This window comes from Candidatus Margulisiibacteriota bacterium (assembly GCA_041650855.1).
Lineage (GTDB): Bacteria > Margulisbacteria > WOR-1 > O2-12-FULL-45-9 > XYB2-FULL-48-7 > JALOPZ01.
Map to the genome: position 1 here is coordinate 736,447 of JBAZKJ010000001.1, position 57,671 is coordinate 794,117.

General features: G+C 58.2%; 50 protein-coding genes (2 of these 50 only partly in view). 20 read left to right on the forward strand and 30 right to left on the reverse strand.

Annotated features, from left to right (window positions below; all coding sequences use genetic code 11):
• Together WC529_03650 and WC529_03655 are read left to right on the forward strand one after the other, a co-directional pair.
• On the forward strand, positions 1-395 hold the end of the coding sequence (locus WC529_03650; protein MFA5113375.1) for a hypothetical protein. Its footprint begins 1,216 nt before the window's first position; 395 of the gene's 1,611 nt are visible here — the last part of the coding sequence; its start codon lies off the left edge, out of view; the stop codon is at positions 393-395.
• A 21-nt stretch (positions 396-416) separates the two neighbouring features.
• Positions 417-689 (forward strand): GIY-YIG nuclease family protein, encoded by a 273-nt coding sequence (locus WC529_03655; GenBank protein ID MFA5113376.1) that lies wholly within the window; start codon positions 417-419, stop codon positions 687-689.
• On the opposite strand, the gene WC529_03660 is transcribed toward WC529_03655, so the two are convergent.
• Entirely contained in the window at positions 658-1,695 is a 1,038-nt protein-coding gene (locus tag WC529_03660) for an NAD(P)-dependent oxidoreductase (protein ID MFA5113377.1), read from the reverse strand. The two genes, WC529_03655 and WC529_03660, sit on opposite strands and share 32 nt — an antisense overlap.
• A 101-nt stretch (positions 1,696-1,796) precedes the next feature.
• Here WC529_03660 and WC529_03665 point away from each other — a divergent pair, with 101 nt between their 5' ends.
• The 5 genes from WC529_03665 to WC529_03685 all read left to right on the forward strand — a co-directional run bounded on the left by WC529_03665 (position 1,797) and on the right by WC529_03685 (position 9,454).
• Positions 1,797-2,366, forward strand: coding sequence for an arginine decarboxylase, pyruvoyl-dependent (locus tag WC529_03665; protein MFA5113378.1), 570 nt, complete (start codon positions 1,797-1,799; stop codon positions 2,364-2,366).
• A gap of 62 nt (positions 2,367-2,428) precedes the next feature.
• Positions 2,429-3,277, forward strand: a complete 849-nt coding sequence (locus WC529_03670; protein MFA5113379.1) for a hypothetical protein — start codon at positions 2,429-2,431, stop codon at positions 3,275-3,277.
• A 75-nt stretch (positions 3,278-3,352) separates the two neighbouring features.
• Positions 3,353-3,814 carry a hypothetical protein gene (locus WC529_03675; protein ID MFA5113380.1) on the forward strand — a complete coding sequence of 154 codons (462 nt, stop codon included), beginning with the start codon at positions 3,353-3,355 and terminating at the stop codon, positions 3,812-3,814.
• 98 nt (positions 3,815-3,912) lie between these two features.
• Positions 3,913-4,488 carry a hypothetical protein gene (locus WC529_03680; GenBank protein ID MFA5113381.1) on the forward strand — a complete coding sequence of 192 codons (576 nt, stop codon included), beginning with the start codon at positions 3,913-3,915 and terminating at the stop codon, positions 4,486-4,488.
• Between the two features lie 223 nt (positions 4,489-4,711).
• On the forward strand, positions 4,712-9,454 hold the full coding sequence (locus WC529_03685; GenBank protein ID MFA5113382.1) for a hypothetical protein: 4,743 nt from the start codon (positions 4,712-4,714) through the stop codon (positions 9,452-9,454).
• Here the strand turns inward: WC529_03685 and WC529_03690 are convergent.
• The 10 genes from WC529_03690 to WC529_03735 form a co-directional block, all read right to left on the reverse strand.
• A complete protein-coding gene (locus tag WC529_03690; protein ID MFA5113383.1) occupies positions 9,451-11,796 on the reverse strand; it encodes a glycosyl transferase in 2,346 nt (781 codons plus the stop codon). The two genes, WC529_03685 and WC529_03690, sit on opposite strands and share 4 nt — an antisense overlap.
• Complete coding sequence (locus tag WC529_03695) at positions 11,748-13,526, reverse strand: alpha-amylase family protein (protein MFA5113384.1); 1,779 nt, start codon at positions 13,524-13,526, stop codon at positions 11,748-11,750. The genes WC529_03690 and WC529_03695 overlap by 49 nt, the downstream gene beginning before the upstream one ends.
• A 45-nt stretch (positions 13,527-13,571) precedes the next feature.
• Positions 13,572-16,682, reverse strand: a complete 3,111-nt coding sequence (locus WC529_03700; protein ID MFA5113385.1) for a hypothetical protein — start codon at positions 16,680-16,682, stop codon at positions 13,572-13,574.
• Between the two features lie 58 nt (positions 16,683-16,740).
• Complete coding sequence (glmS, locus tag WC529_03705) at positions 16,741-18,570, reverse strand: glutamine--fructose-6-phosphate transaminase (isomerizing) (protein ID MFA5113386.1); 1,830 nt, start codon at positions 18,568-18,570, stop codon at positions 16,741-16,743.
• 9 nt (positions 18,571-18,579) lie between these two features.
• Positions 18,580-19,923 (reverse strand): sugar ABC transporter substrate-binding protein, encoded by a 1,344-nt coding sequence (locus tag WC529_03710; GenBank protein ID MFA5113387.1) that lies wholly within the window; start codon positions 19,921-19,923, stop codon positions 18,580-18,582.
• 76 nt (positions 19,924-19,999) lie between these two features.
• Complete coding sequence (gene proB / locus WC529_03715; GenBank protein MFA5113388.1) at positions 20,000-20,767, reverse strand: glutamate 5-kinase; 768 nt, start codon at positions 20,765-20,767, stop codon at positions 20,000-20,002.
• 12 nt (positions 20,768-20,779) lie between these two features.
• Positions 20,780-21,019, reverse strand: coding sequence for a 50S ribosomal protein L27 (gene rpmA, locus WC529_03720; protein ID MFA5113389.1), 240 nt, complete (start codon positions 21,017-21,019; stop codon positions 20,780-20,782).
• Positions 21,009-21,320, reverse strand: coding sequence for a 50S ribosomal protein L21 (rplU, locus tag WC529_03725; GenBank protein ID MFA5113390.1), 312 nt, complete (start codon positions 21,318-21,320; stop codon positions 21,009-21,011). Before rplU ends, rpmA begins: the two co-directional genes overlap by 11 nt.
• Before the next feature lie 12 nt (positions 21,321-21,332).
• Positions 21,333-21,632, reverse strand: coding sequence for a TIGR03936 family radical SAM-associated protein (locus WC529_03730; protein MFA5113391.1), 300 nt, complete (start codon positions 21,630-21,632; stop codon positions 21,333-21,335).
• On the reverse strand, positions 21,607-23,259 hold the full coding sequence (locus tag WC529_03735; GenBank protein ID MFA5113392.1) for a TIGR03960 family B12-binding radical SAM protein: 1,653 nt from the start codon (positions 23,257-23,259) through the stop codon (positions 21,607-21,609). The genes WC529_03730 and WC529_03735 overlap by 26 nt, the downstream gene beginning before the upstream one ends.
• 36 nt (positions 23,260-23,295) lie before the next feature.
• Here WC529_03735 and WC529_03740 point away from each other — a divergent pair, with 36 nt between their 5' ends.
• Positions 23,296-24,147 carry a PEGA domain-containing protein gene (locus WC529_03740; GenBank protein ID MFA5113393.1) on the forward strand — a complete coding sequence of 284 codons (852 nt, stop codon included), beginning with the start codon at positions 23,296-23,298 and terminating at the stop codon, positions 24,145-24,147.
• Here the strand turns inward: WC529_03740 and leuS are convergent, their stop codons facing one another.
• The 4 genes from leuS to WC529_03760 are packed head-to-tail and all read right to left on the reverse strand — an operon-like array spanning position 24,148 to position 30,498.
• Positions 24,148-26,592 carry a leucine--tRNA ligase gene (gene leuS, locus WC529_03745; protein ID MFA5113394.1) on the reverse strand — a complete coding sequence of 815 codons (2,445 nt, stop codon included), beginning with the start codon at positions 26,590-26,592 and terminating at the stop codon, positions 24,148-24,150.
• Positions 26,589-29,414, reverse strand: a complete 2,826-nt coding sequence (locus WC529_03750; protein MFA5113395.1) for an AAA family ATPase — start codon at positions 29,412-29,414, stop codon at positions 26,589-26,591. Before WC529_03750 ends, leuS begins: the two co-directional genes overlap by 4 nt.
• 25 nt (positions 29,415-29,439) lie before the next feature.
• Positions 29,440-29,733, reverse strand: coding sequence for a MerR family transcriptional regulator (locus WC529_03755; GenBank protein MFA5113396.1), 294 nt, complete (start codon positions 29,731-29,733; stop codon positions 29,440-29,442).
• A gap of 60 nt (positions 29,734-29,793) precedes the next feature.
• A complete protein-coding gene (locus tag WC529_03760) occupies positions 29,794-30,498 on the reverse strand; it encodes a hypothetical protein (protein MFA5113397.1) in 705 nt (234 codons plus the stop codon).
• Between the two features lie 56 nt (positions 30,499-30,554).
• On the opposite strand from WC529_03760, the gene WC529_03765 reads away from it, so the two are divergent.
• Genes WC529_03765 through trpA form a run of 3 tightly spaced genes read left to right on the forward strand, consistent with a single transcriptional unit; the run spans position 30,555 to position 33,537 of the window.
• Positions 30,555-31,607, forward strand: coding sequence for a hypothetical protein (locus WC529_03765; protein MFA5113398.1), 1,053 nt, complete (start codon positions 30,555-30,557; stop codon positions 31,605-31,607).
• A gap of 24 nt (positions 31,608-31,631) precedes the next feature.
• Entirely contained in the window at positions 31,632-32,804 is a 1,173-nt protein-coding gene (gene trpB, locus WC529_03770; protein ID MFA5113399.1) for a tryptophan synthase subunit beta, read from the forward strand.
• On the forward strand, positions 32,770-33,537 hold the full coding sequence (trpA, locus tag WC529_03775; protein MFA5113400.1) for a tryptophan synthase subunit alpha: 768 nt from the start codon (positions 32,770-32,772) through the stop codon (positions 33,535-33,537). The genes trpB and trpA overlap by 35 nt, the downstream gene beginning before the upstream one ends.
• Here the strand turns inward: trpA and WC529_03780 are convergent.
• Complete coding sequence (locus WC529_03780) at positions 33,506-35,059, reverse strand: glycogen/starch synthase (protein MFA5113401.1); 1,554 nt, start codon at positions 35,057-35,059, stop codon at positions 33,506-33,508. The genes trpA and WC529_03780 overlap by 32 nt on opposite strands.
• 65 nt (positions 35,060-35,124) lie before the next feature.
• On the opposite strand from WC529_03780, the gene WC529_03785 reads away from it, so the two are divergent.
• Positions 35,125-35,667: an HD domain-containing protein gene (locus WC529_03785; protein ID MFA5113402.1), complete on the forward strand. Its 543-nt coding sequence runs from the start codon at positions 35,125-35,127 to the stop codon at positions 35,665-35,667.
• Here WC529_03785 and queF read toward each other — a convergent pair.
• From queF to rpsA, 3 genes are read right to left on the reverse strand one after another with little or no spacing between them, the layout of a single operon-like run.
• Complete coding sequence (gene queF, locus WC529_03790) at positions 35,657-35,989, reverse strand: preQ(1) synthase (GenBank protein MFA5113403.1); 333 nt, start codon at positions 35,987-35,989, stop codon at positions 35,657-35,659. The two genes, WC529_03785 and queF, sit on opposite strands and share 11 nt — an antisense overlap.
• Complete coding sequence (gene pyrF / locus WC529_03795; GenBank protein MFA5113404.1) at positions 35,977-36,756, reverse strand: orotidine-5'-phosphate decarboxylase; 780 nt, start codon at positions 36,754-36,756, stop codon at positions 35,977-35,979. Before pyrF ends, queF begins: the two co-directional genes overlap by 13 nt.
• Positions 36,753-38,273 carry a 30S ribosomal protein S1 gene (gene rpsA / locus WC529_03800; protein MFA5113405.1) on the reverse strand — a complete coding sequence of 507 codons (1,521 nt, stop codon included), beginning with the start codon at positions 38,271-38,273 and terminating at the stop codon, positions 36,753-36,755. The genes pyrF and rpsA overlap by 4 nt, the downstream gene beginning before the upstream one ends.
• A gap of 90 nt (positions 38,274-38,363) precedes the next feature.
• Between rpsA and WC529_03805 the strand changes: the two genes are divergently transcribed.
• From WC529_03805 to WC529_03820, 4 genes are read left to right on the forward strand one after another with little or no spacing between them, the layout of a single operon-like run.
• Positions 38,364-38,774 carry an S-adenosylmethionine decarboxylase gene (locus tag WC529_03805; GenBank protein MFA5113406.1) on the forward strand — a complete coding sequence of 137 codons (411 nt, stop codon included), beginning with the start codon at positions 38,364-38,366 and terminating at the stop codon, positions 38,772-38,774.
• 3 nt (positions 38,775-38,777) lie between these two features.
• On the forward strand, positions 38,778-39,863 hold the full coding sequence (locus tag WC529_03810; protein MFA5113407.1) for a deoxyhypusine synthase family protein: 1,086 nt from the start codon (positions 38,778-38,780) through the stop codon (positions 39,861-39,863).
• Positions 39,860-40,681, forward strand: coding sequence for an agmatinase (gene speB / locus WC529_03815; protein MFA5113408.1), 822 nt, complete (start codon positions 39,860-39,862; stop codon positions 40,679-40,681). The genes WC529_03810 and speB overlap by 4 nt, the downstream gene beginning before the upstream one ends.
• Before the next feature lie 43 nt (positions 40,682-40,724).
• Positions 40,725-40,994 carry a hypothetical protein gene (locus WC529_03820; protein MFA5113409.1) on the forward strand — a complete coding sequence of 90 codons (270 nt, stop codon included), beginning with the start codon at positions 40,725-40,727 and terminating at the stop codon, positions 40,992-40,994.
• Here the strand turns inward: WC529_03820 and WC529_03825 are convergent.
• Genes WC529_03825 through ahcY form a run of 5 tightly spaced genes read right to left on the reverse strand, consistent with a single transcriptional unit; the run spans position 40,972 to position 44,622 of the window.
• Positions 40,972-41,868, reverse strand: coding sequence for an RluA family pseudouridine synthase (locus WC529_03825; GenBank protein ID MFA5113410.1), 897 nt, complete (start codon positions 41,866-41,868; stop codon positions 40,972-40,974). The genes WC529_03820 and WC529_03825 overlap by 23 nt on opposite strands.
• A 10-nt stretch (positions 41,869-41,878) precedes the next feature.
• Positions 41,879-42,640 (reverse strand): prolipoprotein diacylglyceryl transferase, encoded by a 762-nt coding sequence (gene lgt / locus WC529_03830; GenBank protein MFA5113411.1) that lies wholly within the window; start codon positions 42,638-42,640, stop codon positions 41,879-41,881.
• The gene (lspA, locus tag WC529_03835) at positions 42,640-43,089 is read right to left on the reverse strand and encodes a signal peptidase II (GenBank protein MFA5113412.1); all 450 of its coding nucleotides are present in this window, start codon (positions 43,087-43,089) and stop codon (positions 42,640-42,642) included. The genes lgt and lspA overlap by 1 nt, the downstream gene beginning before the upstream one ends.
• Positions 43,090-43,359 carry a DUF5665 domain-containing protein gene (locus WC529_03840; GenBank protein MFA5113413.1) on the reverse strand — a complete coding sequence of 90 codons (270 nt, stop codon included), beginning with the start codon at positions 43,357-43,359 and terminating at the stop codon, positions 43,090-43,092.
• Positions 43,360-44,622 (reverse strand): adenosylhomocysteinase, encoded by a 1,263-nt coding sequence (gene ahcY / locus WC529_03845; GenBank protein ID MFA5113414.1) that lies wholly within the window; start codon positions 44,620-44,622, stop codon positions 43,360-43,362.
• Between the two features lie 57 nt (positions 44,623-44,679).
• On the opposite strand from ahcY, the gene WC529_03850 reads away from it, so the two are divergent.
• On the forward strand, positions 44,680-46,659 hold the full coding sequence (locus tag WC529_03850; protein ID MFA5113415.1) for a hypothetical protein: 1,980 nt from the start codon (positions 44,680-44,682) through the stop codon (positions 46,657-46,659).
• On the opposite strand, the gene ileS is transcribed toward WC529_03850, so the two are convergent.
• A complete protein-coding gene (gene ileS / locus WC529_03855; GenBank protein ID MFA5113416.1) occupies positions 46,643-49,411 on the reverse strand; it encodes an isoleucine--tRNA ligase in 2,769 nt (922 codons plus the stop codon). The genes WC529_03850 and ileS overlap by 17 nt on opposite strands.
• Before the next feature lie 98 nt (positions 49,412-49,509).
• Here ileS and WC529_03860 point away from each other — a divergent pair, with 98 nt between their 5' ends.
• Positions 49,510-49,716 (forward strand): hypothetical protein, encoded by a 207-nt coding sequence (locus WC529_03860; GenBank protein ID MFA5113417.1) that lies wholly within the window; start codon positions 49,510-49,512, stop codon positions 49,714-49,716.
• On the opposite strand, the gene WC529_03865 is transcribed toward WC529_03860, so the two are convergent.
• Together WC529_03865 and WC529_03870 are read right to left on the reverse strand one after the other, a co-directional pair.
• Positions 49,708-50,319 carry a hypothetical protein gene (locus WC529_03865; GenBank protein ID MFA5113418.1) on the reverse strand — a complete coding sequence of 204 codons (612 nt, stop codon included), beginning with the start codon at positions 50,317-50,319 and terminating at the stop codon, positions 49,708-49,710. The two genes, WC529_03860 and WC529_03865, sit on opposite strands and share 9 nt — an antisense overlap.
• Positions 50,319-50,468 (reverse strand): hypothetical protein, encoded by a 150-nt coding sequence (locus WC529_03870; protein ID MFA5113419.1) that lies wholly within the window; start codon positions 50,466-50,468, stop codon positions 50,319-50,321. Before WC529_03870 ends, WC529_03865 begins: the two co-directional genes overlap by 1 nt.
• 94 nt (positions 50,469-50,562) lie before the next feature.
• Between WC529_03870 and WC529_03875 the strand changes: the two genes are divergently transcribed.
• Complete coding sequence (locus WC529_03875; GenBank protein MFA5113420.1) at positions 50,563-51,522, forward strand: hypothetical protein; 960 nt, start codon at positions 50,563-50,565, stop codon at positions 51,520-51,522.
• Here WC529_03875 and WC529_03880 read toward each other — a convergent pair.
• Complete coding sequence (locus tag WC529_03880) at positions 51,497-52,975, reverse strand: ATP-binding protein (GenBank protein MFA5113421.1); 1,479 nt, start codon at positions 52,973-52,975, stop codon at positions 51,497-51,499. The two genes, WC529_03875 and WC529_03880, sit on opposite strands and share 26 nt — an antisense overlap.
• 668 nt (positions 52,976-53,643) lie before the next feature.
• Positions 53,644-54,843: an SDR family oxidoreductase gene (locus tag WC529_03885; GenBank protein MFA5113422.1), complete on the reverse strand. Its 1,200-nt coding sequence runs from the start codon at positions 54,841-54,843 to the stop codon at positions 53,644-53,646.
• Between the two features lie 860 nt (positions 54,844-55,703).
• Between WC529_03885 and WC529_03890 the strand changes: the two genes are divergently transcribed.
• The gene (locus tag WC529_03890) at positions 55,704-56,933 is read left to right on the forward strand and encodes an ATP-binding protein (protein MFA5113423.1); all 1,230 of its coding nucleotides are present in this window, start codon (positions 55,704-55,706) and stop codon (positions 56,931-56,933) included.
• Here WC529_03890 and WC529_03895 read toward each other — a convergent pair.
• On the reverse strand, positions 56,917-57,671 hold the 3' portion of the coding sequence (locus WC529_03895; GenBank protein MFA5113424.1) for an LL-diaminopimelate aminotransferase. Its footprint extends 418 nt past the window's final position; the window shows 755 of its 1,173 coding nt (coding positions 419-1,173); the start codon falls outside the window, past its right edge; its stop codon occupies positions 56,917-56,919. The two genes, WC529_03890 and WC529_03895, sit on opposite strands and share 17 nt — an antisense overlap.

The window sequence follows — 57,671 nt, forward strand, 5'->3', positions numbered from 1 at the left end:
AGGTCCCGCCGGACGTCTTTGTCGCTTATAAGGTGGCCGGCGATATCCCGCTGACCACCGCGGAGTCGGACCTCCTGGTCAGCGAGGGGATCGCTAAACGGGAGGGTGCGGAATTAAAGATCGACCGGCTCAAGACGCAGGGCTTGATCAATGATATCAATGAATATGTCGTTTCGATCAAGAAGAACGCGAACATTTATGCGACGCTTAAGTCGCGCTGGGCGGGACTGGCGCCTTTGCGCCGGGCCTTATTGAACGACCTCACTAAGTTCAAGATCAGCGACCCGGTCGTTTTTCACGCCTATGTCCAGGAGCTGGTACTCCAACGCCTGGCGCTCGCGCGCTTGACCCAGGACGACGCGTACCAGGTGCTTAATTCCCTGCTGGAGGAGTAGCCCCTCGACGAGCCGAGATCTATGCCCTTTTTTGTTTATATTATCGAATGTGCCAACCGAGCGTTTTACACCGGCATTACCACCGATCTTAAGCGCCGCTTTGAACAGCACCGGACCGGCAGGGGGGCTCGTTACACCTCGTATAATCCAGCGGTCAAGATCCGCTATTACAAAAGATACGCGACCAGGTCGGCGGCGGCAAAAAGAGAACACGAGATCAAAAGCTGGCCGAGGAGAAAAAAACTCGCCTTGATCGAACGCTCTAAGAGGGCAAGGCTTCCGGGTGGCGCTTGAAGAATTCCTGATACCAGAGAAAGGTCCTTTGCAGCCCCTCTTGCAGGGCGATCTTCGGCTCCCAACCCAATAAGTTTTTAGCTTTGGACCAGTCCGCAAAGTAGCTGGGCGTTGCGCCTTCGGTTCTCACCGCAGAATAGGAGACCTGACTGTTTTCCATTGTAAGGCCGGCGCCGGCAAAGAGCAATTTAATTAAACCGGTTAGAGTGATCGGTTGGTCGGTCCCAAAATTGAAGGCTTGCCCTGGCAATTCCGGGGTTTTCGCCCCCAGCCGCAGGTATGATCCCACGGCATCGTCAATATAAAGAAAATCACGAACGCCGGCAAGCTGGCCGGCAGATAGCCGGAGTTCCAGGGGGGAATTGCGGATTATCGCCCGGAAAAGCAGCGGGACCGTTCTTTGGGAATTAAAGTCTCCCGGGCCATAAACGTTGGTCAGCCGGCAGACGGAAACCGGCAATCCCGAGTTGCGAGCCGCTTGATCGATGAGCGCGACGGACAGGGCGTAGGGCTGGGAGGCAAAGACGGAAGCCGCGCGGTCATCCTCGCCGGGCGCGGAGAGCATCTCTTCCCGAAAAGGCGGGGTAAGGGTCTGGGGATAGACCAATATGCTGGAAGAGACCACCAAGGCCAGGAGATCGGGGGAATGCCGGAAAGCGGACTCGAGCAAATATTTGGCGGAACGATAGTTGGTCTGAAGGGTCAATTCCCGGTTTTCGGCCGCTCTGCGGACCTGGCTTTCGGCTGCCAGGTGAAAAACGACTTCGGGCTTGACCGCGCCCATGGTCCGGTCCACCAAAGAATGATCGTTGATATCAACCTGTAAAAGAGCGATCCGGGGATCGGGAGGGGAAAAAAGCAAGGAGTGGGGGATGATGGCCGGGCTTCTGCGGTGCAAAGCGGTCACCCGCGCCCCCTTGTCGGCTAAGGCCCGGGCCAGATGCGAGCCGATAAACCCGCTGGCGCCGGAGACCAAGACTCTTTTCCCGCTGTAAAAATTAGGCATTGTTGACTGGTTATCGATGGAGCGATCAATTAATTTCAATTATAAAAAGCAATTTTTTGCTTTTTCCGCAGAGAGTTGTATAATAAATCTTAATGAACGACATGGTCCCGGATAAGATCTTTTTCGTCAAAGGGGTCGGGCGGCACAAAGAAAAGCTGGCCAGCTTTGAGATGGCGCTGCGCGACGCCGGCATCCAGGCGGTCAACTACGTCCAGGTCTCCAGCATCTTCCCGCCCGGTTGTAAGCAGGTCCCCCGCGAGCAAGGGCTGAAAATGATCAAGCCGGGCCAGATCACTTTTATCGTCATGTCGCGCAACGACACCAACGAATCGCACCGCCTCATTTCCGCGTCGATCGGCGTCGCCCTGCCGGCCGACCCGAGCACCTACGGATACCTGAGCGAACACCACGGCCACGGGATGACCGACGAGGAGTGCGGCGAATACGCCGAAGATATCGCGGCGCAGATGCTGGCGACCGTCCTGGACATTCCGTTCGACGAGACTACCAGCTGGGACGAGCGGCAGGAAATGTGGAAGCTCTCCGACAAGATCGTCCGGACCTCGCACGTGACGCAGAGCGCCATCGGCCAGCGCGGCCTCTGGACCACCGTGCTGGCCGCCGCCGTCCTGATCATCGACCCGGCCAGCGCCGCGCCCGAAGGCAAATAGCCCTTTACATCCCTCTTTTAGCGTCATATAATCAGCACAGAACTACCTTTGGAGGTGTCGGAATGTTGAAAAAAATCCTTGGTTCGCTGCTGGTCGTCTTTCTCCTGGTCTCTTTTGCCGCTACCGCGTTCGCCATCGTTAAAGGGCTGGAAAAAGACAAGCAATCGGTCGTCCGCGTCGGCGACAGCGTTACCATCCCCGAAGGGGCGGAGGTCCGTTCGGCCGTCTCGGTCGGCGGCTCGGTCACCGTCTACGGCAAGGTCATCGAGGACGTCGTGTCGATCGGCGGCTCGGTCTTCCTGAAAGACACCGCGGCGGTCGGCGGCGACGTCGTTTCGGTCGGCGGCAAAGTGATGAAGGAGCCGGGGGCGATCAACAAGGGCGATATCGTCGAGGTCGCGATCGGCGGGATCACGCCGGCGGTCTCGTTCTTTACCAAGGGCGGGATGCTCAAAGGCCTGGCCCTGTTCGGCGTCCTCAACTTTATCGGTTTTATTATCCTGGCGGTCATCCTGGTCGCCTTGTTCACCCCGCAGCTGGGGCGGACCTCGGGGAGCATGGAAGGCAACTTACTTCGTGATTTCCTGATCGGCATCCTGATCGCCATTCTTTTTGTCCCGATCGCCATCATCCTGGCTGTTTCCATTATCGGCATTATCCTGATCCCGGTCTGGGCCGTCCTGGTGATCGCCGCCGGATTGTTCGGTTATATCGCGATCGGCCATCTGCTGGGCAAAAAGACGCTGCAGGCCTTCAAGATCTCCGGTAAATCGATGATGGTCGAGACCCTGACCGGCATCGTTATCCTGTCGCTGGTCGGCCTGGTCCCCGTCGGCGGTTTCCTGATCAAGGCGATCGCCTGGCTGTGCGGCCTGGGGGCGGTTTATTCGACCCGTTTCGGCACCCGTTAGTTAACTGTTTTAATAAGTGAATGCCCGGCCTAAAAAGCCGGGCATTTTCTTTGAAATCGCGCGTTTTATCTGGCGATGAACCCTCGGAGACAGCCAATGTTCTTAAGCCGGATAAAAGCGAATATTTATCGCTCGCTCAACCTGGTGCCCGGTACGGTCGCCAGGCCGAATTGCCCGCAAGGCAGGCGGGAATTGTTTTACCGCGACGCGCAAGGCCGCCATCGGCCGCTCCGCGACCACCTCAAAATGAAGCTCGGCTTGCAAGACGATATCCGCGCCCGGATCGGGTTCCTCGGCGGCACGGAATATTTCCGCCGGATGCTGGGGATCGAAGAAAAAACAACTTTTCTTCCCAGGGCGATCCGGAGTTTGGTCTTTGACGAGAATAAAATGGCCGCCTGGAAGCGTTTTGCCGTGAATAAGCATTTTGATTTTACCTGGGATGGGGATGGGGTTAAATCTTTCTATCTGGAGATCGAACCGAAGAGCGGCACGCTGTACATGCAGCCGGGCAACTGGGCCAGGGTGACATCATGACCGCGCAGATACTCAGGCCGCGTCCCGGTGTTTTCACTCAGCGGATCACTAGACATCTCCAGGCGCTTAGCCCCGATTACCGCCGTAATCAACAGCTGGTGAACGTCGGAGTCATCAACGGAATGCGCGGTAAAAGCCGGCTGGAGGGATGCCGCGACCTGGCGGAATTCGCGGCCCGTCTGGCCTGGGTAGTACAGAAGTTCGTCAAGCACAGCAGCCAGTATCCGCCGGAGGGGCTGGACATCAATGTGATGTTGCCGAATCTCGCACAAGAGGCCCCGACGCCGGTGCGTGATTTGGCGATCGCGGCGGCCAAGCAGAAAAGGCTGATCTACATACCTGACCGGGCGAACTTTCGGATCTTCGTGAGCGGCAATCAGCGGGGGAACTCGGACCAGATCTATTCTGCCCGGGGCGAGGAGATGCAACTAATTCCGGAGCTCTGGGGATTCCAGCTGAAGGGGGCGGCGATCGCCATTCCGCTCTTCAACTTTCCGGAGATCAAAGACATTTACACCCTTTATCCCCGGCCGACCGGGGATATACAAGTCGTCGGGATGATCACCGTTACCGGGCCAAAACACTTCCTGGATGAATGGACCCAGTTAGCCCCGCTCCAGCGCCTGGCGACCCATGCCGGGTTGCTTCTTTTCCACCGCCATTTGACCGCTTAAAAGGCCCTTTTTCATACAAGTTTTTACCCTGCAGATACGATAAATATAGTGAAAAGGGTCAACCGCTTGAGGTTGACTTTTTAGTTATAAGATTCCCAAAAAAGAGGAATAAATGACCTACGGAAGCAGCCAAATAAACAGTTATCCGGTCAATCAAGCCCGCCAAGGTACCCAGGCGGGTCAGGTTGCCCCTCTCCAATTTGCCGAAATTACTCCCGGCTCAATGGCAGATGTCAGCCTGGAACAAGCGGTCAGAGATAATTTAGGCAGACTTATTCCCCCGGAAGTTTATCGCTCATTCTCACCGGACGATATCCACATTGAAGCTTCTCTCGACGGTCGCCATGTCGAGATCAAAGCAGAGAACTCGCAATATATCTTTTCCCTGGAACTGGCTGAGTTCCGGGAGAGAGGCGTTCGTCAGGACATAGTGATCAGCGGGTTAACTTGCCAGAGCAAGGGAGCTTACCGGAGGTTGGGAGGGATGGAGCATATCAGAGCGAACCTCCCGGGGTTGTTAAGCGGCCTCGGTTACCGCCGGCTCAGCATGCAGCTTATTGCCGACAGTTATAGTCAGAGAATGGCCCCTGTACTAGCAGAAATGGGAGCTGAAGTCAGGCACATCGGCGACCATATTATCATCAATATCGAGGTTAAGAAACTGCTTGATACTCCGTCGGTTGGCGCCGGCCAGGTCCGCCGGACGCCGGCGGCTGAGTCGTTCAGTTTTGCCGAACCGGACCAAGTTGTTAGCATACCGGAACAGCGGCCGCAAGTCGAGGTTGTCGAGGTGCCTAACCTGGTTATTGACGACGTCAATCCGCTGCTCAGCGTCGAGGTCCCGTCTGGCCAAACCAGGACGATCACCTTTTTGACCCGGGATGGCCAGGGAAATCCGACGATCGCAACGGCGGAATTGACCGCCATCACCGAGACGAACGGCGATCCGCAGATCTATATCCGCCTGAACGAGAACGACTTCCCGACCTTTATTCGGGAAGACAGCCCGCTTTACTACGGGAAAGACGGGATCGTCCTGCAGCGGCAAGGGAACACGATCGTTGCCATGCAGGTGGACGCCATGCCGAGCGCCGTCGGCGGGATCAGACAGGCGAACGGCGAAGTTCAATTTCTCTACCCCGGCAGCCGGATCGATCTGCCAACGATCACCGCGGCGGACGATAAGGTCGCGCAGGAGATCGTCTACGGCGACGCCAGATATACGCTCACGACAACCGCGCAGGAGATAACCGTTACTTACCATGGCCCCCGCGGACAGGACACGGCGATCCAGAACGGGCGGCTCGGTCCGTTCGTCATTCAGGATAACAGGGTTTATTTCTCGCCTTTTCACCTTCAGGACGGAACAATCGAAGCTTACGCGCCCGAGTATTCGCCGCAAGCGCCCAGCCTGCAAGGCGCGGAGCTGATCGATCTGGAAACGATCATTCAGCCGGCGCCGACCCAAGCGACCGAAGATGCCGGCTTTGCCGCGCAGCTGGAGCAGGGCCGCTTTTCCCTGCTGACGCCGGAAGTTGCCCAGTATTTCCAGGGACCGGGCGCGGCCGGGGATGGGGTCGCCACGACATTTGAACGCCGGCAATCGGAAACCGGAGCGGAATACTTTGTTTTTAAGAGCAGCAACGACATGGTCGAGCCGACGGCGGAGGGGTTGCGCGGGCGTTACAGTTTTTGCATCGTTCTCAAACCGACGAGGGACGCCTTGGGGAACATTGTGTCGCTTGAGGTTGCCGGCATCAGGCTGCGGGACCATGTTAGAGTAGCTGCCGCTTTGGCAGAGGGCAGGTCAGCGGTCGATCCGCAGCTGGGAGGGACCGGACCGGGCGGCACGCCGGACATGTTTGTTGGCCTACTTAATTTAGCCCGGCAAGCCGGCGTCGAGTCGATCAAGCTGGTGCCGGACGGCGGCGAATTATTCCGTTATTACTCTGGAGTATTTGAGCGGTTGAACCTTCCTTTCGAAATGAACGGGCCGTTCATGCAGGTCCGGGTTCCGGAAACCGAAGTCCGTTTGCCGGAGACAGCAGCGCCGGCGGTCGCTCCGGCGCCGCAACCTGCCGCCTTGACCCCCGAGATCATGTTGGATACGCAAAATCCGACTTTAAGCCTGGATGTGCAATCAGGGCAAAACCGGGTCTTCGGCATTCCGGCGGTCGACAGCGAGGGAAATCCCTATACCGTTAATGCCGAGTTGAGCGCGATGACCGACTTCAGCGGGAACAGGCTGATCTTTGTCCGCTATGAAGGATTTGAGGCGAACCCCTATAAATTAGTCGAAGGAGAACCGCAGATATTCGGCGACATATTATATCAGCGGGTCGGCGATACGGTCATGGTCCACCGGATCGGCGGTTACCAGGCGACAACGAATCTTAGCTACCCGGACGGGACCACCGCTTCTTACGTGCCGGGTCAATTGGCGGTATTGACGCCGCTGCGCGCCGGTGACGCCGCGCGCACGATCAATATCACTTATAACGGCACGCAATATACTGCCGTTTCGGGCTCAAATGGAACGTCGCTTACCTATCGCGGGCCTAACGGACAAGAGATCACGGTCAGCGACGGCCGGTTGGGGCCATTTACCGTCAGCCGGGAAGGGATCAGATTGTCTCCCTACTACTTACAGGACGGACAGATCTATGCTTATCAGGCGGACTATGTTCCGTCATCCGCGGGACAGGCAGTCGTCAATTTTGCCGGCGCACCGTCGGGTGAAATACTGACCATGGCACTGCCCGACGGATATTACGAAGGGATGAGGATGCTCGACGAACGGTTCGGCCGCGACGTCACCGGCATCATCGAGGGAAAGATCGCCGGCCAGCCGAACGTCAATTTCGACCGGCTGCGGCAGGCGCTGGTCAAGTTCCGCCAGACCGGGCAGATCACCCCGTCGCTGGCCGCGCTCAACCTGAGCGCGTCGGAGCTGGGTCGGCTCGAAGTCGAATTACAGGCGGCCCACACGGAATATGTCAGCGGCCGCGCTTATCATTTCAATGAACTGCAAGCTAAGCTGGATAACCCGGATTCCCGGTTCACGGCGGCGGAGATCGAACAGGAACAGCTTGCCTTGCAGGCAATGGCCGAACAATCCGACCTGGTAGCCATGATCGGCCAGGAACGGATAACGGCCGCCCAACAGAGCTTGGCCGCCAGAGCGGGCGCAGCGGCGCAAACGGCGGCGGCTGCGGAGACGGCGAGCGCCGTCGGCCGGAGCATTACGGACGTCCTGGTCAGCGAGTACGGATTGACCACGGCCCAGGCGGCCCAGGTCGTAACCTTAATGACCACGCCGGGAATGACCGAACAGGTCTTTACCGACCGATTACGGGAGATCAACCCGGAAATGGCCAATAATGTCGGCAAGCTGAAAGCCAGAGTAACCGAGCTCGTCACGGAAAGGATCGCCGCGGCGGCGCAGGCAAACCCGGCGCTGGCGCAGCGCCTGCAAGAGCAGTTCCAGGTCAGCGGCGGTTCGATCGGCGGCGAGATCATGCAGGAGATCTGCCAGGAATATGTCCAGGGCGGCATTACCGGGGCGCTGGGGACCAACGCGCCGATCATCGGCTTCCTGCTGGAGCCGCTGGTGGAGCCGGAAATGCTGGCCGCCATGGCGCGGGGCAGGTTCGGCGCGCTGCGCGGCTTTTTCAGCACCGGCATGGTCGGGACCGGCGCCGGCATCGTCGGCAGTAACGTTTATAACATGCTGCTGGCTTTAGCGGGCGTGGGAGACGATAGTTTCGCCCGCGGCCTGGTGCCGCAGGTCTCCGCCGGCGTATTTTCGACGATGCTTTACACGCAGCTGGCTTCGGGCGCGACCACGGCCAACAGCGCTGTTGGCCGGACGCTCGGCCGGCTGATGAGCAATCCGATCACCCAGCGGCTCTTGGTCGCCCTGGCGCTCAACGCGCCGATCACCGACGGGATGACGCGGTTGTGGGGCGAGCGGGAGGGGATGGATTTTTACAGCGGCGCGTTCAGCGCGGCGCACCCGGCCGCTTTCGGCGCGCTCTCCCTGCTGGGGAGCGAATACGCGACGATGATCCTCGACATCTTCAGCGACGCGGACGACGAGGCGGTTGACGCCCTGATCGACCAGAGCGTGCAGGCCGAAACGACCGGCCGCCAGGTCCTGGACGTGCTCTCCGCCATCGCGCTCCAGTACATCGCGCAGAACCCGATCTTCCTGAACCCGGAGCTGTACGGCGAAACGCCGCTCACCCTGACGGCCGACAACGCCCAGCATGACGATCCGGCCTATTACGATAAACTGGTCGCCTACAATATGGGGACGACGACCAATCCGCTCGCTTTTGACCCGTCGCTGATCGGCGAGACCGCCGACCCGCTGGAATTAACGGGCAACAACCCCCGCGACCTGGACGAGGTCGCCTACACGATGCTGGTTGGCCTGCATCAGGGGCGGGACCTGTCGGCCGAAAAGCCGTTCTACCAGGCACTGGGGCTGATGGATAACAACGGCAACCCGGTCCTGACCAATGAACACGTGACGCACGGCCAGGCGCTGTTCGACAGCCGCGACGCGATCACCGAACGGAACGGGCTGGTGCTGACGCTGGGACGCGAGGTCCATAACGGGGCGGTCGGCGAAGCGGTTGATTTTGCCCAGGATACCGCCAGACAGGCGCGGAGCGCGGTAGAGAACGATATAGTCACCGGGATCGGCGTTGAGCTGCCGGCCGAATTGCTCGGCGACAGCCGCGGCCGGATCGACGACGCCGACCTGATGCGGTACGTGCTGGCGGAGAACGGCGAAGCGATCGCGGACATCTCGCAGATGCAGCGGCGGGCGTATGAGGCGCTGCAGCTTGTTTCCCGGGCGCTGGCCGGGGAGGACGTGGTGCTCGATTACAGCGACCCGTTCATTCAGGCCGCTCTGCAGCAGATCGCCTCAATGGCCCCTGCCGCGGTGAACAGTTAACCCATCATCACTTCGACGTGATGCTCTTTGCCTGGCTTGGCGTCGGGCGGAATGATGTTGGCGACGACCTTCTTGCCGTCCATGACAACGCTCTGGACCCCTTTGCTGACCCCGTACGGATTGCGCACGGTGATGTAATAATCCGCGCCGCGGAACGTCCGTTTGGCGGAGAACCCTTTCCACGCCTTGGGGATGCACGGGTCGATCTTTAGCCCCAAGTAATCGGGCCTGATCCCGAGGATATACTGCGACATGGCGACGAAGTTCCAGCAGGCCGAGCCCGTCAGCCACGAGTTCTTCCCCTCGCCGAAATCCTTGTGGTATTTGCCGGCGATCATCTGGCAGTAGACGTACGGCTCGGTCTTGTGGAGGTCGGCGATCTCGCCGCGCGCCGGCGGGAGGATCGCCCGGTAGTACTGGTAAGCGCGGTCGCCGCGGCCGAGCAGGCATTCCGCGATCATTGCCCACGGGTTCGGGTGGCAGAAGATCGCGCCGTTCTCTTTTAGGCCGGGCGGATAAACGCCGATCGAGCCGAGCTGGTGGTAGAATTTGGAGTAGGGTGGGGTCATCACCTGGATGCCGTGCTCGGTCGCCAGGTGCCGGTGGACGGCGTCCAGGCACTTAAGCCCGCGCTCCCGGTCGGCCGTGCCGGAAAGAACGGCCCAGGCCTGGGTTTCCAAATAGATCTTCCCTTCGGGACAGGCTTTGGCGCCGACCGGTTCGCAGTCGTCCGTATAAGCGCGGACATACCATTCACCGTCCCAGGAAGCCTTGTTGATCTGTTCTTTCATCTTCTCGGCGATCTGCTGGTAGAGCTTGGCGTCCTTCTTCTTGTTGAGCAGACCGGCCATCTTGGCCAGCTCAAAAGCGGCCCCGACCAGCATCTGCGCGACCATGACCGATTCCGCTTTCCCTTTACCCTGGTCGAGGTTGAGGCAGTCGTTCCAGTCGGCAAAAAGGATCTTGGGGAGGCCGTGCGAGCCGATATGCTTCAGGGAGAACCGGATCGCCCGGGCGAGATGCTCGTACATCGTTCCCTTGTCCTCGCCGGCAAACGTCACTTTTTCCTTCAGGAAAGCGAGGTCGCCGGTCTCCTTGAGATAGCTGGCGACCGAGTAGATCAGCCAGAGGTGGTCGTCGCCGTATTTGTGGTCGGACGGATTGGCCTTTTTGGTCAGCGGGGAATATTGGTGATAGGCGCTTCCGTCGGCCAATTGCGTGGCGGCCAGGTCCTTGATCCGCTCTTTGACCTTAGCCGGGATCATGTGGACAAAGCCAAGAGTGTCCTGGTTCGAATCGCGGAAACCCATGCCGCGGCCGATCCCCGATTCGTAATAAGAAGCGGAGCGCGACCAGTTGAACGTGGTCCGGCACTGGTACTGGTTCCAGGTGTTGGCCATGATGTTCAGCTCGGGGTCGGGGGTCCGGACGGAGAACTTGTCGAGGTTCTCGTCCCAGTATTCCTTCAGCTTGGCCAGCTCTTTCAGGACGACCTCTTTCTTGGCGAATTTCTTGACCTTGCGCGCCGGCTCGGTAATGTCCTCGGAGAAGCCGAGGACGAAGATAAAGGTCTTGGTCTCGTTCGCCTTTAAATGGCAGGGGAACATCAGCGCCCCGACCGGCGACCAGCCGCAGGCGATCGAATTGTTCATCTTCCCCTCTTCGACCGCGCGCGGATTGGCGAAGTCGCCGTAGGTCCCCATAAAGTCGCGCCGCTGGGTGTCGAACCCCTTGGGGGTCGCGTTGGCGCAGGCAAGGAAGCCGACGACGTCCTGGGAGACGCGGTAGCGGGAGAGGTGATAAATGATGTTGTCCTTGAACTCGGTCTGGCCGATGTTCAGGTTGTACTGGTAGTCGGTCATGTCGTTGAGCGCGTCCCAGAGACAGAACTCGACAAAGGGGAAGACCGACAGGTCGGCCGCTTTGCGCGCTTTGATCTCCAGCATCCAAATTTCCAGATTTTCGCCGAGCGGGACAAAGTAGGTCGTCTTGGCCTGGACGTTGGCGTATTCGGTCGTAATAACGGTGTAGCCGATCCCGTGGCGGCATTCGTACTTGTCTTTTTTCATCACCGGCTGCCACGAAGCCGACCAGTAATCTTCGGTCTTATTGTCGCGGATGTAGATGTAGCGGCCGCCCCGGTCCATCGGCACGTTGTTGTAACGATAGCGGGTGATGCGGCGCTCTTTCGGGTCCCGGTAGAAGCTGTAGCCGCCGGCGGTGTTGCTCATCAACGCGCAATACTGTTCCGCCCCCAGGTAGTTGATCCACGGCAGCGGGGTGTCGGGCCGGGTTATAACGTATTCTTTATTGTCTTGATCAAAGTAGCCGTATTTCGCCATTTGCTTGCTCCCTTCTGGATTACGGAAAACAGACTAAAATTCGCGTAAAGGACTTTGCCCCGACCGATCTTCTTGGTGATCAATAAATTCTTTTTGGGGTGTCCGGCCAGGACGTCCAGAAAACCGTCGGCATTCATCTCACCGTGGTCCCAGGTAACGCCCAGCAGCGCTTCGAGCAGCGGATTGGGGTAGAGATGCCCATTCTCGTCTTTCAGGCCAAATCGGGACTCGGTTATTAACGTTCCGCCCTGAGCGACCCACTTTTTCAGGTTGGCGAACTGCTGTTTGGAAAGCAGATAAGGATCGGGGAGCAGCAGTGTCCGGTACGGAATATTGCCGGCGGTCAGGTCCTGCTCAAAGATGAAGTCGATGAGCTTATGTTTCTTGGCGGCCAACTGATAAGCTCCCTGGATCGACATCATCCCGTGCAGCAGGCCGATATCGACGCGAACCGGCTCCCATTGTCCGGCGACCCCCCGCGGCGGTCCCTGTTCCTGATAGGTCTGCACTTCGCTGGAGCGAAGATAAGCAATGGCTAACTTTGAATGCGGATTGCGGAATGACGAATGCGGAATTGATTTGGCTAGTTTTTTAATAACGTCCAAACGTTTAGTCGAGGAACCGTCGGCTTTGAGAATGCCGAAACCCGCGGTTTCCGCGCCGAACAAAGGCGGACGCCAGGCATGATAGAGCAAGGCCTGGGCGCCATGTTCAAAAGCCATTTCGGTCCACCACTTGATCTCCGGTCCCGCGACGTAATCGGGGCAGCCCCAGCGAACGTTCTGACCGCCCTGCATTTCAGTAATATGAAATTCTGCATGACCGGCGCGGGCGAAGCTGCGCCAGAGGTCGAGCATGAAAGCGAGATCGGTCTTCCCCATCCGGCCCCCCTTGGGATAAATATCGAGGCCGTACCAGTCGAGCCCCTGGACCATAATGGAATGGTCGGGGACACGGGTGCTGATGCCGATGAAACCGTTGGCGCCGACTTTGTGCTTGCCGTCCAGTTGTTTGACGATCTTGGCCAAATAGCCGATCCAGCCAGCCAAGCTATCGGTCTTGAACCGGAACCAGTCGAGGAAGATATGCGGCGAGACGGCTTCCCAGATCCCGGCCTTCGGTGTCGTAATGTCCTCAAAGCTGGAGAGGTGGTTGGTCCAGAACTTAGTTCCCCAGACCTCGTTCACTTTTTTCAGCGAGCCGTAGCGTTTCTTCGTCCAGCTGATGAAGGCGCGGCGGGTGTGCTGGCAATGGCAGAAATCGTTCATCGTCGTATGGTCGAGCGGCGGGTAAACCGGCTCGTTATCGATTTGCCAGTAGAGCAGGGCCGGGTGATTCTTGTACCGGGCGACCAGCTTTCTGGTCAGCCGTTCAGCCAGTTTCCGGTAATGCGGGTTGTCTTTGCAGATGTTGGGCCGCGGGCCGGCTTCCGGATACAGGGTCCCGTCCTGGGCGACCGGCCGGCTGTTGGGCCAGAGCCGGTAGAACCAGGGAGGGACTTGGGAAGTGGGGATGCCCAGCAGGACTTTTATCCCGTGTTTATGGCAAATATTCATGGCACGGTCGAGCCCGGCAAAGTCGAACTTGCCCGGGGCAGGTTCCAGCCAATCCCAGGCCATTTCGCCGAACCGGACCACGTTGAAGCCGCTCTTTTTGATCTCCCGGAAATTTTCTTCCCAGGTTTCGACCGGCCACTGGTCAGGGTAAAAAGTGACGCCAAAGGGCAACATAGCGAGGGTAATTATAGCATATTCCCGGCCGGCGGCAAACTCGGGTCAGGAGAGGGTAACGACGATCTTTTTGACCTTGCGCTGGCGGATCAGGCTGGCGTACGGCTCCTTGACCACCTGGCCGGTAATGTCGACCTCTTCGCCGTCGTCAAAGATCAATTGGTAAGAGGCCGGGCTGACGCCGTTGCCGAAAGTATCTTTCCCCTTCGGATTGAGGTAGATGACGTCGATCGAGCCGAGCAGGCGGCACATCAGCTTCCCTTTATTGAACAGCCAGGCGGGGAGGACCGGCGCGAGCCGGAAACAGAGCTGGCCGGCGGCGTCGAGCTGGAAGAGGCGCTTGCCCGCGGTCATGTTGATCCAAATGTCGATGAATTCGGCGGCGCCGCCGGATAACCGGGCGACGAACCCGCGGCCGTGGTTGTGCTGGTTCGGGTTGGCGCTGCTGACGATGAACGAGGAGTTCTCCAGGATGCTCCGCTTGTATTTTTTCGGGTTCATGTACGGGACAAAGACGTTCTTGAAGTCGGCGAAGAACTCCTGGTACATGCCGGCCTTGAGCAGCTCCAGCATGTATTTGTATTCCATGTGGAGCCAGACCGACTCGTTCTCCAGCCAGCCGGGGGCGAAAACGCGGCAGCGGCCGATCTCGATCGGCGTCTGTTTGAGAGAATCGTTGACCTTGTACATCTTGAGCTTCTGGTCGTAAAGCGGGCTGTTCTTGACGAGCCCGGGGATGTTCTTGTCGCGGTTGACCTTCAGGGCGTGGACAAAGCCCTCCAGGAAAAGCGGCAGCGGCCGCTGCCGGAACCGCTTGATCTTGACCTTCCCCTCGATCGTTTCGTATTCGGCCACTTCGTTGATGAAGTAGGTGTAGTAGTTGCCGTGCTCCGCGAGCGAACCCTGGACCCCCCGGTCGCACTTTTTGATCACCCGGTCGAGGAAGGCGTTGATATAAGCGCCGTCCACCGTGTTTTCCCGGCCGCTGACCCCGAGCTTGGTCCGCTGGCGGTACGCTTCCTTCAGCTCGTAGGACTGGTCCCAGTAAGCGAAGGGATCCTGATGCTGGTCGAGCGCCAGGGCGATCTCGTCGATATATTCCTTGAGCTCTTCGGGGAGGGCCACCGCGCGGTCGGCCGGCGTGTTCTGCTTCAGGTACAGGGCCAGGCGTTTCAGCTCCAGGGTTTCCGACAGGGAAGAGCCGAACAGGGCGGGCAGGCCGTTGAGCGCGTCGTACCAGTCCGGCTTGTCCGCCTCCATCTCGATCCCGACGCCGGCGGCGTCGAAAGTGGCGGCTTTGTTAACGGCGATGCAGAGGAGCTTGGCGGCCAGGGTGGTGTGATAGACCTCGCCCTTGCCGTAATCGGCGCGGACCATGGTCCGCTGCTTGGTCCGCCCCTTGAGCGCCGAAGATTTTTCAATGTCGAGCCGGACGCATTCGTACTGCCGGACCTGGTCGCCGACCAGCCGGTATTTCTGGCGGCGCGGCACGACGACGTGATCGTTGTCGTAAAAGGTGAAGGTTTTTTGGTCATATAATAAATCAGCCAGCCGGTCGGGAAAAAGGCTTTCAAAGCTTTCCAGCAGGTCGAGGTTGTAGAACGGATGGTCGATCCAGAAACCTTCGCCGTGGTAGGCGCCTTCCTCCGCCGCGGAGTTTTCCAGCAGGTCGACGACGAAAGTTTCCCGGCCGGTCTTGTAAGTCGCGCCGGAAACCTCGATCTTTTTCAGGACGGCGCCGAGCAGGAACGGCCGGCTGATCAGGCCGAGCAGTTCCCGGTCCGCCCCCTTGATATGCTTGCCGATCAGCGCCTCGGCCTGGCCGGGCGACTTGATGAAGTACTTGCTGCCGAGCACGACCAGCGGGTTGTAGCCGTCGAGCTGGACCAGGTTGAAGTAGCGGCTGATGTTGTCGGCGCCGATGTCGGGGTTAAAGAACAGGTCGTTGCGCCGGTTCTGGTTGATGTCGCGGTAGTTGCCGTCGCCCTGGGAAAAATAGATCGGCATCAGCTTGAAGTCGTTGTAATCGCGCTCCATGTCGCCGTGCTTGCGGTAGTAAACGTAGACGACCTTGCCGTCGTAGATCAGCGGCAGGCCGCCGCGCATCACGTTGTCCAGGAAAGTGTTCCGGGCGTAAAGGTCGAAGCTGTGCGAGTTGCTGATCGTCTTGATCCGGGCGGTGATGTCGTCGATCAGCGTCTTATTTTCCAAAAATTTGGCGGCGAGATAATTGCGGTCGATGGACGGCTTGGCCTGGTTGAGCAAATCGACGTTGTCCATCTGGCCAAAGAGCGAGGCCAGCTCGAACTCGTCGGTCAGCACGGCCTTCTTATAGGCGAACGCGCTCGGGATGATCCCTTCGGTCAGCTGCTCGGCGGGGACCGTAAAGGTCTTGCCGGCCAGGAACCGTTCGGGGACCTCCAGGCTGGAATTCTCGCCGAAAACGGTGGCCGGCTCGACGATCATCTCGACCGGCACGTTATCCTGGCAGAAGGCGTAGAAAAAGTTCCCCCGGCGCAGGAAGCGGGTCTCCGAGACGTCGGCCGGCATGATCTTGAGCTTGTAGAACGGCGCGCCGTTGGCCAGATTCTCTACCGTGCACCACGCTTCGATCGTCGTGCTGATCCGCTTGAGCAGGTCGTTCTCAAAACCGTAGGGGATGACCGCCGGCAGGCCGTCGATCACCTCGAGCTGCCGCGCTTTCTTGCCCAGATTGGTCAATTTGATGACCCGGGCGAGAGCGGGAAAGCGTTCGCCCGGCACGGTAAAATAGGCGACTTCGACCCGCAGCTTGAGCGCCGGGTTCTCTTCGCTGATCTTGATGCTGTGGGGGAGGATGCGCAGCTCCCGCTTCAGCTCCTGGCGGCTGCTGAACGGCTCGTAAAATTTACCGTCGATCTTGAGGAAGGTCCGGAAGCCCTGCAGGGCGACGTTGCGGTAAGCTTTATTGGCCGAATTGAACTCGAGGATCGCCGAATTTTTGTCGTGGACGCCGGCGGAAGTGATGCACTGGCCGCGGTTGGTGTAAAAGACCCACATGGGGCAACCGAAAACGCCGGCGATGCCGGGGAAAAAACTGGCAAAGGTTGGGGCATGACCGTATTGCTCGATAACGAACGCCCCGTCCTTGGCGACATAATATTTCGGTTGGCTCACGAGCGTAAGTTATAGCATTTTTCGCGGGGATAGTCAAAAAACCAGGGGCGCGGACCGGTTATTCCACGGTCACGCTCTTGGCGAGATTGCGGGGCTGGTCAACGTGGCAGCCTCTTTTCACGGCGATGTAATAAGCGAGCAGCTGGAGCGGCACCACCGCCAGGAGCGGCGACAGCGATTCGGTCGTCTGCGGAATGTAGATAACTTCGTCCGCCCGTCCGGCGATCAGTTCGTCGCCCCGCGAGGCGATGGCGATCACCTGGCCGCCCCGCGCCTTGACCTCTTCGACGTTGCCGAGGATCTTGTCGTAGCGGCGGCCGGCAAAGGCCAGGACGACGACCGGCATGTTCTTGTCGATCAGGGCGATCGGGCCGTGCTTCATCTCGGCGGCCGGATATCCTTCGGCGTGGATATAGCTGACCTCTTTGAGCTTGAGCGCCCCTTCCAGGGCGATGGGGAATCCCTTGCCGCGCCCCAGGTAAAGCGCGTTGGTCGTAGCGTAGAACTTGGCGGCGATCTCTTCGACGATCGGTTCGCCGAGCATCGTCTCTTCCAGCTTCTGCGGGATCTCGATCAGGTCGTTGACCAGCTTGGCGGTTTCCATTTCGCTCAGGAGGCCGCGCTTGCGGCCAAAGAGGACCGCCAGCAGGTAGATCACGGTCAGCTGGGTGGTAAAAGCTTTGGTGGAAGCGACGCCGATCTCCGGCCCGGCGTTGGTGTAAACGACCCCGTCGGCCTCGCGGGCGATGGTGGAGCCGACGACGTTGCAGATCGCGACCGCCTTGGCTCCCTGGGCCTTGGCTTCCCAGACGGCGCCGAGCGTGTCGGCCGTTTCCCCGGACTGGGTGATGGCGATCACCAGCGTGTTTTTATCGATGATCGGGTGGCGGTAGCGGAACTCGGCGGCGTACTCGACCTCGGCCGGCAGCTTGGCGTACTGTTCAAAGAGGTATTCGCCGATCAGGCCGGCGTGCCAGGAAGTGCCGCAGGCGGTAAAGACGACCCGGTTGATCTGCCGGATCTCGTCGTCGGACAAATTAAGCTCGTCGAAATGGATCTCGTGGCTTTCGGCCCGGACCCGCCCTTCGATCGTTTTACGGATGGCGTTCGGCTGTTCGTGGATCTCCTTGAGCATGAAGTGGGAGTAGCCGCCTTTTTCCGCCGATTCGGGGTCCCAGGAGATCAGGGAGATCTCTCTGACGATCGGCTTGCCGTGGAGATCGAAGATCCGCGGTCCCTGGGCCGACAACTCGACGATATCGCCGTTGTCCAGGTAGGTTACCCGGCTGGTGTACTTGAGGATGGCCGGGATGTCCGAGGCGATAAAGATCTCGTCTTCGCCGTGGCCGATGATCAGCGGGCTGCCGGAACGGGCGGCCACGATCTTGCCCGGCTCTTGTTTGGCGATGACGGCCAGCGCGTAAGTTCCCTTGACGGCCGGCAGCGCCGCCTGGACCGCCTTGAGCAGGTCGCCGTGAAAATTCTCCTCGATCAGGTGGGCAAAGACCTCGGTATCGGTGGCGGAGCGGAAAACGTGCCCGCGCCCGGTCAGCTCCTGGCGCAGCTCCAGGTAGTTCTCGATGATCCCGTTGTGGACGACGACCAGCTCGGACTTGCAGTCTTCGTGCGGGTGGGAATTCAGATGCGACGGTTGTCCGTGGGTCGCCCAGCGGGTATGGCCGATGCCGAGCGTGCCGCTGACCGGTTGGGTCTGCAGCAAGATTTCCAGGTCAGCGATCTTGCCGACGCATTTGCTGACATGGAGCGCGCCCTTGTCGAGCGTGGCGACCCCAGCCGAGTCATAGCCGCGATACTCGAGTTTTTTTAAGCCCTCGACCAGGAAGGGGAGGGCTTCCTTGGAACCGATATAACCAACTATTCCGCACATGGTTTTAACTCATTTTTGGGACAGAATAGTTTCGACTTCTTGCTTCGCAAGTTTCAGTTGATCTTTGATCTTGGCCGGATCGATCTCTTTGCCGCCGAGGACGTAATCCCACATGATGCCGAGGCGCCGGGTCAGGATCGGCTCCAGCAGTCCCCAGGTCGGGATGCTGGGGTAGGTGCGGCCGTAAAAAACGGCGTCCTTGAAGACTTTCCGGTTCGGATCTTTGGCAAAGAACGGATCGTTGAAGGCCTCAACCCGGGCCGGCAGGAAACCGGTCGCCTTGGCATAATTGATCTGCGCCTGCTTGGAGGCCAAGTACTTGATGACTTCGAGAGCGGCCGCTTTATTCTTCCCCTGCTTAAAGATCGCCAGGGAAGAGCCGCCGACAAAGGTGATGCGTCCCTTGGGCCCTTTCGGGTAGCCGGTCACGGTAAAGTTTTTGGCCGCCGGCGAAGTGCTGGCGCCTCCCTCGGATTCCGGCCGGGTGAGCGTCTTGATCTCGTACGGGCCGTCAAAGTACATGGCGCAGGCGCCGCTGTTAAAATTGGCGCTGACCTGGGCGGTGTTCAATTCCAGGTATTCCGACGGGACGTAGCCTTCCTTGACCAGGCCGAGATAGAACATCAGCCCCTTGACCGATTCCTCACTATCGATGACGCAGCTTTTCCGGTCGGCGGACAGGAAATCGCCGCCGGCCATCCAGATCCAGGGGGCGAGCGAATGGATGACGTTCCAGTCGTTCTTGCCGGAAACGCCGAGCGGCGCCATCGGCTGGCCGTCCAGGACCAGGTCGGCATCGTAGAGCTTCTTCAGCGAGTTTTTGAACGAATCCCAGCTGGCCAGTTCGCCGACGGAAACTTTGGCCTTTTTCAGGGCGTCGGTGCGGACAAAGAGGCCGCGGGCGTCGACGAACCAGGGAATGGCGGTCGTTTTGCCGGAACCCTCGGTCCCGGTGGTTTGCCAGGAGACGGGGACAAAAGCGGCTTTCCCTCCCATTTGGGCGATCGCTTCCTGGGAGATCTCTTCCAGCGCGCCCATGCCGGTGATGGCGGAGACCCAGGTGGAGCCAAGCTGGCCGAGGTCGGGAACGTCGCCGGAAGTGGCGGCGGTAGTGATCTTGCTCCAGCCGGCGCCCCAGTCGACCGAGGTGATCTTGACCTTGATGCCGGTCTTGGCCTCGAACGGCTTAAGCAGCTCTTCGATATCGGTGATCGGGTTGAGCGAATTGGGCATGACCCACATTTCGACGACCTTTTCGCCGGCGCCGCCCTTATTGGTCGGGGCGCAGCCGCTGATCAAGACACCGAACACCAGGAGAACGATAACCAGGGAGGGAATGAGCGTTTTTTTCACAACAATACCTCTTTCTCGTTTTTACTTTGGGAACAGGAAAATTATAGCACAAAAACGACGCTAAAGCAAGGTGCAGCTAGGCCTTGGGGTGGAAGAGCGTGCCGATCTTTTTGCCGCTGGCGATCGCCCGGATCACGCCGGGTTTGCGGCCGCTGGTGATCGCCATGGTGATGCCGGCCTGGCTGCAGATCTGCGCCGCCTGGATCTTGGTGATCATCCCGCCGGTCCCCTGCTGGGTGGCGGAATGGCCGGCTGCGCGTTTAACAGCGCGGTCGATCTTCTTGATCGCCGGGACGAGGAAAGGGATGCCTTTCCGGTCTTTCATGTAAAAGCCGTCGACATCGGTCAGCAAGATCAGCAGATCGGCGCCGACCAGGCGGGCGGTCAAGGCCGCCAGGGTGTCGTTGTCGCCGATCCGGATCTCGTCGACCGCGACGGTGTCGTTCTCATTGATGATCGGAACGACTTTCTCGTTGAGGAGCGTGTGGAGGCAGTTGCGGGCGTTCTCGTGGCGCCGGCGGTCCGCCAGGGCGTCGCGGGTCAATAAGACCTGGGCGACGGTGATCCCGTGCTCCTCAAAGGCCTTTTCGTACTGGCGCATCAGCCGCGACTGGCCGATGGCGGCCGCCGCCTGTTTTTGCGGGATGCTTTTCGGCTTGGCCTTGAGGCCGAGCGCCTGGGCGCCGGTGACGATGGCGCCGGAGGTGACAATCACGACCTTTTTCCGGGCTTTGACCAGTGCGGCCGCTTCGGCCACGATCCGGCGGAGGTTGGCGTGATCAAGGGTGCCTTGCGGGGTAGTCAGGGTGCTGGAGCCGATCTTGATGATAATGGTTTTAGCCATTAGCTGGCCTTGTTAGGCGGTTTGGACGTTGACTTTTTTCCCGGTGAAAACGACCGTCCCGGCCGCTTTGGCGAACAGGGTGTAGTCGCGGCCCATCCCGACGTTAGAACCGGCCCGGAAAGAGGCGCCGTGCTGGCGGATAATGATCGCGCCGGCCTTGATCTGCTGCCCGCCGAAGATCTTGACGCCGAGCCGCTGGCCGATCGAATCGCGGCCGTTGCGGGATGTACTGCCAGCTTTTTTATGAGCCATGTGTTATCTCCTCGATCTGGACCCGGGTGTAATTTTGCCGGTGTCCGATGGTCCGGTGGTAATTGGTCTTGTTCTTGTATTTAAAAGTGGTGACCTTGTCGTCCTTGACGTTGCCGATCACCTTGGCGGAAACCTTGGCCCCCTTGACGTACGGGGTGCCGATCGCGACCTGGTCGCCGTCCGCGATCAACAGGACGTTGTTAAAGGTCACGCTCTTGGTGTTATCCAGCAACTCGACATCGAGGATGTCGCCGGCCAGGACTTTTTGTTGTTTGCCACCCGTTTCAATTACAGCGTACATAACAGTTGGTAATTATACCAGAAAAGAGTCGAGGATTGCAAGCCCCCCGGGGAGGGTGCCGTTCAGCCGGGCTTTAACTTCGTCCGGTTTGATCCAGGTTTCCATCTGGAGTTCGGCCTCTTCGTGCTCGGAAGTCGCCCCGACTTTCAGGGCGTTTCCCCAGGAGATCTTCATGTGCGGATTGAACCCCTGGGAGTAGGCGATCGGCAGGTCCGCCCGCCGGATGGCGCGCTGAAAAGCCCGCATCAGATCGCGGTGGCCGATATATTTGACCTCTTCGCCCTTTTTATATATTACTTTTATCCGCTGCACGCCGGAGAGCCTCCTTAGTTACGCCAGTCTCAATGTAGTCCCAGGGGAGAGGCTGGTCTTGCGGTTTGGCGGCCAGATACCGGTCCGGATCGATCCCGCAATCGCTGAAAGCTTGAAGCCAGACGGGGAACTTGAACCCCTCCTGCCAGGCGTCGAACCGGGCGCCGAGTTCCCAGGCCCGTTCGATCACCTTGCTTAGCTGCCGATCGCCCCGGGAAAAGATCCCTTCCAGGTAACTGGCCTCCGCCTGGTGCCAGCGGATCTCAATGCCGCGCGTCCGGAGATGCTGCTTGATGAACCGCTGTTTATCCAGTGTTTCCGCGATCCCGATCTGCCGCTCCCATTGGAACGGGGTGTGCGACTTGGGGATGAAGGTCGAAAGGTTGACGGTGATCCGGGCCCGGCGGCTGTAGGTCCGGCCGAGCTGGTAGATCCGGTCGGCCAGGGCGCACAGCCCGAGCAGGTCGTCGTCGGTCTCGGTCGGCAGGCCGATCATGAAATAAAGCTTGATCGCTTCGATCCCTTCGGCGAACGCGGCTTTGACCCCCTCGATGATCTGTTCCTCGGTCAGGTTCTTGCCGATCGCGTCGCGCAGCCGCTGGGTGCCGGCTTCCGGCGCCAGGGTGAGGCTGCCGCTCCTAACCCGGGCGACTTCTTTAGTCAGTTTGACCGTCAAAGAGTTGGTGCGGAGCGAGGGGAGGGAGATATTGATCTTCTTGCTTTCATATTTTTTGGCCAGGGTCCGGGCCAGCGTGTCGATCGCGCTGTAGTCGGAGCTGGAAAGCGAGATCAGCGTCAGCTCATCGTAACCGGTGTTCTTTAAAAGCGCGTCCGCCTGCCGCAGCAAGGTTTCTGCCGACTTTTCGCGGACGGGCAGATAGGTCCAGCCGGCCTGGCAGAACTTGCACCCCCATTTACAGCCGCGCATGATCTCGATCGCCGCCCGGTCGTGGATCGCTTCGATAAAGGGGACTATGGGATTGAGGGGATAGGGAATAGGGTCTAGGGACTTGATATAGCGCTTGGTCACTTTTTGGCTGATCCCCGGGACGTAGACGCCGGGGATTTTCGCGAGGTTGTTCAGTCGCGAGTCGCGGGTCGCGGGTCGCGAGTCGAGCAAAACCTTGGTTATCTCCAGTAAAACCTCCTCAGCTTCGCCGATGACGAAGAAGTCGAAGAAGTCGACGAGCGGTTCCGGGTTAAAAGAGCACGGTCCGCCGCCGAGGACGAGCGGATCTTTTTCCCCGCGCTCCTTGCTCCGGAGCGGGATGCCGCCGAGCTTGAGCATCGTCACGATGTTGGTGTAAGTTAATTCATGGCCCAAGCTAAAGCCGAGCACGTCGAATTCTTGGAGAGGCCTTTGCGACTCCAAACTTTTTAATTTTTCATTTTGAACTTTTAATTGTTCTTCCCGGTCCGGCCACGGCGCAAAGCACCGCTCGGCCAAAACGTCAGCCTGATCGTTAAGGATATGGTAAAGGATCTGCAGGCCGAGGTTCGACATGCCGATCTCGTAGGTGTCGGGATAGGCCAGGACGAATTTTAATGCGGCTTTGGCCCAATCCTTATGGACCGAATTCAGTTCGTTGCCGACGTAGCGCCCCGGCCTTTGCACGTTCTCGAGCATATTTGCATTATAACATGCTGGTGTTATAATCCTGCCATGAAGAAAAACCTGTTTGCCGTCGTGTTGCTTTGCTGTTTTGTGGGTTTGGCCTGGGGGGCGAATGCGCCTGCTTTTCAGGGAGCCGTGGAATACGGCAAGCTGACCGTTTACTCCGATGTCGCGGGGGCGGATATCTACGTTGACGCCAAGTTCGTCGGCCAGGACCGCGCCACGATCTCCAACATCCCGGTCGGCAAGCATTACGTCCGGGTGGTCAAGGACGACAAGGAGATCCAGACCGGCATCGTGGAGGTTAAAGAGGGGCAGGAGACGATCATCGTTGCCAAACAGAGCGAAGAGCTGCTCTCCAAGACGCGCAAGCCAACTCAGGTCGCCCTGCTCGGCAGCTTTTCCGCCGTCGGTTATAAGTTCTCCCCCGCGGTCGGCGGCCTTTCCTCTTTTGATTACAAGCCGCAATTCGGGTTGGGCGCGGAACTTAAATATCCGATCCCGGTCATCGACGTCAACATCGACCTCGGCTTTGTCCTGAACATGCCGTCGACCCTCCGTTTTTACGACTTGAGCGGCGGGACCTGGGAAGAGGGACAGGTCTCGCTGTCGTCCCCCTATATCTGCCTCTCCAAAGAGGTGCTCAAGTCCGGCCCGTTCCGGATCAATTGCGGCGGCGGTTTTAACTACGCCCTGTACACGCCGGGCGGCGGCGTCCAGCTGAGCATCGAGCCGCGGCTCGGTTATCAGTTCTACGTTGAAGGGGCGCGGCCGATCGACCAGGGGCAGAAAATGCTGGTCAAGGCGGGTTACGCCAGCTATGCCGGCAAGGCGGCGGGGGTGACCGACATTACTTCGGCCGGTTATTATCTGCAGGCGGGCTTAGCTTACCAGTTGTAGCTACCTAACGACGATGTTGAGCAGTTTCTGCGGGATGTAGATCTGTTTGACTACCTGTTTGCCCGCTAAGTTCGTTTTGACCTTCTCGCTGGCCAGCGCTTTTTCCTTGACCAGCTCTTCTTTGGCGTCGGCCGGCACGGTGATCGTGTCGCGCAGCTTGCCGTTGACCTGCACCGCGATCGTCAGCTCGCTCTCTTTGGCCAGCTCCGCGTCGTACATCGGCCACGGCTGGCTGCAGACCGAATCCTTGTTCCCCAGCTGATGCCAAAGCTCTTCTGCCAGATGAGGGGCAAAGGGGGCAAGCATGACCAAGAGGGGGGCTAGGGACTGGGGGCTGGGGGGGATTTCGTACATAGTATTGGTCAGCTCCATCATCTTGGCGATCGCCGTGTTGAAGCTGAAGCGGTCGATATCTTCGGTCACCCCTTTGATAGTCTGGTGGAGCTTTCTTAGTAGTTTCGAATTTTCTGCTTCGGATTTCTGATTTGTTTCGAGTTTCGAGTTTCGTATTTCGGATTTCTCAGTAACAAGCCGCCAAACTCTATTCAAGAACCGGAAGCTCCCTTCCACCCCCTGGTCCGACCACTCCAGCTCTTTTTCCGGCGGGGAAGCGAAGAGGATAAAAAGCCTGGCCGTATCGGCGCCGTAACGCTCGACGATGTAGTCGGGGTCGACGACGTTCCCTTTCGATTTCGACATTTTGGCGCCGTCTTTGACGACCATCCCCTGCGTTAATAAATTCGTGAACGGCTCGTCGGTGTTCGACCAGCCGGCGTCGAACAGGACCTTGGTGAAGAAGCGGGAGTAGAGAAGATGGAGGATCGCGTGCTCGATCCCGCCGATGTACTGGTCGACCGGCAGCCATTGCTTAGCTTTCTCTTTACCGAACGGTTCCTGATCGTTGTGCGGATCGGCATAACGGAAGTAATACCACGACGAGCAGTTGAACGTATCGAGCGTGTCGGTCTCGCGCCGGCCGGGGCCGCCGCATTTCGGGCATTTCGCTTCCAGGAAAGCTTTGGACTGGGTCAGGGGGGAAGCCCCCTCGCCGGTAAACTTAACGTCCATCGGGAGCTTGACCGGGAGATCTTTGGCCGGGACCGGAACAACGCCGCACTTACTGCAATAAATGATCGGGATCGGGGCGCCCCAGTAGCGCTGGCGGGAGACTAACCAGTCACGCAATTTATATTTCTCCTGCCAGACGCCGAACTTGTCGCCAATTTTCTCCAAAGCTTCCGCGCTGCGGAGGCCGTTAAATTCGCCGCTGTTGACCATGATCCCTTCATCCACGAAGGCTTCTTTCATCGTCTCGGGTCGCGGGTCGCCGGTCTCGGGTCGAATTACTAGTTTAAGAGGCAAGTTGTGAGCTTTGGCGAACTCGAAGTCGCGCTGGTCGTGCGTCGGCACCGCCATGACGGCGCCGGTCCCGTAACCCATCAGGACGTAATCGGCGGTCCAGATCGGGACCGTTTCGCCGTTGGCCGGGTTGACCGCGTAGCCGCCGGTAAAAACGCCTTCCTTGCCGGTCGACACCGCCCGTTCGCGGGTGCTTTCGTGTTGGACTTTTTCGATATACTCGCGGACCGCTTTCTCCTGCGGCGTCCCCTTGGACAGTTCCAGCGCCAGCGGATGCTCCGGCGCCAGGACCATGTACGTCACGCCGAACAAAGTGTCCGGTCGGGTGGTGTATATTTTGAGATCTGTGATATTTGTTTTTGTTTGGAGGTTGGAGGTTTGAAGTTTGAAGTTGATCTCCACTCCCTCCGACTTCCCGATCCAGTTCCGCTGCATGATCTTGACCGGCTCCGGCCAGCCGGTCAGTTTCTCGAGGTCGGCGAGCAGGCGGTCGGCGTAAACGGTGATCTTGAAGAACCATTGTTCCAGGTCGCGCTGCTCGACGGTCGAGTCACAACGCCAGCACTTGTCCTCTTTAACGACCTGCTCGTTGGCCAAGACCGTGGCGCACGACGGGCACCAGTTGACCGTTGCTTTCTTCCGGTAGGCGAGGCCGCGCTCGTGCATCAGCAGGAAGAGCCGCTGGGTCCATTTATAATAGTCCGGTTTGCTGGTGTTGACCTCGCGGTCCCAGTCGTAGGAGATGCCGAGCCGTTTCAGCTGTTTTTTCATCCGGGCGATGCAGCTGTCGGTCCACGGCTCGGGGTGGGTCTTGTTCTTGATCGCGGCGTTCTCGGCCGGCATGCCGAAAGCGTCCCAGCCGATCGGCTGGAGGACCGAAAATCCTTGCAGCCGTTTGTAACGGGCGATGACGTCGCCGATCGCGTAGTTGCGGACGTGCCCCATGTGGAGGTTCCCCGAAGGATAGGGGAACATGACCAGGTCGTAATACTTCAAGCCGGGCTTGTCCGGGGTGCGGAAAAGTCCCTGCTTTTCCCATTCGGCTTCCCATTTCGGCTCCAGCTGCGCCGGGGCGTAATCGCTCATTTCTTTTTCGTCTTCTTCTCTTTGGCCGGGGGCGGGGCCGGCGGCTCGGCCGGCTTGGGCGGTTCTTTCTTTTCCGCCTTGCGGAGGCCGGGGGTAAAGGTGATCTTCCCTTCGACCACGGCGGCAATAACGGTGTCGCCGTCCTTGAACTTGCCGGCGATGATCTCGTTACTGAGCGGATTTTCCAGCAGGTGCTGGACGGCGCGGCGGAGCGGCCGCGCGCCGTACTTCGGTTCGTACCCTTCCTTGATCACCTTCGCCTTGACCTCGTCGGTCACTTCCAGCCGGAAGCCGCGGGTCTCGACCTGTTTTTCCAGGTCGGCGATGATCAGGCCGGCGATCTGCTTCAGCTCGTCCTCGTCGAGCGGGTGGAAGACGATGATCTCGTCGATCCGGTTGAGGAACTCCGGCCGGAAATCTTTCTTCATGTCGGCCAGGACCGTGTCCCGCATCTTGTCGTAGGTCGCTTCCCGGTCTTCGCGCGGCAGGAAGCCGATCGGCCCGGTCTGGACGATCTCTTTCTGGCCGATATTGCTGGTCATGATCACGACCGTGTTCTTGAAGTCGACGACGTGACCCTTGGAATCGGTCAGCCGGCCGTCTTCCAAGATCTGCAATAAGATGTTGAAAACGTCGGGGTGCGCTTTTTCGATCTCGTCGAAGAGAATGACCGAGTACGGTTTGCGGCGCACCGCTTCGGTCAGGGTGCCGCCTTCTTCGTAGCCGACGTACCCGGGGGGGGCGCCGACCATGCGGGAAACGGTGTGCTTTTCCATGTATTCCGACATGTCGATCCGGACCAGCGCCTCCTGCGTGCCGAAGAGGAACTCGGCCAGGCGGCGGGCGACCTCGGTCTTACCGACGCCGGTCGGGCCGGCAAAAATGAACGAGCCGACCGGGCGCTGCGGCGGCTTGAGGCCGGCGCGGCCGCGGCGGATGGCCTGCGAAATGGCGACGACCGCCTCGTCCTGCCCGATGATCCGTTTGTGGAGCTCGGTTTCCATGTGGATCAGCTTTTCCGTTTCCGCGGCGGTCAGCTTGATGACCGGGATGCCGGTCCAGTCCGACACGATCGAGGCGATATCGTCTTCGGTCACCGTCGGTTCGCCGGTGCCGCGTTCGAGTTTCCATTTTTCGTCCAGCTCTTTCATTTTTTTCTCTAACTCGGCGCTCTTGTCGCGATAGGTCGCCGCTTTTTCGTATTTTTGGCCGGTCAGCGCTTCTTCTTTTTCCCGTTTCAGCGCCGCCAGCTCTTTTTGGACCATTTTCAGCTCGGCCGGGGGCGAGATCGTCCGGAGGCGGACCTTGGCGCCCGCTTCGTCCATGACGTCGATCGCCTTGTCCGGCAGGAACCGGTCGGAGATGTAGCGGTGGGAGAGGGTGGTGGCCGCGACCAGCGCCGCATCGGGGATCTTGACCCGGTGGTGCGCTTCGTAGCGGTCGCGGATCCCTTTCAGGATCTCGATCGTCAGCTCGACCGACGGTTCGCCGATCAGGACCGGCTGGAAGCGCCGCTCCAGCGCGGCGTCTTTTTCGATGTTCTTCCGGTATTCGTCGACCGTGGTCGCGCCGATCACTTGCAATTCGCCCCGCGCCAGGGCCGGCTTGAGCATGTTCGCCGCGTCGATCGCCCCTTCCGCGCCGCCGGCGCCGACGAGGGTGTGCAGCTCGTCGATAAAGAGGATGACTTGCCGCTTCTTGGAGAGGATCTCGTCGAGGACCTTTTTGACGCGCGACTCGAACTCGCCGCGGTATTTGGTACCGGCGACCATGCCGCCCAGGTCGAGGGCGATGACCTGTTTGTCCTTCAGGATCTCCGGGACGTCGCCGCTGACGATCCGCTCGGCCAGCCCTTCGACGATCGCCGTTTTGCCGACGCCGGGGTCGCCGAGCAGGGCGGGGTTGTTCTTGGTCCGGCGGGAGAGGATGCGAATGATCCGCTCGATCTCTTTTTCCCGGTCGATGACCGGGTCCAGTTCGCCTTTGCGGGCCATGGCGGTCAGATCGCGGCCGAAGGTGGTGAGGGCCGGCTTTTGCGGCCGCGGCGGGGCGCCGATCCCGATGCCGGGGAAACCGAGCATCCCCTCGGGCATTTCGCCGCCCCCCTCGCCCTCGAACTCCTCGGGCCCTTCGGGGTAGTCCTGCTGGGCGTCTTCGGGGGCGCCGGAGCCGAGCGCTTTTTCGACGTCGGTGATGATCTGGCGGGCGACCTTGTCAAAATTGATCTTCCGTTTGTGGAGCGCTTGCGCCGCGATGCTTTCGCCTTCGCGGATGATGCCGAGCAGGATGTGTTCTTCGCCGACGTAATTAAAGCCGAGCTCGCGGGCGGCCTGGTAGGCCAGTTCCAAGGCCTTTTTCGCCCTGGGCGACAGGGTCATTTTCTTGGGGGAGCCCTCGCCGCGGCCGATCAGTGATTCGAGGTCGGAAAAGAGATTGACCAGGTCGACGCCGAGCGTCTGCAGGACTTTGTAGGCGGCGCCTTCGGCCTTGATCAGGCCAAGCAGCAAGTGTTCGGTCCGGACATGGTCGTGGCCCAGGCGGTTCGCTTCCTCGGTGGCCAATTGCAGGATCTTATTGGCCGATTCGGAGAAATAGTCGTAGAACCGCTCGGACGGGCGCCGCTTGAAGAGCGAGGCGAACAGGTCGGGGAACTCGAAAAAGCCGGGGAAATCGGCCAGGCCGAAATTCTCCAAGTCGCCCCCCGGCACAAAGCCCTCGGCCGCCGCGCATTGGCCGCAGAGGTGGCGTTCGACTTTCTTGCCGTTGATTATCTTGGTGATATGGACCGTCGCCGGGTTGATCTTGCAACTTTGACAGATCATGTTGATTTACCCTTCCTTTCTTTAATTATAGCATTTCCTCGATCAGCTTTTCGACCCCAATGTGGAAGCGCTCGGCCATTTCCAGCAGCGCCTTGACGCCGGAGAGATTCAGGTCCCATTCGTCCATCAGCGCGCAGAACTGCTTGATCCGGGTCAGGTCGCCCTGGGAATAAAGACGATAATTCTTGGCCGTGCGCCGCGGATGGACCAGGCCGACTTCTTCGTAGATCCGTAAAGTTCGCGGGTGGCAGCCGATCAGCTCCGCGGCGACTTGAATGGTGTAGACCGGCTTATGGCTATCGTGGACCCAGCCGAACATTATCATGGGGAGCATAATAAACCTTGACAATGAAAATGTCAAGCATATATTGGGAGCTGGTCAAAACCCGGCTGCAAATAATTTATCAGGCAGGCCGGTATTGATCTTAAAATTATCCCCTTTTAAGCTAAAAACCAGGCCGACGAGGAACCCGCCGTTCAGCTCCAGGGCCGACCGGCCGTGACAGGCGACCGGGACGTCAAGCCCCTCAATGACCCGGTAATCGATGAAGACCTGGCCTTTCAGGTTATTGGCGATCGCGAGGTCCATGCTTTTAAGCAGTTCGGCCGACGGGTCGGCCCGAAAGGTCACCTTTTTGACGTTCTTCAGCACGCCCGGCTTGGGTAATCCTTCCAGTACGACTTCCTTGGTCGTACTGCTGATGACGCGGAGGTGGAAATTATGGTCCATCAGCCGCGGGTTGAAACCGACCGAGAAATCGGGGGCGTGCAGCAGGCGGATATAGAAGCGCTTGCCCTGGGCATCGATCTTTTTGATGTTATTGCCCCTGATGTAATAACGCTCTTTATCGAGTATCGCCATCACCCGGTCGGGCGCTTTGTAATAGAGCTTTCCTTTTTGCCGGTTAACGCCGCCGCAGCCCATCAGCTGCAGGCTGGTATCGAGCGTGATGTCGCACTCCGCGTCCTGCACCAGGAGGAACTTCGCGGTCAATTTATCGACCAGTCGTTCCGGGGTCACGGCCGCAAAAGCCGCCAGCGCCAGGACGCAGAGCCAGAGAAAAACGCGCGCCGATCTGTTCATGGCTCAATTATATCATTCCTGAAATCAGACGGCGGAAAAACCGATAGATAGGCGTTATGATCTACGCCAGGATCAAAGGGGCGGAACTGTCGCCCCACATCGCCGCGGCCGCCAAGTTGCAGCCGGGGCTGAAGAACATCGGCCGGCTGAACGACGGCCGGATCGTCGCGATCAACGAGCGGCGCCAGCTCCCGGAAGCGTCGATGCTGCTTTATCGCGGGCATCTGATTGCGGCTGACAGCGCGGTGGAAAATGTCGTCGTCAAGATCGCTCCGGACCGGTCCAGCGCAGTCGAGGTGCAAAGCGAAACCTACTTTTTGCAAAAACTCGAAGGGGTGCCGGGATTTCCCCGGATAAGCGGCCAAGGGAAGGTGGAGATCGAAGGAAAGGGGGAGCAGCCGTTCTTTGTCATGCCGGAGATCAACGGGATCAGTCTCGGATGCCTGGCCTTGCCGGAATGGCGCGGACAGTTGCCGAGCCGGGAAGAGATCTCTTTGCTGACCGAATCGGTCTTGCCGGGCTTAGCGGCGAGGTTGGGCGATCTCCACGCCCGCCAGATCGTCCATCGGGACGTCAAACCTAACAACGCCTTATACCGGGGCCAGGGCGAAGTCGTACTGCTCGACTTTGGCCGGGCCAACGGCTTGAACAGTCCGGCCCGGACCGATACCGGCGCGGTCGGCTTTTATCCGCCGGAAATGGCTTTTGCCCTTTATCTCCAAGAAGACGTCCGGACCGACGTTTACGGCCTGGGGACCAGCGCCTTGACGCTGATCGCGGGGGTGAACGGCTTACTTTATGAAGGGATGGACGATCCCTGGCGTTATACCGGGCTGGACCGGCTGATGATGCTCATGACCAGGGAGAAAATGATCGAGAACTATTATCGCGCCATCAGCGCCCGCGAGCACTTTAGCGTAGAGTCGGTCGCCCGGCAGAGCAATCTGCCGGCCGAACTGAAAGAAACGCCGCTCGGCCGTTACCTCGCTTCGCTCTTTCACCCGGACAAAGCGCAGCGGCCCTTCAACCTGCCGGAGATCGCCGACCGGCTCAAGGCGCTGGGCGGCCAGTTCGCCAGCTACGAGCTCCAGTCGGTTGAAGCCGAATAGTTATTAGCTTATAATTATCTCACCATGGTCGATTCCCACCAGCTACCCGACAGCCGCGGTTATTTTGGCCAATTCGGCGGACGGTTCGTGCCGGAGACGCTGATGGCGCCGCTGGAGGAATTGACCGCAGCTTATTTCACCGCGAGAAAAGACCCCGCTTTCCAGGCCGAGCTCGACTATTATCTGGAACAATATGCCGGCCGGCCGACGCCGCTCTATTGCGCGGCGCGGTTATCCGACGAGCTGGGCGGCCCGAAGATCTATTTAAAACGCGAAGACCTTTGCCACACCGGCGCCCACAAGATTAATAACGTCCTGGGACAGCTGCTTCTAGCCCGGCGGATGGGGAAACGGCGGATCATCGCCGAGACCGGCGCGGGGCAGCACGGGGTCGCCACGGCGACCGGCGCGGCGCTGCTCGGGATGGAATGCGCCGTCTACATGGGCTCGGCAGACGTCAAGCGCCAGGCGCTCAACGTTTTCCGGATGGAACTGCTCGGCGCAAAAGTCATCCCGGTCACGGCCGGGAGCAAAACCTTAAAAGACGCGGTCAACGAAACCTTCCGCGACTGGATGGCGCACCCCACCGACACTTTTTACTGCCTCGGCTCCTGCGTCGGCCCGCACCCATATCCGCTGATGGTCCGCGACTTCCAGTCGGTCATCGGCCGGGAAGCTAAGGTGCAGCATCTGGCGGCGGAGAAAAAAGAGCCGGATTGCCTTGTTGCCTGCGTCGGCGGCGGTTCGAACTCGATCGGCTTGTTCCACCCGTTCCTGGCGGACAGCGGGGTCCGGATCATCGGCGTGGAAGCGGCGGGGGCGGCCTCGCTCTGCAAAGGGACGATCGGCGTGCTGCACGGCGCCCGGGAATATGTTCTGCAGTCGAAAACCGGGCAGATCATGAATACTCATTCGATCTCGGCCGGCCTCGATTATTCCGGCTCGGGCCCGGAGCACAGTTATCTGAAAGACGCCGGACGCGTCGAATACGTGACGGCTAACGATAAAGAGGCGCTGGACGGGTTCCGGCTGCTGTCCCGGACCGAAGGGATAATCCCGGCGCTGGAATCGTCGCACGCGATCGCCTACCTCAGGAAACTGGCGCCGCAAATGGACCGGTCGCAGACCGTGATCGTCTGCCTGTCGGGCAGGGGAGATAAGGATGTCGAGAGTATCAGAAGCCTTCGCCGGGCGTAAAGCCTTAATAACTTACATTACCGCCGGCGATCCGTCGCTGGCGGTGACCGAGAAACTGGTTTTTGACCTGGTCAAAGCCGGCGCCGACATTATCGAGCTGGGGATCCCTTTTTCCGATCCGCTCGCCGACGGCCCGGTCATCCAGGCTTCGCACCAGCGGGCGCTGAAAAAGAACGTCAGCCTGGCGGAAGTTTTTAAACTGGTCGGCCGGGTCAGAAAGCGCTCGAGTATTCCCCTCTGCTTTATGCTGGCTTATAACCTGATCGCCCAGTACGGCGAACAAAAATTCTACGATGATTGCGCGCGGTTCGGAGTCAACGGCGCGATCGTCCCGGACCTGCCGCCCGAAGAGTCGCGCGTTGCGGGTCACGGGTCGCGGGTCGATGAGATATATTTAATTGCGCCGACGTCGACGGAGAAAAGGATCAAGCTGGCGGCGGAGAAATCGTCCGGTTTTGTCTATCTTGTCTCGGTCGCGGGGATAACGGGGAAGCGGCAGGCATTAGCCGCCGACCTGGGAGCGCTGGTCGCCAAAGTTAAGCGGTTCACCAAGCTGCCGGTCGCGGTCGGCTTCGGGATCTCCACGCCGGCTCAGGCCAAGGAAGCGGCCAAGGTTGCTGATGGCGTGATCGTCGGTTCGGCGATCGTCGACCTGATCGCCAAAGGGAAGCGCCCGGCAGCGGTCAAATTCGTCGCGTCGCTCAGAAAGGCCATCGACGGCGCGGGGCGCTGAGGGCGTCGCGGAAGAGGTCGACATAATCCTGCGCCCGGCTGTCCCAGGAATAATCCAGCTGCGTGATCCGGGCGACCATTTCCTGCCAGAACGGCTTGTTCTGGAAAGCGGTCCAGACTTCGACCAGTTTTTCGGTCATCGCCTCCGGTGACAGTTCCCAGAAGGAATAGCCGGTCTTGGCGTAAGCAATGGTGTTGATCAGCCCGCCGGTTTCCCGCCCGAACGGCACGGTCCCGAGCTTCTGCGCTTTCATCTGGTTCAACCCGCACGGTTCATAGCGCGACGGCATCAAGAGCACATCCCCGCCCGCCAGCGCCAGGATCTCCAGCTGCTCGTTGAATTTTTCGATCTTAACCCGGCCGGGGTAGCGCTTGGCGAGGTCGTTTAACGCATCGACGTAGCGCTGTTCGCCGTCGCCGACGAAGATGAATTGCGAGCGCGGGATCTTTTCCAGCATCTCCGGCAGCGCCTGGATGGTGATATCGATCCCTTTCTGGTCGGCCAGGCGCGACGACCAGACCACCACCATCGCTTCCGGATCGCGGGGCAATCCCAACCGGTCCTGCAAAGCTGCGCGGTTAACCGTGCGGCCGCTCAGGTCGGCCGGGCCAAAATTGGCCGGGATAACTCCCTGGTTAAAGAACAGCGTCGGCCCGAAATTGTCGGGCAAGCCGTTGAGGATCCCGGTCATGTCGCTGCCGCGCGTTTTCAGGATACCGGCATAGAGGTCGGCAGGCGGATCGGTCTTCCCGCTGCGCAGCTCCTCGGCGTAAGCCGGGCTGACCGCGACGACCCGGTCGGCAAAGAGCAGGGCGGCCTTGTGCGGCTCGACGCGGCCGTAGAACTCCAGCCCATCCGGGCCGAACAGCCGGGGATCGCTATTGGTCGAAACGCCGATCTTGTGGGCAAAGTTCCAGGGATCGAGGTTCCGCTCGCCGCAGCTGTAGCCGAGGTTATGGATATTGTAAATGGTGCGGACGGTCGCAGCCGACGGCCCGAAGTAATTGAAGAGGAACGGGGTTATCCCCGTCTGCCAGTCGTGGCAGTGGACGATGTCGGGGATGAATTTGCCCCGTTTCTTTTCGGCCAGGAACTTGCAAAAGAGCTCGTGCGTTGCCCGGTTGTAAAAAAAGAAACGGTGGGCGTCGTCCTGGTAGCCGTACAGCCGGGTCCGGCTGCCGAAGGCGGTCGAATCGGCGGTATCCAGGAAGAACGCGTTCATGTTGAAACCGCTCGCCTCGTCGCGGATCGACCCCCTGATGATCGAGGTCGGGGTGCGCAGGTCGCCGACCGGCACGGTCATATCGTCAAAATAATTGAGATTGAATTTGGCGCGGAGAAAAAGCTCCAGCGTGCCGAGGTGCTTGGGCATGATGGCGGTGACCGTGTGGCCGAGCCGGGCCAATCCTTCGCTCAAGCCGGAAACGGCGTCGGCCAGGCCGCCGGTTTTTTTAATGCCGGACATCTCGGGCGTGACCATCCAAATATGCAAGGGCTTGCTTCTGCTGGCGGCAACTCTCATACAAGATGATTTCGACCGTCTCCGGCCGAAATTTCACTATTGATATGCTATAATCCCCCCGGCTTATGTTTATTAACAGGCTGATTTATCGCGTCAGGCAGTTTTACGCCAATCTCTCGGCGGTCTACCTGAAAGAAGACGACGCTTTTGTCCGGAGCTACCTGAGCAGCGAAGAAGTGGGGCTGTTCAACCAGCTGCCGACCTACGAGAAAAAGCACGCGGTGATAGTCGCCAAAAAGATGCTGGAGCTAGCCCTTTACAACCCGGAGCTCGATCCGCGCAAACTGGCGATCCTCGGCCTGCTCCACGATATCGGCAAGGTGGCGGAGCACAACTCGATCCTGGCCAAGGCGGGCCTGGTGCTGCTCCGGTTCTTTTTCCCCTATCTCTACGACCGCCTGGCAGACCTGGGTGCCCGGCGCCGGCTGTTCCGGAAGTTCTTTGTCCATAAGCACCACGGCCTGGTCGGGGCGGATATGCTGGCCAAGATCGGCGTTTCCGGGGAGTATTTGATGATCATTAAGAAACACGACCCGCGCGTTGAGCCATTTGCCCTGGATGACCCCGTGGAATTGCAGATCCTGCAGCAGGCGGACTCTACTTACTAGCGCTAACCGTCGTCTTGATCCCGCCCCGGACGTTGAATTCCCCGACCACCTTTATCTTCCGCGGCTTGCACGCGGCGACCAGGTCGTCCAGGATCTTGTTGACGACCTCTTCGTGGAAAGTGCCGACATTCCGGTAGGAGACAAAGTAAAGCTTCAGCGACTTGAGCTCCACGATCAGTTTGTCGGGAATATATTCGATCTTGATGGTGGCGAAGTCGGGGAGGCCGGTCTTGGGGCAGACGCAGGTGAACTCCGGGAACTCGATATTGACCGCGTAATCGCGGTCGGCGTTCTTATTCTCAATAACCGCTATTTCCGGCATTTGTTGATCTCGTCGCGCAGTTTTTTGGCTTCCACTTTCGGTTCCGCCGCGTAAATGATGCTGCGCGAAGCGTTGATGATCGGCCGTTGGCCGCCGTGTTTGACGGCCGCTTCGAGGCTGCCCCCCTGGGCGCCGACCCCCGGGATCAGGATCGGCATCTCACCGGCGATCGCCGCGATCCCTTGCAGCTCGTCCGGCTTGGTGGCGCCGACCACCAGGCCGCAGTTGCCGTAGTGGTTCCATTCCTTGACGTGCTTGGCCACGGAGAGGTAGAGCGGCTCTTGGCCGCCGGCCGCCTCAAAGTCCTGGCTGCCGGCGTTGCTCGTCAGGCAGAGGACAAAAGTTCCTTTATCGCGGTAATCGAGGAACGGCTTGACCGAGTCGTGCCCCATGTACGGATTGACGGTGACGGCGTCGGCCTTGAGCGACTCGAACGCCGCCTTGGCGTAGGCGGCCGAAGAGTGGCCGACGTCGCCGCGCTTGGCGTCAAGAATGACCGGGACCTTGGTATGGGCATGGATGTAGTCGATCGTCCGGATCAGGGAGCTAAGGCCGTAGAGGCCGTACATCTCGTAGAACGCGGCGTTCGGCTTGTAAGCGCAGACCAGGTTGGCGGTCGCCTCGATCACGGCGATGTTGAAGTTCAGGATCGGGTCGTCGGTGCTGAGGAACCGGGCGGGAAGCTGGCTTAAATCGACGTCGAGGCCGACGCAGAGGGCGCTGTGGTTGGCGGCGGAAGCCTGGTCAAGAAGTTGGACGAAGCTCATGTCCCGGATTGGTCGCTGGCGGTCTGGTCTTCGGATCCTTCGTCGATCACCTCGGCCGCTTCCGCCTCTTTTTCGGCCTTGGCCCGTTCCTTTTCGGCGATCATGTCGGCGATGGTGACTTTTTTCTCTTCGGTCGTCGCGGTGCTGGCGGCGGGCGGCGGCGGGGCGGCTTTGGCCGCTTTGCGCTCCCGTTCCCTGATCACTTCCTTGATCGAGAGGCCGATCTTCTGCTCTTCGGGGATGACGCGCAGGATCTTGACATCATAGGTCTCGCCGATCTTGACCGCGTCGCCCGGGTTCTGGACCGGGGCCTTGGCGAGCTCGGAGATATGGATCAGCCCTTCCAGTCCCCGCTCCAGCTCGGCAAAAGCGCCGAACTTGGCGAAGCGGAGGACCTTGGCCTTGACGGTCTGGCCCGGTTTGTACAGGTCGGAGGCGTTGGCCCACGGGTCGGGCTGGAGTTCCTTGAGGCCGAGGGAGACCTTCTTGTTGATCCGGTCGACGCCGAGGACAAAAACGTCGATCTCTTCGCCCGCCTTGACCACTTCCGACGGGTGCTTGACCCGTTTCCAGGAGAGCTCGGTCAGGTGGATCAGCCCTTCGATCCCGCCCAGGTCGACGAAAGCGCCGAAGCTCTTGAGGTGGGAGACCTTCCCTTTGCGGACCTGGCCGACTTCCAGCTCATCGAGGATCTTGAGCGAGTCGAGTTTTTCTTTATCGCCGGCCGCCTGGCGGTGCGAGAGGACGATCTTCCCCTGGCGCTGGTTGACTTCAATGACCCGGAGCGGCAGGGTTTGGCCGACGAAAGACTCGAGGGTCTCTTCCGGCCGCTTGGCGACCTGGGAAGCGGGGACAAAACCGCGCATCCCCTGGCAATCGACGACCAGTCCGCCCTTCAAGGCCTGGAGCACTTTCCCCTCCAGGAGAGACCGGCTGTGGTAAGCGTTGTTGGCGATCTTCCAGTTCTTTTCAAAATCGGCCTTTTTCTTGGAGAGGATGGCGTAGCCTTCCTTATTTTCCAGGTTTTCGATCAGGACGTCGATGACGTCGCCGACCTTGACCGTCTCTTCCGCCGAGCGGCCGGAGCGGTCGGACAATTCCTCCATCGGGATCAGGCCGTCGGCCTTGTACTTGATATCGACCAGGACGCCGGAGGGATCCACCTTGAGGACCTTCCCCTTAACGATATCGCCGACCTGGTATTCTTTCATGGTCGCTTCGTAAGCGGACGGTTCCGCCGCCGGTTTGGCGGCGGCCGGGCGCGGGGCCGGTTTTTCGCTCGCTAAGACCGGCGCGGCGGGAACGGGCGTTGGGGCTGGTGCCGGTTTCGGCGCCGCGGCAAAGGCGGTCGCCCGGAATTCGTCTTTCTTGTCGGCGGCCGGGGAGGCCGGCGTCTCGGCCGGTTTTTCGAACCGTTTGGTCTCGGCCAGGGTTTGGCGGATCAGTTCTTCGACTTCGGATAAACCGGCGTCGCCCTGGCTTTTGTCAAAAGATGTCGCGGAGAGTTCTTCAGCCATAACTTAGAAATAATACCATAAAACCGGCAGGCGGACAAGGGTTGCCGCCCTCTCTTGACAAACCGGGGAAAAGCGCCTAAATTATCAGTTGTGGAAACGCACGGCAATCCGCACTTAACCCTCGATCTGTCCGGCTGCCCGGCCGAAAAAATGGCCGACGTAGCGCTAATTTTTAACGTCCTCGAAGAATTGCCCGCCAGACTGGGGATGACCCCCATTGCCACCCCATCGGTCTTCAAATATACCGGGCGGGTCGCGGAAGACGCGGGGGTCACGGGGGTCGTACTGGTCGAGGACGCGCACATCTCCGTTCATACCTTCCCGGAACGGGGGCGGGCGGTCATCGATCTTTTTTCCTGCCGCGACTTTAACGCGGAGCTGGCCAGGGAGCTTTTACTGGGCGCCTTCGCCGCCCGCGACCACGAACTGACCATGATCAATCGCAGCCCGGAAGTCGCCGTTGCAGTCGAAGAGCGAGTCCGCCCCCGCGTTTACCACTGAGCTATGGCTTCCAAATACCTGAAAAATCCGACGATCCCGTTCCGGGTCAGCAAAGGGCAAAACGCCGCCGACATCCTGGACGGCATGCTGGCGACTGGCTTCCAGGGGAAAGCGCTCGGCGAAGCGTACGCCATCTGGCAGGAGATGCTGCGGCAGAAGAAGATCACCATCTGGCTCGGGATCTCCGGCGCGATCATCCCGGCCGGCATGCGGCGGGTCATCAGCTACCTGGTGGAAAAGCGGTTCGTCGACGTCATTGTCTCGACCGGCGCGCAGGTTTTCCACGACCTGGCCGAAGCGCTCGGCGTCGTCCACTACCGGGGCTCGGCCCTGGTTGACGACCAGGCGCTGCTCAAAGAGGGGATCGACCGCTTCTACGACGTTTTGGTCCAGGAAGAGCTGCAGCGCAAGGTCGACCGGCGCATCCAGGTCTTTCTGGAAACGCTCGACCCCGATTACCAGTATTCCTCGCGGGAATTCCTGAAGCATCTCGGCTTATACCTGGCCGCTGAAGCGGTCAATAAGGATTCTTTTGTCCTGCAGGCGGCCAAGGCGGGGATCCCGGTCTTTGCCCCGGCGCTGTGCGACAGTTCGATCGGTTATTCTTTTGTCATGGCCCGGCACGGGATCCAGGACAGTAAGGACGGCAAGGCCTACCGCCGGGACGGGAAAAAAGTTTTCCGCTACATCGACCAGATGAAAGATACCGACGAAACGGTGCAGATCGCGGAAAACTCGGGGAAGTCCGGCGTTATCTACCTGGGGGGCGGGGTGCCGAAGAACTTTATCCAGCAGACCGAACTGCTCAACATGATCTTGGGGAACCAGCTCCCCGGCCACGAATACGCCGTCCAGATCACGACCGACAATCCGCACTTCGGCGGGCTTTCCGGCTGCACTTTCCAGGAAGCGCAGAGCTGGGGAAAGATCGCCGGCCACGCCAAGATGACCCAGTGTTTTTGCGACCTGACGATCGCCCTGCCGCTTCTGGCGCAGGGGTTGTGCGAGGTCGAACCGCTGGCCAAAAAACGGCCGAAACCGCGCTACGACTGGTCGCGCGACCAGCTTAAGGTGCGCTACGAACGATGAGCAATTTTCTGGGCCTCACGCAAAAACCGGCCGACCGGGCCAAAGCGCAGTTCGTCGTCATCCCTTGCCCGCACGAAGCGACCACCAGTTACGGCAAGGGGACCAAGCACGGCCCGGCGGCGATCTTGCAGGCTTCCCGCGAGATCGAATGGTTTGACGAAGAGCTCGGCTCCGAACCGTGCGTTAAAGCCGGGGTCTATACCGACAAGCCGTCCCCGGTCGCGAGTCTCGAGTCGCGAGTCGCGAGTTGTCTGCGCGATGATAAGATCCCGGTCATCCTCGGCGGGGAACATTCGCTTTCTCCCTACGCCGTCAAGGCCTGCAAGGCCAAGTATCCCGACCTCTCGGTGCTCCAACTCGACGCGCATGCCGACCTGCGCGATACCTATCAGGGGAAGAAGAACAGCCACGCCTGCGCCGCCCGGCGGATCTGGGAACTGTGCCCCCTCGTCCAGGCCGGGGTCAGGAGCATCTCCCGGGCAGAGCACGAGTGGGCGCAAAAGAACCGGCAGCTCGACCGGATCGTCTTTGCCCGCCAGCGGGATGAGTTGGCCAAGGTGACGGCCGAACTGAGCCGGAACGTCTACCTGACGATCGACGTCGACGTTTTTGACCCGTCCGTCGTCCCCGCGACCGGGACGCCGGAGCCGGGCGGTTTCAGCTGGGCGGAAATGTTGGTCCTGTTAAAAGGGCTCTGCGCCGATCGGAACGTGGTCGGTTTTGACGTCGTGGAATTGGCTCCCCGCCGGGGCGATAGCGCTTCCGACTTTACCATTGCCCGCCTGGTTTACAAGCTGATCGGCTTCCTGAGCCGCTAAAACCGCTGAAATTTCCCCGCCCGGGGCACGATATACCTATGGTATGAATAGCCGCGACGTAGTCGTCAGGATCATCCAGCCGGCGGAACAGCCGAAGGCGCAGCCGATCGAGCACGCGCCGGCGGCGGCGGCAAAGCCGAAGAAGGACCTGCGCCAGCTGGCGCTGAACGCGCTGGCGGTCATGGTGATCGCGGCGCTCGGCGGTTATTTCGCTTTCGGCCTCTTTAACATGGGGATCGCCCTGCGGGAAGTCCTGGTCCTGGTCGGGATACCGCTGACCGTCGGCCTCGTTACGACCTACGCCATTGTGTAAACGCTGCCGGTAAACTGCTTTCGAACGTCAATTTTTCTCCGCTGACCGGATGGTGGAAACTTAATTTTCGCGCGTGCAGCATCTGGCCTTTTATCCCTAGCCCATTTTCTCTTTTCCCGTAGGTCGGATCGCCGACCAGCGGATGGCCGATGTAGCTGAGGTGGACCCTGATCTGGTGCGTCCGCCCGGTCTTGATCCTGACCTCGACCAGGGTCGTATCGGCGTGCCGTTCCAGAACGCGGTACTCGGAGACCGCCGAGCGCGACCGGCTTTCCCCCTTGATGACCGCCATCTTTTTCCGGTGGACCGGGTGGCGGCCGATGTTCTCCGCGATCGTCCCCGCGTCGTTCTTCATGATCCCGTGGACCAGCGCCGCGTAGGTCTTTGCCACCGTCCGCTCCTTGAATTGCTTGATCAGGTCGAGATAAGCGCGATCGCTCTTGGCGACGACCAGCAGGCCGGAGGTGTCTTTATCAAGCCGGTGGACGATGCCGGGCCGGAGCGGGGCGCCGTAAGCGGCAAGATGCGGGGTATGCGCCAGCAGCGCATTGACCAGGGTCCCGTGATAATGCCCCGGAGCGGGGTGGGTAACCATCCCCTGCGGTTTATTAACGACGATGATATCCGCGTCCTCGAAAACGACGTCGAGCGGGATGTTCTCCGGCTTGACCGTCGGCTCGAGCGCGGGCGGAACGGCGCCGCTGACCCGGTCGGCCAGTTTCAGCTTGTAGCTCGGCTCCGCCGGGGCATTATTGACGGTGACCAGCCCGTCCTCGATCAACTTTTTCGCGTGCGAGCGGGAGAGGTCGAGCGCGGCGACGGTCGCCAGGAAATGATCGAGCCGCGTCCCTTGCTGTTCGGCCGTGACGGTCAGCGCAAAGGCTTTAGGCGGCGCGGCGGCGAAAATAAAACAACCCCCAGATGCCGAAGAGGAAAAGCGGCAGCACCAGCCATTGGACCGGCGTCAGGGACAACCAATGGAACGGGCTGAAACGGAAGGCCTCGACCGTAAAGCGGTACAAAGCGTAAAGGATGAACCACCAGGAAGCGATCTCGCCGTCGAACCGTTTGCGCCGGTAGAGCAGGGCGGTGACGGCAAAGACCAGCAGCATGAGCAGCGAGGAATAGAGCTGGGTCGGGTGGACCCGGACGCCGGGGCAATACTGGGCGGCCAGCGAACCGGCGGGGAAGACGAGCCCCCAGGGGAGATCGGTCGGCAGGCCGAAACAGCAGCCGTTCAGGAAACAGCCGAGCCGGCCGATCGCGTAGCCGAGGGAGATCCCCGGAGCGGTCGCGTCGAGGACCTTGAGCAGGGAGAGTTTTCTTTTTTTGACCAGGAAGGCGAGGAGCGGGATCCCGACCAGGAAACTGCCGAGGAAAACCAGCCCGCCGTTCTGCAGCATGACGATCTCCAGCGGGTGTTCGGCAAAATATTCCCACTGGCCGGCGACGTACAGGAGGCGGGCGCCGGCGATGCCGCCGAGGATGCAGTAGAGCGCCAGGTCGAGGATCGTTTCGGGGGCGATCTTTTCGTAACGCCAGGCGAAATAAGCGATCAGCGCGACGCCGATCCCCAGGCCGAGCGCCACCATCAGGCCGTACGCGTGGAGCGTGAACCCGCCGGCCTGCCAGATGACCGGATGCATCAGCCCTGTTCCTCGTCCGGCGACTTCAGGAAGTTGAGCAGGATCAGGAAGACGCCGAGGTTGATCATGATGTCGGCGAAGTTGAAGACCGGCCAGATGGTGATGTCGAGATAATCGATGACGTAGGTGCGGACCACCCGGTCGGTCAGGTTGCCGATGCTGCCGCCCAAAAGACAAGACAGGCCCAGTTGCATCAGATAGTTATTGGCCGGGATCCGATAATGGTAATAGACGACGAAGATGGCCACCAGTACGCCGACCACCGCCAGATAAGGGGAAAAGCCGACGAACAGGGAGAAAGCCGCTCCGGTGTTGCGGACGTAGGTCAGCCTGACCACGTCATCGATGAGCGGGATCGACTGGCCGAAATACATGAACCGGTGGACCAGGTGCTTGAGAAATTGGTCGACGGCGAGGACCAGCAGGGCGTTAAGATAGAAAATCGCCACTTATCTGACCCTGCCCCCATGTCTGACGGACGTTTCCATGATCTTCATCAGCTCGCTAACGTAAGCGCCGACAACCGGGAAATTGATCATGTGCGACAGGATCACGGTCAGCATATAGAGCAGGATGCCAAGGAGCAGCGTCATGCCGAGCGCCATACCGAGCCCCTGGGCGATCCCGTTCAAGAAGGTAAACATGATATACCGCCAAGGCTGATGTTTGTCCCGGCGGACCTGTTCGAGCGCTTCAAGAAGTCTGTTCTCTTCGTCCATTTATGTCCCCTCCTGCCAGGAAGCGAGATATTTGACCTGTTCCGGCGTTAATTGATCGATCGCCATCCCCATCGACTGCAATTTGGCCGCCGCGACCCACGCTTCGATCTCCGCCGGGACGGCGTAGACTTTGGGGCCGAGCTTGCCGGCCTGGTTGATGACGTATTCGGTCGCCAGCGCCTGCGTCGAGAAGCTCATGTCCATGACCGAGGCGGGGTGCCCTTCGGCGGCGCCGAGATTGACCAGCCGGCCTTCCGCCAGGAGGTAGATGCTCCGGCCGCTGGGCAGGACATACTGGTCGACGAAGTTGCGGACGTTCTTGACCTCTTTTTTCGCCAGCTTCTTTAACCCTTTCAGGTCGAGCTCGACGTCGAAGTGGCCGGAGTTGCAGACGATCGCCCCGTCCTTCATGGCCGCGAAATGTTCCGGCCGGATCACGTTGACGTTGCCGGTCAGCGTGCAGAAAAGGTCGCCGAGCGGCGCCGCTTCCGCCATCGACATGACCCGGTGGCCGTCCATGGCCGCTTCGAGCGCTTTGACCGGGTCGACCTCGGTAATGATGACGTTCGCGCCCATCCCCTTGCAGCGGAGGGCGAAACCTTTGCCGCACCAGCCGTAGCCGGCGGCGACGATGGTCTTGCCGGCGATCAGGAAATCGGTCGCCCGGATAATGCCGTCGACGGTCGATTGCCCGGTGCCGTAGCGGTTATCGAACAGGTTCTTGGTCGTCGCGTCGTTGACGGCGATAACCGGGAACTTGAGGGCGCCGTCCCGCTCCATTGCCCGGAGCCGGATAACGCCGGTCGTCGTCTCTTCCATGCTCCCGATGATCTGCTTGGCCACCGCCGGATATTTGGCGGAAATGGCCGAGACCAGGTCGCAGCCGTCGTCCATGGTGATGACCGGAGAATGTTCGATCGCGGCGACCAGGTGTTTATGATAAGTGTCAGTGTTCTCCCCCTTGATAGCGTAGACCGGGATGCCGTAGTCGGCCACCAACGAAGCGGCGACGTCATCCTGGGTCGATAACGGGTTGGACGCGCAGAGGACTATATCGGCGCCGCCGGCCTTGAGCGTCCGGACCAGGTTGGCGGTTTCGGCGGTAACGTGAAGGCAGGCGCTCAGCTTTTTCCCCTTCAGCACCTGGCTTTTGGCGAATTTTTCCCTGACCCGGGCGAGGACCGGCATGTCGCGCTCGGCCCATTCGATCCGGAGTTTGCCTTTGGGGGCGAGAGCTGGGTCTTTAATGTCGTGGCTCGGCATGCTTACATTATACCATAAGGTGAAATTTTTTCCCCATCGGGACGAAAAAACAGTACCATGGCCATTTATATCCCGAGAGTCAGGGAGAGTTCCCAGCCGCCGGCGGCCAGGCCGATCATGGAGCGGACGCTGGCCGCGACCGCGGGCAAAGGCGTTCGTCTGACATATCGCGGCCTCTGGCTTTATTTCAGCGCCAACCAGGAGCGGGTCTATGCCCCGCTGCTCGCGGCCGGAAAACTGCAATTCGTCGCTTATGCCGATCGGGTGGAACTCCGCCAGCAAAACGGCGAAGGAGCGATCAAGGTGCTCGGCCGGGCGCTGCTCGGTCCGGAAGGGACGTTCCTGGTCCAGGGCGTACCGGCGGCCGATAAGCACGGCTTGATCAAGTGCCGGGAGAGCAAACCTTACCGCCACGTAACCGCGGAGTCCCTCTTTCCCGAGTTCGGCAAGGTCCGCCGGGCCAATCACTATGAAGAAGCGAACCGGCGGGCGGAGATCGTGCACGATAGGCAAGCGTTCGTCTTCCCGACCGGCCAGCATGCCCATTTCGGGGCAGCGGTCCGCGAGCAGCGGATCATCGCGCTCGCCAACAGCCAGAAGATCGAATTTTATGAACGGACCCCGGCCGGGCAGGAAGAATACATCGGGACGATCGAGCTGACCGACGAGCGGATCAAGCGGCAAGAGAGGGTCCGGGTCGATGAATACATCGAAAAATTCGCCCTGCACGACCTGCCGGTCAGGCTGTACGGCAACGATGTCCGGGTCGAGCACCGGGGGATCGTTTTTGTCTTTAGCGCCGACCCGAAGAACGTCTATTTCCGCGACATCTTTGAGGGGCGGTTGTTCCTGCGCGTCGGTTTCGCGGACCGGATCGAAGTGATCAAGAAAACCCGGAACGGGGAAGAGCTGATCGGCGCGCTCCCGACCAAGGACTTGCCGCTCGACCAGCCGGCCCGGAACGGCAATTACTTTCGGGTCGACCGGCTGATCGAGGAGCTGAGCGCCCGCGACGTTACGCTCGATACCGCTACGTTCCCCAAAGGGGTCCAGGCCCGGATCTTTAACATCAATTTTTATTTCCCGATGCGGGCGGGTAACGCGTACCGGGAAGCGGCACGGACCGGCAAACTGATCTGCCGCACTTACCGGAGCAAGATCGCGGTCGGTACCCTGGTGGACCGGCGCTTCAGCGAGATCGGCCGGATCGAGTTCTCCCCGACCGGCAATCTATTAACCTCGACCGGGCGGATGTTCAAGATCGACGGCAAACCGGTCAAGCGGATGGACCAGCGCCTGCCGGGCGTCAACATCGAGCGCTTGATCCCCGAACTGGGGCGCCTGGAAAAACGGGCCGGGTTAAACGCGGCCGGCGCGATCATGCACCGGGAGATCCGCTACCTGTTCGACCTTGAACCGGGCGATATTTATTTCCACGAACTTCTTGCGGGCAATTTGGTCTTTCGGGCGGTCGGCCGCCGGGTGGAATTATTTATCGAACGGGCGGACGGCCGCCGGGAATACATCGGTGACTGCCGTTTGAACAAGGAAAACCAGCTGGAAACCCAAGCGGGAGAGCTTTACCGGACCGAACATGGGCCGGTGGCGGCCGGCGAGCGGCGCGACGCCCGGGTCTCGCGGTTGATCGCCGCGTTCAAGGCCGGCAAGCAGGAGATCGGGGAAGTATTCGAGCATTTGTCCGAGAAAAGTTATGACGGTCTTTACGAGATATTCGTCAACGGCCAGGCCCGGCGCTGGCTTAAGCTGTTCACCCTGGTGGGCAAAGGTTATCTGGCCAGCGGGCAGGCGGACGAAGTGCTTGCCGTCAAGCTCCTGTTCGCCCTGGCGTACGGCCTGGAGAACCTGGCGGCCCCGAACCAGCTCTCGCCCGACCTGAAACAGGCGTTTGCCCGGGAGATACTGGAGACAATGGCGTTAGTCTTCACCAATCCCTCTTTGGGACGGGTGCGGGACTCGATGCGGTTGCAGTATGAACGGGCGCTGCTCGCGGCGGAGAAGATCAACCAAGCGCTTTGACGACCGACGCGCAGCGCTGACAAAGAGTTGGATGCGCCTGGTCCTGACCGACGCTTTCGCTGTAGAGCCAGCAGCGCTGGCATTTCTCGCCGGGAGCGGGAGAAACTTTTATGTCGCTTTCCCCTTCGGTCAATACCACTTTAGAGACGATCATGATCATCGGCAATAAGTTTTCCACCGACCGGAGCAATTCCAGCTCTTTCCCCCGGGCCGCGAGCGTGACCTGCGCGGCCGACGACGAACCGATCGCCTTCGCCGCCCGCAATTCTTCGATCTTCTGGTAAGCTTTCGCCCTGATGTCGAGCAGCGCGTCCCATTTCTCCCCCAACTTTTCATCCAGGTAAACCTTGTCGGCCTGCGGCATTCCTTGGAGAAAGACCGAACCGTCAATTTTCGTGTAGCGCAGGATGTCTTCGGCCGTAAAGGACAGGATCGGCGCCATTAATCTGACCAACGTAGTCAGTATCTCATGCATAGCGAACTGCGCGGACCGGCGCTCGGGCGAATTTTTCCCGCCGCAATATAAACGGTCTTTCGACATATCGAGATAGAAAGCCGACAGGTCGTTGACGCAGAAATCGTAGAGCCCGTGATAGACCTGGTGGAACTCGAACTCGTCGTAAGCTTTAACGATCTTTTCGGTCAGCCGGTTAAGCTTGAGCAGTATCCATTGGTCTATTTCCAGCAACTGTTCGGGTTTACCGCCGTTGAAGTCGTTAAGATTGCTTAGCAGGAAACGGCAGGTGTTGCGTATTTTCGAATACGCTTCCTGGACCTGTTTTAAGATCTTTTCCGAGGCCGCCATGTCGTTGCGGAAATCGGTCGACGCGACCCAGAGGCGGAGGACATCGGCGCCGTACCGTTTGGCGACGTCGTTGGGGTCGATGACGTTGCCGAGCGACTTGCTCATCTTTTTCCCCTTGTCGTCGATGGTGAAGCCGTGCGTCAGCACTGCATTGAACGGCGCCCGTCCTTTATAACCGATGGCAAGGAGGAGCGAGGACTGGAACCAACCCCGGTGCTGGTCGGATCCTTCAAGATAGAGGTCAGCCGGCCAGCTTAACTCGGACCGCGTCTCCAGGACGGCGGCATGCGACGAGCCGGACTCGAACCAGACGTCGAGGATGTCAGTTTCCTTGGTGAACTCGGTCCCGCCGCAAGCGGGGCATTTGGTCCCGGCCGGCAGAATGTCTTTGGCTTCTTTGGCAAACCAGCCGTTGGTCCCCTCTTTTTTGACGAGCTCGACGATCGCTTTGTTAAAGAGCCCGGTCAGCTGCGGTTTTTTACACTTGACGCAATAGAAGGCCGGGATCGGCACTCCCCAGGAGCGCTGGCGCGAGACGCACCAGTCGGGCCTCGTCTCCACCATGCCGCGGATCCGGTTCTCCCCCCAGGCGGGGAACCATTTGGTCTGCGTGATCGCCTTGAGCGCTTCCTGGCGCATCGCCTGATGGTCGACCGCGATGAACCATTGTTCGGTCGCCCGGAAGATGACCGGCTTCTTGCAGCGCCAGCAGTGGGGGTAGGGGTGCTTGAAGAACTCGAGTTTAAGGAGCGTGCCGTTCTCCTTCATCTTTTCGGTGATCAGCTTGTTCGCCTCGTCGTAATGTTTCCCTTTGATGAAGTCGGGGACGGTGCCGTCGAAATAACCGCGTTCGTCGACCGGCATGACGATCGGCAGTTTATACTTGAGGCCAACCTGGTAGTCCTCCGCGCCGTGGCCGGGGGCGATGTGGACAAAGCCGGTCCCCTGTTCCAGGGTGACATATTCGTCGTTAACGATCGGGACCTCGCGGTCGACAAAAGGATGTTTGCACAATATCCCTTCCAGCATATTCCCCTTGGCCTTATCAATGATCTTATGGTCTTTTAACCCCAGCTTATCGACAAAGTTATTGAGCAGTCCTTCCGCGACGACGTAGACTTCGCTGCCGATATCCAAGAACACGTATTCATAGCCGGGGTGCGCGGCCACCGCCACGTTCGCCGGCAAGGTCCAGGGAGTAGTGGTCCAAATAATGACTGACCAGGGCTTGTCCTTTGGTAAATTAGGATTTCGGACCTTAGAATTTATTTCGGATTTAGTATTTAGTATTTCGAATTTGACATAGATCGACGGCGATCGGTCATCCTCGTACTCGATCTCCGCTTCCGCTAGCGCCGTCATGTCGGTCGGGCACCAGTGGATCGGCTTGAGCCCCCGATAGACGTACCCTTTTTCCGCCAGGTTGCCGAACAGCTCGATGATCTTGGCCTCGTACGGGTGATCGATCGTCAGGTACGGCTTGTCCCATTCGCCGAAGATGCCGAGCTTCTGGAACTCTTTTCGCTGCAGGTCGACGTATTTCAAGGCGTACTCTTTGCACTTTTCGCGAAACTCGATGACCGGCATCTCCTTGCGCTTGTCGCCGATCTCTTTCAAGAGCTGGGTCTCGATCGGCAGACCGTGGCAATCCCAGCCGGGGATATACGGGGCAAAAAAGCCGGACATCGATTTATATTTGACGATGATGTCCTTGAGCGTCTTGTTCAGCGCGTGGCCGAGGTGGATGTCGCCGTTCGGGTAGGGAGGGCCGTCGTGCAGGATGTAGCTGCTTTTTCCCTTATTCTTGGCCAGGAGCTGATGGTAGATGTCCGACCCCGCCCATTTACCCAGAAACTCCTCCTCGACCTTGGCGAGGCTTGCCTTGATCGGGAAGTCGGTTTGCGGCAGGTTCAGGGTGTGTTTGTATTTTGCTTTCTCTTCGGACATTTTGACGGTATTTTAACATGAAAACTGCGTCATGGCTAACCCTTCACGTCCGTTAGCTCCGCAAGTTTTACCCGCAATAACACGATAATAACAATATAATGGATCGCCGGAAAACGCTGGTATTAATAGTTATTTGTTACCTGCTGGTCTGCGGTTTTACTTATGCCAGTGGCGAGGCGGCGGAAGACAACAGCGGCCTGACGGCCAGGGAAAAGAACCTGCAGGAATATTACGAGAAAGTGCAGGCGCAAAGAGAGCTTTATAAAGCGCAGCTAGAAGCCGCCCGGAATTCCGCCTCAAACTGACCGCAATAACTTCTTAAACAGTGCCGTGATCCTCCCCAGAGTGACAAGGCCGCGGCCGTTTATCTCATTGTAGAGCGCTTCGGGCGTTTTCCGGTCGCCGTTCGCACGGAAAACGCCTGCCATATAACGGCGATAAATGGGCTGGGCTAAACGGCCCAGCAGCTCCCGGTTGGCGATATTCCAGTTTTTGGCCTTATTTATCTCCGGAGGGAGCCGCTGTTCGGTCTCTTCGCGGCGCAGGAAACTATCGCGGCATTTTTGCCGGCCGCCGAACAGATAGGCCACGATCGCGACCTTCTTGAGCGCCCGGATCTTGTCTATCGGGATAAAATGAACGCTGGTAAAGGACAGTACCGCGCCGGCTTTTTTGGCTGATCGGTATCGAGCGGTTATTGCCGAGATCAGCGGCTCAATGCTCCCTTTTTGCTCAAACAGGGCCCAGGCCTGCTCCAGACCGTAAGAATCGATGCCGTTTTCGTCGATATTCAAATGGAGGAAATCATGTTGCGCCGCCAGAAAATTGCTGAAGTGGGTTTTTCCGGCGCCCGACAAGCCTAAGATGAACCAGATCTTTTTACGCGGGCGGTTTCGCCTCCTTGCCATCATGCCCGCGGCAGGCAGATCGTAAAGGTCGTACCTTCCCCCACGTGCGAATCGACATAGAGCGAGCCGTGGTGTTCGACCTTAGCAAGGTTCGCGCGGATCGGGAACTCCGTTTGGGGCAGGTTAAGGGTGTGCTTATACTCGGCCATGGTATAGACGCTATTTTAACACGAAAACGCAATATTTGCCTGAAATATCCAATAAAAAGTAACGATAAATACCGGAGAGTACAAGCAGGCATATATGGCAAAAATATTTTGCGCCGAATATCCGACAATGATCAGAAGCTATATCCAGCAGAAGCTAAAGCCCGACGTCTTTAAGGATGGTAAAAAGCCCGCCGGTTATCATCATTATTACCGAGGGATGAGAGAGGAGGAAGTGCCCCGTTTGCTCGAGCCCCGATACAGTTTCGGCCCGCATACCGGCGATGAGCAAGAAGCAGGGAGATATCACGCCGAGGTAATTGGGTGGTTTATCACGAACGCTCATCAAAGTTATTTGCCAAGCGAAGCCAATGTTACGTCTCCCATTGGGGAGGCGACGCCCAATGAATTGGATAACAGGTCGAAAGCCAAATTGATATTAAAGTATGGGTTAGATCCAAAAAGTTGCTGGAAACCGTATTTTTCGGCGGAATGGGAAAAGGTCCATGAATCATTACGGAGAGATGAATCATTAAGAGCTGTCCTGCTTGCTGAGCGTAGGCTTCTTGAGATAAAAAACTTTTTCCCTAATGCGGAGATAAATCCATATGAATATATCCCTCTGTTTGATTGTGTCGACGGCCAACAAGCAAGGACCTCTGCGCAAGCGCTCTTTGAGCATCTGACCGGTCAAGCCTTTGTCAATAGGCTTTACCAGCTGAGCGACAGGGTAAGGATGTGTGGTTATTTGCCGTTAGAATCCATCTTATTGCCGGAGTTGATCTCAACCTTGTTCCTGCCTTTAGATATCGATCACGGTCGCTTGAATATAAACCTTGATAATTTTATGAGCGCTTATTCATTTCTTATGCGGTTTAACAGCTCGATGCTTTTCGGAGAAATACGGGGGCAGTTTTTACCTGTTATATTAGCAGCCATTTATGGCGCGCCAACGATCGACAGCACCTTTCCGCTGGTGTTTGGGAATCATCCTCCCCATGGCAGTTCTAAAGTATTCAAGTATGAACGCCTCACGCCCGCGGTAAGCAGATCGTAAAAGTCGTCCCCTCGCCGACGTGGGAATCCACATAGAGCGTTCCGTGGTGTTCGTCGACGATCCGCTTGGTGATGGACAACCCCAACCCCGTGCCGCTCTCCTTGGTGGTAAAGAAAGGATCGAAGACCTTTTTCAGCTGTTCGGCCGGGATCCCCGGCCCGGTGTCCATGATCGAGATCTTGACCTCTTTTTCGTCCTGCCGGACGGTGATGGCCAAGTCTCCTCCCTGCTTTCCCATGGCCTGGACGGCGTTGGCGATGATGTTCATAAAGACCTGGACGATCCGGTACTTGTCGGCAATGGCGATCGCCTTTTCCTCGTTCTCGGCCGGATAGTGCTTTTTGACGAAGACGTTGTTCTTGCGGGTCTCGTAAGCGAGGACGGCGAGCGTTTTGTCGATGACCGCGGTCATCTCGGTCGGCTCCAGGCGGAGCTCGTGCTGTTTGGAGAAATCCGACAGCCCGTCGATGATCAGTTTCATCCGCTCGACCTCCGAGGGGAGCATCTTGATGACGCTTTCCTTAAAGGCCTTGTTGTCCCAGGCGCTCTCCATGGTCTGGGCGACCGTCAATAAATAGGTGAGCGGGTTCTTCAGCTCGTGGGCGATGCCGGCGGTGGTGGTGCCGAGCGCCGCCAATTTTTCGCTTTTAATGACCTGCTCCTGGTTCTTCTTCAGCTCTTCCAGGATAAAGGCGTACTCGATGCTGATCGTTGCCTGGTGGCCGAGCGTTTCCAGGAATTCGACGTCCTCGCGCGAGAACTGCTCTTCCGACATTTTGGGCCCGAGGCAAAGCAGCGCCAGCAGGGTCGGCTTGTTAAAATATTCGCTTTCCGAGATATTGGGGATGACCAGCGCCGCCTTGATCTGGTCGAGCTCGGCGAGGATCCGCTGGTACCACGCCTTTTGCTGGTCGCTCAGCTTTTTGTCATCGCGCAGCCGGTAGCTCAGCTCTTCGCGGTCGATCTCCTTGTAGCGGAGCGCCAGCTCCTGGATCAGCGCCGAGTCTTCGGGGAGGGTCTGGCCGATCAGCTCTTTGGCTGTCCCTTCGCCGGCGCGAAGGACGTATTTTTTCGTGACCCGGTCGAGGACCATGAGCGAAGAGTTGGAAAGCTTCATCGATTTCCACAATAAGTACGGCGCGATCCGGGCAAAGCGGTCGAGGTCCGCCATGGGGCGGGCGAGGGCGTGGGAGTACTTGTTGATGATCGACTGGTATTCGTAGCGGGTGCGGAAAAACAGCTTGTCGATCCCTTTCTGGACCAGGTCGCGGAGCGGCTGGAACACCAGTGCCACCACGAACGCCGCCAGGATGCCGACCCAGATCGAGCTGGTCCCCATCGTTGCCCGCACCACGTAATCGCTGATCACGATCACCGACAGGAATATCCCGGTAATGATGGCGGTGAGAAGGGAGTAGGCGGCGGTCTTCTTGATGACAACTTCGATATCCATGAGCCGGTGACGAAGAATTGCGTAGGCAATAATTGGGATGCAAATAAACGCAATAATATATCCGAAAGGGTAGACTTCTAAATTAAAGTTTTGTAGATAATCAACGCAGCTAAAAGAAGCTACAAAAAATGCAAATAGAACGTATCTTATTTGTTGTTTTTGAGCAAAAGGTTTTTCTTCTCCTTGTTTTGTGTATGCACTATAAAGAATATACACGGTCCATAAAAACATGCTGCCGTAAAAAAGCACCCAAAAAGGATAAAAAATGCCAACGCTCGGATAATATCCCCAGAAATAATTGTGCATCCCGTTAATAAAATAGTCGGTTCTAGAAGCAATGATAAATATTAAGCCAATCAGGTATATGTAGGGCAAGTATTTCTTCCGCTTCTGGTCTTGGAGAAAGGTAATAGTGAAATGATAGAGGGAGATGGGGATAAAAATCACCCCTAAGTAACCAAGCCTCGCCCAAAAAACAGCATTAGCGATATTATCGCTTGCATACATCAAGGCATAGCCGAAGGCCCATAATCCAGTGCTGCCGCAAAGGAGTGAAAACGTTCTGTGAAGAGTAGACTTGCTGTCTCTGCTAAAAACAAATAGGCCAAAACAAAATAAACAAATGCTAGAAAACAAAGGAAGGATAGAGTATATATTGAAAGATAATGTCATGGTTGATGGATGACTCCAAAATAATTATGCGCAGCAAAAGCCAATAGCTTGTTGAGATTCTCTTCATTTATGGGAGGGCATGAAAGGCCATGTGCTAGATCGGTCTTTTCAATGTTGTCTAGAGAAAAAGTTATTTCCTCGCTCAAGCCATAGGGGGTAAATATTTCTCCAACGGTTTTGTAATACAGTTGTTCGATCTTGTTTTTGTCCGTAGGCTCTTCTAATACGTATTTATATCCATGCATATTAAGTGTTTTAAAAATGGCATCACCATAAAACTGATTAGGGGTTTGATGCCTATTTGCTAAATGGTAGCTCTCTGAGGAATCCGAATCAAGGCAAGCGAAGTAGAGCGCTTTGGCGGCATAGTCAACCGGAACAATGTTAAGGCCTCCTCTCGGGTTAAAATGTATTCTTATAGGGATTTCCAATGGCTCAGAGAAAAGATGGGGCAAGTTGTTTATAATCTTATATTTATAACGCAAGAAAAAAGCAGCCCAGGCATAAAAAACATCAAATTTATTAATGTATCCAATGGGAGGCTCAATCAATCTGCCGCCTATGGTTGAGGGGCGGAAAATCTTTGTTGGAATACCAGAATTCTTGGAAAAAGATCTTACAAGAAGTTCTGCTAACAGTTTAGATTGTTCATAAGGGTTTCTAAAGGTTTCGTCTGCATTGGCATAATCTGCTCTGACTAGGCCTGTTTTGCTCCCGCATGAATATGCCGAACCAACATAAATGAATTGCTTCACGTTTAGTGTACTAATTAAATCTAAGACCCTTTTTGTGCCATTAACGTTGACATCATAAAGTTTATGCTTAATAATATCGCCAGATCGGAAGTCCGTAAGCGCAGCAATATGGAAGAAAAGATCAATATCTTTTCTTTTTAGAATATTAAAGCTGTCATCGGAAATGCCTAAGTTGTTATGGGTTAAGTCAAAGAATATTGGGACAGAACGGCGAAATATGTTTAATTTATTATCTTCGCTAAGGTGCCCATTATAGCCTAAGTAATATGACCCCTCTTTATCAATTATGTTTTCTAACCGATTGTCTAAGGAGGTGTCAATTCCGGATCGGCCGAGAATAAGAAGCTCGAGGGTGTCCATCTTACCAATGTACTGTTTAATAATTTCAAAAAGAAGATTCCTGCCCAAGAGACCAGTTGCGCCAGTCAGTGCAATCCTCATATAATTGTTATGATTATGCCAAGAATAATAGAATAAGTAAAGAAATATAATGAAGAGAATAGGGATAAGTAATTATGATTGTTGACGTACTAAGATTATCATTGTTGTTGGGAGTATTAACCAGCTCTGTTGTTTCAATTTATGCATTATTAGTAGGGCCTAGAAGCTCAATTAAATGGAATTGGGCAAAGCTTGGGATTTTTGTTGGGTTTTTATGCTATGGCGAGTATTTGATGCTGTCCGCAAAAAGCTTGAGCCAGGCGGAAAGGGCCATGCTTCCTTTATTTATAGGGGGCTTTTTTGTCCCAACAACATTTCTTGATTTTGTTTTTTCGTATTTAGAAGATAAAAATCGCATAATTGTTCGGCTGTCTTATTTGTTAAGCACAATATTATTTTGCGCTTATTTGCTTGGCTATTTTGCTGATGCAGTGTTTATGAGCGATATTGGTATATATTGGTGGAAAGCAAAGCCTGTTTATCATTTTTATGTCGCCCATTTATTTGTGGCAGCTATATACGGGGAATGTTTGTTGTATAAGGCTTATAAGGTGAGCTCAGGTATTAAGAAAAACCAGGTGCTATATTTGTTCTGGGCATCTGCGCTAGGGTTTGCTTGTGGTGCCTCCGGGTTCTTGCCTGTGTATTTCCCAATGATGCCAATAGGGTTTTTGCCTTTTTTTATTTATCCGTTAATTATATTTTACGCGATGATAAGGTATAGGCTCATGGATGTAAGAGTAATCGTGCAGAAAGGCTTAGTGTATTCAATTTCGATCGCAGCACTCACTAGTATTTACTTGTTTTTAGTATTTTCAATAGGCCAGCTAATGCAAACAAAAATAGGATATGACCCATTGATGGTCGGGGGTGTATTTATATTTATTTTCGCCCTTGCCTTCCAGCCCCTCAAAGACAAGATCCAGGAATTCATCGATAACCGCTTCTACAAGAGCAAGTACAGCTACCAGAACATGCTGAAGCACCTGAGCCAGTACGCGGTGTCGGTGATCGAACTGGATAAGCTATTGAAACTGATCAGCGAGAAGGTTAGGGACATTATGAAGCTGGACGGGGCGACGATTCTGATCGAGGAGAAGGAACTTGCCGGCAACGCCGCCATGGTGAAGCTGCTCTTAAAAGAACGGGTGGCGCTCGATCAGGAAGAACTGGCCCACCGGGCAATAACGAAGAACGCCCCGGAACTGGCGCTGGCACAGGAAGAAATGCGGCGGCTCGGCGCCGCGCTCTCGATCCCGCTCTTTTTCGAAGAAAAGCTGATCGGCCTGTTTAATTTGGGCAACAAACTGTCGCAAGACATGTTCACCGACGAGGACCTCGACCTCCTGACGACCCTGTCCAACCAGCTGGCGATCGCCATCGAGAACGCCCGGCTGCACGAAGCGAACCTGGCGGCGCAAAAACAGCTGCTGCAGGCGGATAAGCTGTCGGCGCTCGGCCGCATCGCCGCCGGCATGGCGCACGAGATCAAGAACCCGCTGGCCGCGCTGAAAGGGATGACGCAGGCGATCGACAAGAACGCCAACGACCCGGAATTCCTGGAAGACTTTAAGCGGGTAGTGCCGAAAGAGATCGACCGGCTCGACGGGCTGGTCGACGGCATGATCCAGCTCGGCCGGCCGCCCCGGCTGATCTTCGCGCCGGTGCAGCTAAACGAGCTGATCGAGCACGACTTGAAACTGTTCGAGCACCGCTGCCGCAACCACCAGATCACGATCGGCAAGGAGCTCGGCCGGCTGCCGGAGATCAACGCCGACCCGCAGCAGCTAACGCAAGTTATAACGAACCTGATCTTGAACGCGATCCAGGCGATGCCGACCGGGGGCAAGCTAACCATTAATACTCGCGCGACGGCTGGCGCGGTCATCTTGGAAATAGCCGATACCGGCCGGGGGATACCGGCGGATAAGGTCAAAGATATCTTTGAGCCGTTCTTTACCACCAGAGAAGAAGGGCTGGGCTTAGGGCTGGCGATCACCTACCAGATCATTAAAGGGCATAACGGGGAGATAACGGTAGAAAGCCGGGTTGGGGAAGGGACCAGGTTCCGGATCACGCTCCCCCGCTGATCCCCGCTTTTTTCAAGCGCTGAATGGCTTCCGCGATCCGCTCTTTCGGCAGGGTAATGGCAAAACGGACGTAACCTTTGCCGGAGGGGCCGTAACCGTTGCCGGGAACGACCAGAATGCCGCACTTGTCGAGCAGCTTTTCGGTGAAGGAAGCGGACGTTTCGCCTTTCGGCACCGGGACCCACATGTAAAATGTCGCTTGCGGGCGGGCCATCTTCCAGCCGAGCGAATTTAGGCCATCGATCAAGACGTTGCGCCGCTCCTCGAACACTTGCCGGTTGTCTTCCACGCATTGCTGCGGGCCGGACAGCGCCTCGATCGCGGCCAACTGGACCGCCTTGAAAGCGCCGCTGTCGATGTTCGACTTGAGCTTCGCCAGCGCGCCGACCGCTGCCTTGTTGCCGACCGCCATGCCGATGCGCCAGCCGGTCATGTTGTACGTCTTGGAGAGGGAGTGGAACTCGATGGCGACATCTTTCGCCCCCGGGAGCTCCAAAATACTCATCGGCCGGTAGCCGTCATAGCCCATTTCGGAGTAGGCGAGGTCGGAGACGAGCAGCAGATCGTTCTGCCTGGCGAAGGCGACCGCTTTCTCCAGGAACGCTTTGTCGCAAACCGCCCCGGTCGGGTTGTTCGGATAATTGACAAAGAGGATCTTGGCCCGCTTCAGGATGTCGGCCGGGACCCGGTCGAGGTCGGGGATAAAGTTGTTCTGCGCGGTGAGCGGCAGCAGGTACG

Excerpts from the sequence above, each read along its gene's own strand:
- WC529_03655 (MFA5113376.1), top strand. The coding sequence starts at position 417 with ATGCCCTTTTTTGTTTATATTATCGAATGTGCCAACCGAGCGTTTTAC.
- WC529_03660 (MFA5113377.1), bottom strand. The coding sequence starts at position 1,695 with ATGCCTAATTTTTACAGCGGGAAAAGAGTCTTGGTCTCCGGCGCCAGC.
- WC529_03665 (MFA5113378.1), top strand. The coding sequence starts at position 1,797 with ATGGTCCCGGATAAGATCTTTTTCGTCAAAGGGGTCGGGCGGCACAAA.
- WC529_03670 (MFA5113379.1), top strand. The coding sequence starts at position 2,429 with ATGTTGAAAAAAATCCTTGGTTCGCTGCTGGTCGTCTTTCTCCTGGTC.
- WC529_03675 (MFA5113380.1), top strand. The coding sequence starts at position 3,353 with ATGAACCCTCGGAGACAGCCAATGTTCTTAAGCCGGATAAAAGCGAAT.
- WC529_03685 (MFA5113382.1), top strand. The coding sequence starts at position 4,712 with ATGGCAGATGTCAGCCTGGAACAAGCGGTCAGAGATAATTTAGGCAGA.
- WC529_03690 (MFA5113383.1), bottom strand. The coding sequence starts at position 11,796 with ATGGCGAAATACGGCTACTTTGATCAAGACAATAAAGAATACGTTATA.
- WC529_03695 (MFA5113384.1), bottom strand. The coding sequence starts at position 13,526 with ATGTTGCCCTTTGGCGTCACTTTTTACCCTGACCAGTGGCCGGTCGAA.
- glmS (MFA5113386.1), bottom strand. The coding sequence starts at position 18,570 with ATGTGCGGAATAGTTGGTTATATCGGTTCCAAGGAAGCCCTCCCCTTC.
- proB (MFA5113388.1), bottom strand. The coding sequence starts at position 20,767 with ATGGCTAAAACCATTATCATCAAGATCGGCTCCAGCACCCTGACTACC.
- rpmA (MFA5113389.1), bottom strand. The coding sequence starts at position 21,019 with ATGGCTCATAAAAAAGCTGGCAGTACATCCCGCAACGGCCGCGATTCG.
- rplU (MFA5113390.1), bottom strand. The coding sequence starts at position 21,320 with ATGTACGCTGTAATTGAAACGGGTGGCAAACAACAAAAAGTCCTGGCC.
- WC529_03735 (MFA5113392.1), bottom strand. The coding sequence starts at position 23,259 with ATGCTCGAGAACGTGCAAAGGCCGGGGCGCTACGTCGGCAACGAACTG.
- WC529_03740 (MFA5113393.1), top strand. The coding sequence starts at position 23,296 with ATGAAGAAAAACCTGTTTGCCGTCGTGTTGCTTTGCTGTTTTGTGGGT.
- leuS (MFA5113394.1), bottom strand. The coding sequence starts at position 26,592 with ATGAGCGATTACGCCCCGGCGCAGCTGGAGCCGAAATGGGAAGCCGAA.
- WC529_03750 (MFA5113395.1), bottom strand. The coding sequence starts at position 29,414 with ATGATCTGTCAAAGTTGCAAGATCAACCCGGCGACGGTCCATATCACC.
- WC529_03755 (MFA5113396.1), bottom strand. The coding sequence starts at position 29,733 with ATGTTCGGCTGGGTCCACGATAGCCATAAGCCGGTCTACACCATTCAA.
- WC529_03760 (MFA5113397.1), bottom strand. The coding sequence starts at position 30,498 with ATGAACAGATCGGCGCGCGTTTTTCTCTGGCTCTGCGTCCTGGCGCTG.
- WC529_03765 (MFA5113398.1), top strand. The coding sequence starts at position 30,555 with ATGATCTACGCCAGGATCAAAGGGGCGGAACTGTCGCCCCACATCGCC.
- trpB (MFA5113399.1), top strand. The coding sequence starts at position 31,632 with ATGGTCGATTCCCACCAGCTACCCGACAGCCGCGGTTATTTTGGCCAA.
- trpA (MFA5113400.1), top strand. The coding sequence starts at position 32,770 with ATGTCGAGAGTATCAGAAGCCTTCGCCGGGCGTAAAGCCTTAATAACT.
- WC529_03780 (MFA5113401.1), bottom strand. The coding sequence starts at position 35,059 with ATGAGAGTTGCCGCCAGCAGAAGCAAGCCCTTGCATATTTGGATGGTC.
- WC529_03785 (MFA5113402.1), top strand. The coding sequence starts at position 35,125 with ATGTTTATTAACAGGCTGATTTATCGCGTCAGGCAGTTTTACGCCAAT.
- queF (MFA5113403.1), bottom strand. The coding sequence starts at position 35,989 with ATGCCGGAAATAGCGGTTATTGAGAATAAGAACGCCGACCGCGATTAC.
- pyrF (MFA5113404.1), bottom strand. The coding sequence starts at position 36,756 with ATGAGCTTCGTCCAACTTCTTGACCAGGCTTCCGCCGCCAACCACAGC.
- rpsA (MFA5113405.1), bottom strand. The coding sequence starts at position 38,273 with ATGGCTGAAGAACTCTCCGCGACATCTTTTGACAAAAGCCAGGGCGAC.
- WC529_03810 (MFA5113407.1), top strand. The coding sequence starts at position 38,778 with ATGGCTTCCAAATACCTGAAAAATCCGACGATCCCGTTCCGGGTCAGC.
- speB (MFA5113408.1), top strand. The coding sequence starts at position 39,860 with ATGAGCAATTTTCTGGGCCTCACGCAAAAACCGGCCGACCGGGCCAAA.
- WC529_03820 (MFA5113409.1), top strand. The coding sequence starts at position 40,725 with ATGAATAGCCGCGACGTAGTCGTCAGGATCATCCAGCCGGCGGAACAG.
- lgt (MFA5113411.1), bottom strand. The coding sequence starts at position 42,640 with ATGCATCCGGTCATCTGGCAGGCCGGCGGGTTCACGCTCCACGCGTAC.
- WC529_03840 (MFA5113413.1), bottom strand. The coding sequence starts at position 43,359 with ATGGACGAAGAGAACAGACTTCTTGAAGCGCTCGAACAGGTCCGCCGG.
- ahcY (MFA5113414.1), bottom strand. The coding sequence starts at position 44,622 with ATGCCGAGCCACGACATTAAAGACCCAGCTCTCGCCCCCAAAGGCAAA.
- WC529_03850 (MFA5113415.1), top strand. The coding sequence starts at position 44,680 with ATGGCCATTTATATCCCGAGAGTCAGGGAGAGTTCCCAGCCGCCGGCG.
- ileS (MFA5113416.1), bottom strand. The coding sequence starts at position 49,411 with ATGTCCGAAGAGAAAGCAAAATACAAACACACCCTGAACCTGCCGCAA.
- WC529_03860 (MFA5113417.1), top strand. The coding sequence starts at position 49,510 with ATGGATCGCCGGAAAACGCTGGTATTAATAGTTATTTGTTACCTGCTG.
- WC529_03865 (MFA5113418.1), bottom strand. The coding sequence starts at position 50,319 with ATGGCAAGGAGGCGAAACCGCCCGCGTAAAAAGATCTGGTTCATCTTA.
- WC529_03870 (MFA5113419.1), bottom strand. The coding sequence starts at position 50,468 with ATGGCCGAGTATAAGCACACCCTTAACCTGCCCCAAACGGAGTTCCCG.
- WC529_03875 (MFA5113420.1), top strand. The coding sequence starts at position 50,563 with ATGGCAAAAATATTTTGCGCCGAATATCCGACAATGATCAGAAGCTAT.
- WC529_03880 (MFA5113421.1), bottom strand. The coding sequence starts at position 52,975 with ATGGATATCGAAGTTGTCATCAAGAAGACCGCCGCCTACTCCCTTCTC.
- WC529_03885 (MFA5113422.1), bottom strand. The coding sequence starts at position 54,843 with ATGAGGATTGCACTGACTGGCGCAACTGGTCTCTTGGGCAGGAATCTT.
- WC529_03890 (MFA5113423.1), top strand. The coding sequence starts at position 55,704 with ATGGTCGGGGGTGTATTTATATTTATTTTCGCCCTTGCCTTCCAGCCC.